The 57,392-nt window shown below is 70.2% G+C and carries 50 protein-coding genes (2 of these 50 cut by a window edge); 26 read left to right on the top strand and 24 right to left on the bottom strand.

The annotated features are described in order from the left end of the window. Positions 1–139: the final stretch of a cytochrome P450 gene (locus ACWD3H_RS29810; RefSeq protein WP_451957358.1), read on the top strand. Its footprint begins 1,079 nt before the window's first position; 139 of the gene's 1,218 nt are visible here — the last part of the coding sequence; the start codon falls outside the window, past its left edge; the stop codon is at positions 137–139. A gap of 2 nt (positions 140–141) precedes the next feature. Next, positions 142–372, top strand: coding sequence for a ferredoxin (locus ACWD3H_RS29805; RefSeq protein WP_451957357.1), 231 nt, complete (start codon positions 142–144; stop codon positions 370–372). A gap of 15 nt (positions 373–387) precedes the next feature. Here the strand turns inward: ACWD3H_RS29805 and ACWD3H_RS29800 are convergent, their stop codons facing one another. After that, on the bottom strand, positions 388–1,368 hold the full coding sequence (locus tag ACWD3H_RS29800; RefSeq protein WP_451957356.1) for a DUF6183 family protein: 981 nt from the start codon (positions 1,366–1,368) through the stop codon (positions 388–390). 800 nt (positions 1,369–2,168) lie between these two features. Between ACWD3H_RS29800 and ACWD3H_RS29795 the strand changes: the two genes are divergently transcribed. The 4 genes from ACWD3H_RS29795 to ACWD3H_RS29780 all read left to right on the top strand — a co-directional run bounded on the left by ACWD3H_RS29795 (position 2,169) and on the right by ACWD3H_RS29780 (position 5,376). Continuing rightward, positions 2,169–2,525, top strand: a complete 357-nt coding sequence (locus tag ACWD3H_RS29795; RefSeq protein ID WP_451957355.1) for a hypothetical protein — start codon at positions 2,169–2,171, stop codon at positions 2,523–2,525. A gap of 228 nt (positions 2,526–2,753) precedes the next feature. After that, a complete protein-coding gene (gene pyrF / locus ACWD3H_RS29790; protein WP_451957354.1) occupies positions 2,754–3,581 on the top strand; it encodes an orotidine-5'-phosphate decarboxylase in 828 nt (275 codons plus the stop codon). Further along, complete coding sequence (locus ACWD3H_RS29785) at positions 3,575–4,621, top strand: hypothetical protein (protein ID WP_451957353.1); 1,047 nt, start codon at positions 3,575–3,577, stop codon at positions 4,619–4,621. The genes pyrF and ACWD3H_RS29785 overlap by 7 nt, the downstream gene beginning before the upstream one ends. Beyond that, the gene (locus ACWD3H_RS29780) at positions 4,618–5,376 is read left to right on the top strand and encodes a thioesterase II family protein (RefSeq protein ID WP_451957352.1); all 759 of its coding nucleotides are present in this window, start codon (positions 4,618–4,620) and stop codon (positions 5,374–5,376) included. Before ACWD3H_RS29785 ends, ACWD3H_RS29780 begins: the two co-directional genes overlap by 4 nt. Before the next feature lie 60 nt (positions 5,377–5,436). Here the strand turns inward: ACWD3H_RS29780 and ACWD3H_RS29775 are convergent, their stop codons facing one another. Together ACWD3H_RS29775 and ACWD3H_RS29770 are read right to left on the bottom strand one after the other, a co-directional pair. Next, a complete protein-coding gene (locus ACWD3H_RS29775; protein ID WP_451957351.1) occupies positions 5,437–6,594 on the bottom strand; it encodes a winged helix DNA-binding domain-containing protein in 1,158 nt (385 codons plus the stop codon). 11 nt (positions 6,595–6,605) lie between these two features. After that, positions 6,606–7,817 (bottom strand): cytochrome P450, encoded by a 1,212-nt coding sequence (locus ACWD3H_RS29770; RefSeq protein WP_451957350.1) that lies wholly within the window; start codon positions 7,815–7,817, stop codon positions 6,606–6,608. 176 nt (positions 7,818–7,993) lie between these two features. Between ACWD3H_RS29770 and ACWD3H_RS29765 the strand changes: the two genes are divergently transcribed. Together ACWD3H_RS29765 and ACWD3H_RS29760 are read left to right on the top strand one after the other, a co-directional pair. Next, positions 7,994–10,528, top strand: coding sequence for a S9 family peptidase (locus ACWD3H_RS29765; protein ID WP_451957349.1), 2,535 nt, complete (start codon positions 7,994–7,996; stop codon positions 10,526–10,528). Then, positions 10,525–13,650, top strand: a complete 3,126-nt coding sequence (locus ACWD3H_RS29760) for a non-ribosomal peptide synthetase (RefSeq protein WP_451957348.1) — start codon at positions 10,525–10,527, stop codon at positions 13,648–13,650. Before ACWD3H_RS29765 ends, ACWD3H_RS29760 begins: the two co-directional genes overlap by 4 nt. On the opposite strand, the gene ACWD3H_RS29755 is transcribed toward ACWD3H_RS29760, so the two are convergent. From ACWD3H_RS29755 to ACWD3H_RS29695, 13 genes are all read right to left on the bottom strand, one after another. Further along, the gene (locus ACWD3H_RS29755) at positions 13,621–14,088 is read right to left on the bottom strand and encodes a hypothetical protein (protein WP_451957347.1); all 468 of its coding nucleotides are present in this window, start codon (positions 14,086–14,088) and stop codon (positions 13,621–13,623) included. The genes ACWD3H_RS29760 and ACWD3H_RS29755 overlap by 30 nt on opposite strands. Positions 14,089–14,288: 200 nt before the next feature. After that, complete coding sequence (locus ACWD3H_RS29750; RefSeq protein WP_451957346.1) at positions 14,289–14,465, bottom strand: DUF6203 family protein; 177 nt, start codon at positions 14,463–14,465, stop codon at positions 14,289–14,291. Between the two features lie 108 nt (positions 14,466–14,573). Further along, a complete protein-coding gene (ypfJ, locus tag ACWD3H_RS29745) occupies positions 14,574–15,452 on the bottom strand; it encodes a KPN_02809 family neutral zinc metallopeptidase (RefSeq protein ID WP_451957345.1) in 879 nt (292 codons plus the stop codon). Positions 15,453–15,583: 131 nt separating this feature from the next. Then, the gene (locus ACWD3H_RS29740; protein WP_451957344.1) at positions 15,584–15,847 is read right to left on the bottom strand and encodes a hypothetical protein; all 264 of its coding nucleotides are present in this window, start codon (positions 15,845–15,847) and stop codon (positions 15,584–15,586) included. Between the two features lie 36 nt (positions 15,848–15,883). After that, the gene (locus ACWD3H_RS29735; RefSeq protein ID WP_355561246.1) at positions 15,884–16,360 is read right to left on the bottom strand and encodes an aromatic-ring-hydroxylating dioxygenase subunit beta; all 477 of its coding nucleotides are present in this window, start codon (positions 16,358–16,360) and stop codon (positions 15,884–15,886) included. Between the two features lie 5 nt (positions 16,361–16,365). After that, on the bottom strand, positions 16,366–17,682 hold the full coding sequence (locus ACWD3H_RS29730; RefSeq protein ID WP_451957343.1) for an aromatic ring-hydroxylating oxygenase subunit alpha: 1,317 nt from the start codon (positions 17,680–17,682) through the stop codon (positions 16,366–16,368). A 336-nt stretch (positions 17,683–18,018) separates the two neighbouring features. Further along, positions 18,019–19,227 (bottom strand): NAD(P)/FAD-dependent oxidoreductase, encoded by a 1,209-nt coding sequence (locus tag ACWD3H_RS29725; RefSeq protein WP_451957342.1) that lies wholly within the window; start codon positions 19,225–19,227, stop codon positions 18,019–18,021. Continuing rightward, on the bottom strand, positions 19,224–19,418 hold the full coding sequence (locus tag ACWD3H_RS29720; protein WP_451957341.1) for a ferredoxin: 195 nt from the start codon (positions 19,416–19,418) through the stop codon (positions 19,224–19,226). Before ACWD3H_RS29720 ends, ACWD3H_RS29725 begins: the two co-directional genes overlap by 4 nt. Positions 19,419–19,586: 168 nt before the next feature. Next, positions 19,587–21,347 (bottom strand): thiamine pyrophosphate-binding protein, encoded by a 1,761-nt coding sequence (locus ACWD3H_RS29715; RefSeq protein WP_451957340.1) that lies wholly within the window; start codon positions 21,345–21,347, stop codon positions 19,587–19,589. A 39-nt stretch (positions 21,348–21,386) separates the two neighbouring features. Further along, positions 21,387–22,832: an aldehyde dehydrogenase family protein gene (locus tag ACWD3H_RS29710; RefSeq protein WP_451957339.1), complete on the bottom strand. Its 1,446-nt coding sequence runs from the start codon at positions 22,830–22,832 to the stop codon at positions 21,387–21,389. Positions 22,833–23,013: 181 nt separating this feature from the next. Continuing rightward, positions 23,014–24,087 (bottom strand): ABC transporter substrate-binding protein, encoded by a 1,074-nt coding sequence (locus tag ACWD3H_RS29705; protein WP_355561171.1) that lies wholly within the window; start codon positions 24,085–24,087, stop codon positions 23,014–23,016. Continuing rightward, positions 24,084–24,944 (bottom strand): ABC transporter permease, encoded by an 861-nt coding sequence (locus ACWD3H_RS29700; protein WP_355561168.1) that lies wholly within the window; start codon positions 24,942–24,944, stop codon positions 24,084–24,086. The genes ACWD3H_RS29705 and ACWD3H_RS29700 overlap by 4 nt, the downstream gene beginning before the upstream one ends. Then, complete coding sequence (locus tag ACWD3H_RS29695; RefSeq protein ID WP_355561165.1) at positions 24,941–25,843, bottom strand: ABC transporter ATP-binding protein; 903 nt, start codon at positions 25,841–25,843, stop codon at positions 24,941–24,943. The genes ACWD3H_RS29700 and ACWD3H_RS29695 overlap by 4 nt, the downstream gene beginning before the upstream one ends. Positions 25,844–26,316: 473 nt before the next feature. Between ACWD3H_RS29695 and ACWD3H_RS29690 the strand changes: the two genes are divergently transcribed. Next, positions 26,317–27,297 carry a hypothetical protein gene (locus ACWD3H_RS29690; protein WP_451957338.1) on the top strand — a complete coding sequence of 327 codons (981 nt, stop codon included), beginning with the start codon at positions 26,317–26,319 and terminating at the stop codon, positions 27,295–27,297. A gap of 105 nt (positions 27,298–27,402) precedes the next feature. Here ACWD3H_RS29690 and ACWD3H_RS29685 read toward each other — a convergent pair whose 3' ends face one another. After that, the gene (locus ACWD3H_RS29685; protein ID WP_355565400.1) at positions 27,403–28,353 is read right to left on the bottom strand and encodes a VOC family protein; all 951 of its coding nucleotides are present in this window, start codon (positions 28,351–28,353) and stop codon (positions 27,403–27,405) included. A gap of 266 nt (positions 28,354–28,619) precedes the next feature. On the opposite strand from ACWD3H_RS29685, the gene ACWD3H_RS29680 reads away from it, so the two are divergent. From ACWD3H_RS29680 to ACWD3H_RS29640, 9 genes are all read left to right on the top strand, one after another. Further along, positions 28,620–29,609: an ornithine cyclodeaminase family protein gene (locus ACWD3H_RS29680; protein WP_451957337.1), complete on the top strand. Its 990-nt coding sequence runs from the start codon at positions 28,620–28,622 to the stop codon at positions 29,607–29,609. Positions 29,610–29,668: 59 nt separating this feature from the next. After that, positions 29,669–30,685, top strand: a complete 1,017-nt coding sequence (locus tag ACWD3H_RS29675) for a dihydrodipicolinate synthase family protein (protein WP_451957336.1) — start codon at positions 29,669–29,671, stop codon at positions 30,683–30,685. A 219-nt stretch (positions 30,686–30,904) separates the two neighbouring features. Then, the gene (locus ACWD3H_RS29670; protein WP_451957335.1) at positions 30,905–31,612 is read left to right on the top strand and encodes a GntR family transcriptional regulator; all 708 of its coding nucleotides are present in this window, start codon (positions 30,905–30,907) and stop codon (positions 31,610–31,612) included. Positions 31,613–31,873: 261 nt separating this feature from the next. Then, positions 31,874–32,698 (top strand): prephenate dehydratase domain-containing protein, encoded by an 825-nt coding sequence (locus ACWD3H_RS29665; protein WP_451957334.1) that lies wholly within the window; start codon positions 31,874–31,876, stop codon positions 32,696–32,698. A gap of 43 nt (positions 32,699–32,741) precedes the next feature. Then, positions 32,742–33,704, top strand: a complete 963-nt coding sequence (locus ACWD3H_RS29660; protein WP_451957333.1) for a cyclase family protein — start codon at positions 32,742–32,744, stop codon at positions 33,702–33,704. 42 nt (positions 33,705–33,746) lie between these two features. Continuing rightward, positions 33,747–35,213: an NAD-dependent succinate-semialdehyde dehydrogenase gene (locus ACWD3H_RS29655; RefSeq protein WP_451957332.1), complete on the top strand. Its 1,467-nt coding sequence runs from the start codon at positions 33,747–33,749 to the stop codon at positions 35,211–35,213. Between the two features lie 85 nt (positions 35,214–35,298). Continuing rightward, on the top strand, positions 35,299–36,189 hold the full coding sequence (locus tag ACWD3H_RS29650; RefSeq protein WP_451957331.1) for a fumarylacetoacetate hydrolase family protein: 891 nt from the start codon (positions 35,299–35,301) through the stop codon (positions 36,187–36,189). Then, on the top strand, positions 36,186–37,385 hold the full coding sequence (locus tag ACWD3H_RS29645; RefSeq protein WP_451957330.1) for a CaiB/BaiF CoA transferase family protein: 1,200 nt from the start codon (positions 36,186–36,188) through the stop codon (positions 37,383–37,385). The genes ACWD3H_RS29650 and ACWD3H_RS29645 overlap by 4 nt, the downstream gene beginning before the upstream one ends. Then, positions 37,382–38,842 (top strand): carboxyl transferase domain-containing protein, encoded by a 1,461-nt coding sequence (locus ACWD3H_RS29640; protein ID WP_451957329.1) that lies wholly within the window; start codon positions 37,382–37,384, stop codon positions 38,840–38,842. Before ACWD3H_RS29645 ends, ACWD3H_RS29640 begins: the two co-directional genes overlap by 4 nt. A gap of 105 nt (positions 38,843–38,947) precedes the next feature. Here ACWD3H_RS29640 and ACWD3H_RS29635 read toward each other — a convergent pair whose 3' ends face one another. Continuing rightward, positions 38,948–39,838, bottom strand: a complete 891-nt coding sequence (locus ACWD3H_RS29635; protein ID WP_451957328.1) for an ion transporter — start codon at positions 39,836–39,838, stop codon at positions 38,948–38,950. A gap of 268 nt (positions 39,839–40,106) precedes the next feature. Here ACWD3H_RS29635 and ACWD3H_RS29630 point away from each other — a divergent pair, with 268 nt between their 5' ends. Both ACWD3H_RS29630 and ACWD3H_RS29625 read left to right on the top strand, forming a co-directional pair. Beyond that, positions 40,107–41,468, top strand: a complete 1,362-nt coding sequence (locus ACWD3H_RS29630) for a hemolysin family protein (RefSeq protein WP_451957327.1) — start codon at positions 40,107–40,109, stop codon at positions 41,466–41,468. After that, positions 41,465–42,478 (top strand): hemolysin family protein, encoded by a 1,014-nt coding sequence (locus ACWD3H_RS29625; RefSeq protein WP_451957326.1) that lies wholly within the window; start codon positions 41,465–41,467, stop codon positions 42,476–42,478. Before ACWD3H_RS29630 ends, ACWD3H_RS29625 begins: the two co-directional genes overlap by 4 nt. Positions 42,479–42,541: 63 nt before the next feature. Here the strand turns inward: ACWD3H_RS29625 and ACWD3H_RS29620 are convergent, their stop codons facing one another. Next, on the bottom strand, positions 42,542–43,180 hold the full coding sequence (locus ACWD3H_RS29620; protein ID WP_451957325.1) for a TetR/AcrR family transcriptional regulator: 639 nt from the start codon (positions 43,178–43,180) through the stop codon (positions 42,542–42,544). Between the two features lie 126 nt (positions 43,181–43,306). On the opposite strand from ACWD3H_RS29620, the gene ACWD3H_RS29615 reads away from it, so the two are divergent. After that, positions 43,307–44,737 (top strand): carboxylesterase/lipase family protein, encoded by a 1,431-nt coding sequence (locus tag ACWD3H_RS29615; protein WP_451957324.1) that lies wholly within the window; start codon positions 43,307–43,309, stop codon positions 44,735–44,737. Positions 44,738–44,763: 26 nt separating this feature from the next. Here the strand turns inward: ACWD3H_RS29615 and ACWD3H_RS29610 are convergent, their stop codons facing one another. Then, a complete protein-coding gene (locus tag ACWD3H_RS29610) occupies positions 44,764–45,609 on the bottom strand; it encodes an alpha/beta hydrolase family protein (RefSeq protein ID WP_451957323.1) in 846 nt (281 codons plus the stop codon). A 160-nt stretch (positions 45,610–45,769) separates the two neighbouring features. On the opposite strand from ACWD3H_RS29610, the gene ACWD3H_RS29605 reads away from it, so the two are divergent. Then, positions 45,770–46,903, top strand: coding sequence for a PucR family transcriptional regulator (locus ACWD3H_RS29605; protein WP_451957322.1), 1,134 nt, complete (start codon positions 45,770–45,772; stop codon positions 46,901–46,903). A gap of 142 nt (positions 46,904–47,045) precedes the next feature. Here ACWD3H_RS29605 and ACWD3H_RS29600 read toward each other — a convergent pair whose 3' ends face one another. Together ACWD3H_RS29600 and ACWD3H_RS29595 are read right to left on the bottom strand one after the other, a co-directional pair. After that, the gene (locus tag ACWD3H_RS29600; RefSeq protein ID WP_451957321.1) at positions 47,046–48,137 is read right to left on the bottom strand and encodes a lytic polysaccharide monooxygenase auxiliary activity family 9 protein; all 1,092 of its coding nucleotides are present in this window, start codon (positions 48,135–48,137) and stop codon (positions 47,046–47,048) included. A gap of 414 nt (positions 48,138–48,551) precedes the next feature. After that, positions 48,552–49,577: a M24 family metallopeptidase gene (locus ACWD3H_RS29595; RefSeq protein WP_355566684.1), complete on the bottom strand. Its 1,026-nt coding sequence runs from the start codon at positions 49,575–49,577 to the stop codon at positions 48,552–48,554. Between the two features lie 391 nt (positions 49,578–49,968). On the opposite strand from ACWD3H_RS29595, the gene ACWD3H_RS29590 reads away from it, so the two are divergent. Continuing rightward, the gene (locus ACWD3H_RS29590; RefSeq protein ID WP_451957320.1) at positions 49,969–51,051 is read left to right on the top strand and encodes a flavodoxin domain-containing protein; all 1,083 of its coding nucleotides are present in this window, start codon (positions 49,969–49,971) and stop codon (positions 51,049–51,051) included. Between the two features lie 187 nt (positions 51,052–51,238). Here the strand turns inward: ACWD3H_RS29590 and ACWD3H_RS29585 are convergent, their stop codons facing one another. Next, a complete protein-coding gene (locus ACWD3H_RS29585) occupies positions 51,239–52,450 on the bottom strand; it encodes an acyltransferase family protein (protein ID WP_451957319.1) in 1,212 nt (403 codons plus the stop codon). After that, positions 52,447–55,230 (bottom strand): condensation domain-containing protein, encoded by a 2,784-nt coding sequence (locus ACWD3H_RS29580; protein WP_451957318.1) that lies wholly within the window; start codon positions 55,228–55,230, stop codon positions 52,447–52,449. Before ACWD3H_RS29580 ends, ACWD3H_RS29585 begins: the two co-directional genes overlap by 4 nt. A gap of 110 nt (positions 55,231–55,340) precedes the next feature. Here ACWD3H_RS29580 and ACWD3H_RS29575 point away from each other — a divergent pair, with 110 nt between their 5' ends. The 3 genes from ACWD3H_RS29575 to ACWD3H_RS29565 form a co-directional block, all read left to right on the top strand. After that, positions 55,341–56,105 (top strand): SDR family NAD(P)-dependent oxidoreductase, encoded by a 765-nt coding sequence (locus ACWD3H_RS29575; protein ID WP_451957317.1) that lies wholly within the window; start codon positions 55,341–55,343, stop codon positions 56,103–56,105. A gap of 118 nt (positions 56,106–56,223) precedes the next feature. Beyond that, entirely contained in the window at positions 56,224–56,655 is a 432-nt protein-coding gene (locus ACWD3H_RS29570) for a VOC family protein (RefSeq protein WP_451957316.1), read from the top strand. After that, positions 56,652–57,392: the 5' portion of a class I SAM-dependent methyltransferase gene (locus ACWD3H_RS29565; RefSeq protein WP_451957315.1), read on the top strand. It continues 243 nt past the right edge of the window; 741 of the gene's 984 nt are visible here — the first part of the coding sequence; the start codon lies at positions 56,652–56,654; its stop codon lies beyond the right edge, outside the window. The genes ACWD3H_RS29570 and ACWD3H_RS29565 overlap by 4 nt, the downstream gene beginning before the upstream one ends.

Here is a 57,392-nt window from a genome sequence, read left to right as displayed (position 1 = left end):
CCGCGCCGAGCTGGAGATCGCCTACCGCACGCTCTTCGAGCGGATTCCCAGCCTGCGCGTCGTGGGCGACGACGACGAGCTGCCGTTCAAGTACGACGGCGTGATCTTCGGCCTGCACGCGCTCCCGGTGGCCTGGTGACCATGAGAGTCATCGCGGACCGCCGGCGCTGTGTCGGTGCCGGGCAGTGCTCGCTCGTCCTGCCGGAGATCTTCGACTCCGACGACGAGGGACTCGTCCTCGTGACCGGCGAGGTCACCGAGGCCCACACCGCCGGCCTCCGCCACGCGGTGCGGATCTGCCCGGTCGGAGCTCTCAGCCTCCGCCCCGGCCCCTCCCCCGGCTCGGGAACGCCCCAGGCCGCTGAGCGTTGACCGGCCAAAGGTCGGTCAGTCGGTGTCGTAGGAGACCAGCAGGCTCAGCACCTTCCCGCGCGGGCTGAGCGCGCCGACCGCGAGCTCCTGGTCCGTCCAGTACGGCGTGCGCCTGGTGATCCTGAACGCCAGCCACCGCCACCGGGCCGCGAGCTCGTTGACCCGGTGGACGGACGCGTCGGCGGGAGCGCGCACCAGACCGGCGACCGACCGCCACGTCGCCAGCCTGCCGTACCCACCGCGAAGCCCAAAGGAGTGAGCGGCGTTGCAGTAGGCGGAGGTGAACAGCTCGGCCACCACCGAGCCCAGGCTGCCCCGCTGCCCGTTCAACACGGTCTCCGCCACGAAGGCATCCGGCAGGAAGGCGTTCACCCCCAGCGGCACCAGCTCCTCAGGGCCGACAGCCCCGGGAAGTTCGAAGATCTTCGCCCATCCCCATGAATTCCAGTGCTCCACCGCCGCGGTGATGAGCCGCTCCTCCTGCCGGGTGCTCACGATCGCGGGCTCCCCACCGGGAACCCGTGCGAGCGTGCGACCGTCCAGGAGGAGCCCCGCGACCTCCGGATGCTCGGGAATGTACCAGTCGGGCTGGGAAACCCAGCCCGACTGGAACTCGGGCACGCGTATCCAGCGCTCTCCCCTGCCGAGCCTCAGGGGCAGCCCCGCGAGAGGATGCCCCAGCTCGCGCAGGGCTGCGACGCACCGTACCGCCGCCGGCACCCGGGTCAGGTTGACCCGGCGCACCACCAGCTCCTGCGCCAGGCAGGCGATCAGCTCCGCCCAGGTGTCCGGCTCGGCGGGCACACACCCGAACAGCGGCAGCAGGTGGTGGACCCGCCGGGACTCGGCCAGCAGCGCGGCCAGGTCGCGGACCTCCCGAAGCCGCCGCTCACCGACGTAGTGACCGCGTACCAGCTCGGCCAGCGACCCGGCATCGCCGGGAACGCGTGCCAGGATCGGCCCATGTGGCCCGTCCACGAGCGCGTGCGAGATCACGAAGGCTCCTCCGGCGACCTCAGCCGCATGCTCGCTCCTCCTCGTACGGAAAACCCGTCCTTTGCCAATCCGACACCATTACACTGAGTAATCAAGTGGTGACCGAAACGGTGGCGTCCCGTATGCCGGTCATCACGGAAGCAGGAGACGGTCGACAAGGGGATCCGGACGATCGACGATCATGCCGGTGACGGCGGAGTTGAGCAAGGCGACCTCGATGGAATCCGCCCCAGGCTTGGCGCCCCGGACCCCACGTCACGGTCTCGGCGAACAGCAGGCGCGAGGTGATCGGCATCTCACGTCACGAACATGAGGAGTCAACGACCCTCTCCTGCAGGAGGGGGCTTGAGGCGCGGTGATGCGCTTCGAAGCCCCGTGTTGACCAGCCCTGGCCGTCATGAATTGGAGGTGTGATCCAGATGGCTACGTTGAACACAAGAGCGCAGACCGACCTTGGGGTGCTTCCTCAGCTCCAAGCTCTCGAATCCGTGGGAGCAGACACGCCCGGGGGTGGGCACGAAACGGCTCACGGACACCGCCTGGCGGCGGTATCTGGTGTTCACCATGGGCGAGGGGAGACCGGTCCGGCCGCACCGCCGCACCGGCGTCACCCCGAGGGCGCTTCGGCGCCGGAGGGAGCGAACCTTACGGTTCACCCAGCCGTGTTCGTCCTCGACCGCCACGGCCACCTGCTCCAGCGAGCCGACGGCACGGCTACGGCTACACCACCCAGAAACGCGGCACCGTGCCGCGTTTCCTCCCCCGCCTGAAGGCGGGGGTCTCCACACTGGAGGTATCTGATGAAGATGAACACAGGTCGTCGCGGCATCTCCGGCTCCCTGGGCGAGCACGGCCGCTCCACAAGGGCATTCCGCGTCCGCGCACTGCCGGCGGTCGGCGCGATCATCGGCATGGCCCTGCTGGCGACGGGCGCACCCGCCTTCGCGGCTTCGGCCACCGCCTCCGAGGCACACACGGTCACCGCGCAGGCCGGCACGGCCGGCCGGCTACTCGCCGGCGACGATGTGTACCGCGACTGGTTCTCAAGCCACTCCAACTGCGTCGCGGCCGGCCAGGGGGGAATCGACCGAGGCCACTGGGAGCACTACACCTGCTCCGAGGGCGACTGGTTCTGGCATCTGTGGACCAACCGCTGAGCGGCGGATAGCAGCGCGGTCCAGCCCCCGCGGGCTCCGATGACCGCGGGTCTGCGCGTTGCGCGTGGGGGTTCGCGCCAACCCAACCCCTTTACGATGTAGATCAAGAAGCGGCGAAATCCCCGCTCCCCATCGCGGGCGCGATGGGGAGCGGGGATTCTACTCGCTGGAACCTCAACGGCGAGTGGACGCCGGGCGCGCGCGGGCTCGGTTGTGTGCAATGACCCCATGGCTGTTGTACCGATATGGACTGACCTGCTGCAGAACCGATCCGCCCTCTGCCTGGGACTCGCCCCCTCCCCCAAATGGCTGGAGGCGTGGCGGATGCCCGGCGACGTGGGCGGGGCCCGGCGAATGTGCGCGACGGTGCTGGAGGCCGCGGGCGAGCAGGTGGCCGTCTACCGGATCCAGGTGCCGTTCTTCACCCGGTTCGGCACCGCGGGCACCGCCCTGCTGCGTGACGTCGTCGACGGCGTGCACGAGCGGGGCTCGCTGGCGGTGCTGGACGCGAAGGTGTGCGACGCCGACGACACGATGGACTCCTACGCCGACCTCTACCTGGGGCCCGGCAGCGTGCTGCGCGGGGACGCGGTGACGGCGAACCCGTTCATGGGCTTCGGCTCCCTCGGCCCGCTGCTGCGCCGGGCCCGGGACAGCGGAACGCTGGTCATGGTGCTCGTACGCACCTCCAACCACGCGGCCGGCGGGGTGCAGTGCGCCATGACCGGCTCGCGCACCGTCGCCCAGCGCACCGCCGACGAGGTGCGGGAGTGGAACGACGAGCACGGCGTGGCGGCGGCGGCCGTGGTCGGGGCCGCCGCCGAGGAAGCCCGCGACCTGGTGGCCCGCATGCCGTCCGCGGTCGTGGAACTGCCTGGCCTGGGCAGGGCCGGACGCGACACCCGCGACCTCGCCGCCGTCGCCGCCGGCGCGCCGGGGCGGGCCGTGCTGCCGGTCACCACCGGGGTGCTGCGGCACGGACCTGACGTCGCCGCGCTGGAGGCGAGCATCGCGACCTGGCGGAAGGAGATCGGCGCGGGGGTCCCGGCATGCTGATCGAACTGCGGCCCGGCACCTCCGCCGAGGTCGCCGAGGAGGTGGCGGCGCGGGCCGGGGCGCACGAGGACGTCACCGCCTGGCCGGTGCGCCTGGCCGGAAGGGTGTTCGTCGTGGTGAGCGGCGACGAGTCCCTCGCCTGCGTACCCGCCTCGCCCGCCGTGCTGGCCCGCCGCCCCACCCCCGACGGCCACTGGCTGGTACGGCGCGACAGCGGCGTGGCCGCGCGCGAGGTGACGATCGGCGGCCCACCACTGTCCGGCCCGCCGGAGGCTCCTCGGGAGGTCGGAGTGGTCGGGGGGCCGAGGCTGTGGTGGGCGGCGGGACCGTGCGCGCTGGAGTCGACCGAGGACGCGGTCGAGACGGCCCTGGCGGTCAGAGCGCAGGGGGCGCACGCGCTGCGGGCCGGGCTGTCCAAGACGCGCAGCAGCCCCTACCACTTTCCCGGCAGAGGCCTGCGGGGCCTGGAGGCGCTCGCGGAGATCCGGCGTGCGGCGGCCATCCCGGTGATCACCGAGGTCTGTGACCCGCGCGAGGTGGCGGCCGTCGCCGAGGTGGCCGACTGCCTGCAGGTGGACGGGCGGCAGCTGGACAACCGGCCGCTCCTGGCCGAGCTGGGTGCCCAGCGGCGCCCTGTGCTGCTGATGCGGGGGCCACGGGCGAGTCTGGACGACTGGCTGCGGGCCGCGGAGTTCGTCTTCACCCGGGGTAACAGTGCCGTGGTGCTCTGCGCGGGCGCCACCGGGACACCGCAGCAGCCCGGCTTCGGGGCGATCACCGCGCTGCGCGCCCGTACCGAGCTGCCCGTGATCTTCGATCCCAGCCACAGCACCCGCTCGGCCTCGCTGGTGGCACCGGCCGCGCTGGCGGCCTCGGCGTACGGCGCGGACGGGCTGCTCATCGAGTCGTGCACGAAGCCCGAGCGGCTGTATCGCCCCGGCGACGCGGCTCACATGTTCCCCCCCGAATCCCTGGCGGACCTGGTCGCCACCTGCGAGCGGGTCCGGGACTCCGCACGATCCCTGGAGGTCTCGTGGTGACCGCTCGCCTGACCACCGCGAGCTGGCTGGTACCGCTGCGGCGGCCGGAACGGCCTCGCGCTCGGCTGGTCTGCGTGCCCAACGCGGGAGGCGGCGCCACGACGTTCCGCGGCTGGGCCGGCTTGCCGGCCGACGACGTGGAACTGTGGGCGGTGCGCTCTCCTGGCCGGGAGACCCGCATCGGGGAGAAGCCGCCGCACCGGCTGTCGATGATCGTCGATCCGGTGATCGACGAACTGTCGCGCCTGGCCCCGCTGCCGTTCGCGCTGTTCGGGCACAGCATGGGCGCGCTGGTGTCGTTCACCACGGCGCGGCGGCTGCGCTCGCGCGGGCTGCCGGGCCCGGGGCGGCTGTTCGTCTCCGGCTGGAACGCCCCCCAGATCCGCGACGGCATGCCGCGGCTCGGGCAGCTCTGCGACGAGGACCTGATGCGAGTGCTGCACCGGCTGGACGGCATCCCCCCGGAGGTGATCGGCAACGCGGAGCTGATGAGCCTCGTCATGCCGGTGCTCCGTGCCGACCTGAACGTGGCGGAGTCCTACGTCCACGAGGACGAGCCGCCGCTGGCCTGCCCGATCTCGGTGTTCGGCGGGATCGGGGACCCGACGACGACGGCCGGCGGGCTGGGCGCGTGGAGCGCGCAGACGGGGTCGGCGTTCCGGCTCCGGCTGCTGCCTGGCGGGCACTTCTTCATCCACACCCAGCGCCGGTCGGTGCTGCGTGCGATCCGGGAGGACCTCGGCGCCTGCCGATGAGCGAAGGCCGCGACCGAACCGCCGCCCGGGGCCCCGGGCGGCGGGGCCCGTGTGGCGGACTCAGCGTTTCCTGCCGGTGAGCCTGCCCATGGACAGGGTGGCCTCGGCGCCGTAGAAGCGGCCGACACGCTCGGCCTCCCGCTCCAGCTCCTCGCTCCGGCCGGAATCGAGTTCGACGAACGACTCGACCTTGATCTCGATCTTGCCGCCCTTCTCCCTGCGCTCCCACATGCCGGACACGACCCCGTCGACGAGCATGATCTGGTGGGCGACCGCGCCCTCGTACCTGCCCCGGCCGTGCTCGAAGACGCGTCCGGCGGTGTCCTTGGGCACGACGACCTCCTTGGGACCGCTGCCCAGGACGTACGCCTCGTACTGCGGCAGCAGTCGCAGGCAGCTCGCCTGTGACGGCCAGCGGCTCTCGTCGGCGGCGAGGACGTACGCCTTGCGGCCCTCGACCTCGACCTGGACGATCTCGTCGCCGAGCGACTCCAGCGCCTCGCGTGCCTCGGGTGGCCTGAGCGCGAACCAGCGGGCCAGGTCCTGGTGGGTGGCGGGACCGTACGCGCGCAGGTAGCGGCGGATGATCTCCATCGCCGACTCCTCGGGGTCGGGCTGGTCGCCGAGCTCGACCTTCAGCCCCGCCCACCGGTCGGGCCTGACGTAGGTGACCTTGGCGCCCCGTACCGGCCCGAAGCAGAGCACGCCGAGGTAGGCCACCGGACGCAGCAGCTCGCCCCAGTTGGAGGCGAGCCTGTCCTTGGCCCAGGCTCCGACACGGCCCGATACCTCCCCGGCCAGCTCCTCGCGGGTCAGGCACTCGCCGTCCAGTGCCTGGCGGACCGCGTCGACGAACGACTCGCCCTGTTCGGCGGTCAGCTCGTGGTGGGCGTGCCAGCTGCCCTTGGCACGCCAGTAGGGCTTCCAGCGCATGGCCGCCAGCCACAGGGCCAGCTCGTCGGCGGCGTGCACGTGCAGGGTGCCGCGCAGGCTGTAGGTCTTGACGAGGCGCTTGTCGTCGTACAGCTCCGCGCGGACCTGCTCGCGGGTGGCGTCCCTCACCCGTGACCCGATGGCCAGCTCGGCCGCGGCGGCGACCTGCGCCTGCACCCCGCACACGTCACGCACGGGTTTCCGCAGGTCGCCGGAGACGGGTTTCACGAGATGGTGGCGGGCCAGCCGCCGCGCGTGGACCTGATCCCAGGTGAGTGAGTTCATGGTCTCCGCTTCTACCCCATGGGGTGGAGCCGAATCTGGACGTGCTTGACGCCGTTGATGACCGGGGAGCGCAGGTAGTCGGGCGGCCCGAGCAGTTCGGCCGCCGACACCGAGGTCGCGAGCTCGTCCAGGAAGACGGTGAGCTCCAGCTCGGCGAGGGCGGCGCCCAGGCAGAAGTGCGGCCCGGAGCCGAACGCGACGTGCCCGTTGCGTGAGCCGCGGGGGCGCCCGATGTCGAACACCTCCGGCGCGTCGAACACCCGCTCGTCGCGGTTGGCGGAGGTGTGCCAGATGACGACGTCCTGGCCCGGATGGATGGTCTTGCCGTGCAGCTCGGTCTCGCGGGTGGCGCGGCGCAGCACATGGCGGCTGGGCGAGGTCCAGCGCAGCAGCTCGCCGACCGCGTTGGGCACCAGCTCGGGCTCCTTGCGCAGCCGCTCCCACTGGTCGGGGTGCTCCATGAGGGCCAGCAGCCCTCCGACCGCGGCGTGCCGGGTCGTCTCGTTGCCGCCGAGCATCAGCACGTCGAAGAAGAGCAGGCACTCCTCCTCGCTGAGCACTCCCGCGTCCTGGGAGCGGGCCAGCAGGCTGACGATGTCGTCGCCGGGTGAGGCGCGCCGCCGCTCCACCAGGCCCTGGCAGTAGAGCAGGAGCCGGCCGTGCGCCTGGGCGGCGTTGGCGCGCACGTCGGAGGTCAGCTGGTACTCGCTGTCGTGCGAGCCGAACGCGGTGGAGGTGAGGCTGAGCATCAGGTCCCAGTCCTGGCGCGGCACGTCCAGCAGCGCGGAGATGCCCGCGACCGGCAGGGCCGCCACGACCTCGGCGAAGTCGCACTCACCCCGCTCCAGCGCGTCGGCGAACACGTCCCTGACGACCGAGCGCAGGTACGGCTCCAGGGCGGCGATGGCCCGGGGCGTGAAGCACTTGTTGACCAGCTTGCGCAGCTCGGTGTGGCGGGGCGGATCGGTCGTGTTGATCATCTTTCCGGATCCCTGGTCACCGGTGTTGCGGTGCGGACCGAGGGTGTTGGTCTGGTTGGAACTGAAGGTCCGGGGGTCCTTCTGCACCTTCACGCAGTCCTCGTAGCGGGTGACCGACCAGAAGCCCGGCTCCCTGCCCTCGGGGTTCCAGTACAGCGGGTCGTGGTCGCGCAGCCGGCGGAAGACCTCGTGGGGTCTGTCTCCGACGTGCAGATCGGCGTCGGCCAGATCGACATCGGTCATTTACGAACCTCCCATTCCTCAGAGAAATTTCCGGCAGCTGTCATCTCGCCGGCGGGATGGCACTGATTTAAGCGGCGGGATGGTCCGATTAAGGCGAAGGCGGGATTATAAGCCGCCCACCGGAGGGCCGCTCGGGCGTTTTTCCGCGTTTCCGATGACGTGGTTATCGTCCTCCCATGGTGCTACGTGTCAAGCTCGTCCTGTCATTGCTCACGGCCGCCGCCCTGGTGGGAGGCGCTTCCCCACCGGTGGAGCAGCCTGTCGCGGTGCGGGCCCCCGGGCCGTTCACGATGCGGGACTTCCTGGCCACGAAGAAACTCGGTCAGGTCGTCCCGTCCCCCGACGGTAAATCAGTGGCGGCGGTCGTGAAACGTGGTCCGAGCGAGTCGAGCAGATATGGCGCATCATTTGTCGATGGAAACGAGCGCGCCGACATCTGGATAGCGGACGGCGCGGGGCCGGCCCGTGACGTGACGCACGGGGCGAAGGACGGCACCGGTCACTACAACCCGGTCTGGTCGCCCGACGGGCGCATGCTGGCCTTCGCCTCCACCCGGGGCGGCGACGACGTGTTCCTGCACGTGTGGGACCGCGAGAGCGGCGAGATCCGCAAACTGACCCCGCGCGGGGTGCAGACGATGACGAACGCCTCCGGCTACCTGATCCAGTGGCTGGACTCCCGGCGGGTGATCGCACCGATGGTGAACCCCGGCCGCTGGTCGCTGGAGTACGGGCAGTGGCTGGAGGCTCAGCGTGCCGCCCCGAAGGAGTGGGCCAAGGTCGAGCGCGGCAAGGAGAACACCGCCTCCGTGCTCGACAGCTCCACCGCCGGCAGGGCGGACACGCTGGACGAGGAGATCGCCGTCATCGACGCCGTCACCGGCAAGATCACCTCAGCGGGGCCGGCCCGCACCTACACGGCGGGCAACCTGGTCGCCGACCCGACCGGGCGGCGCATCGCCCGGGTGGACGACCTCGGCCCCACCCCCGCACGCGCCGGACAGCTCAAGCGCGTCCTGGAACGGCGTACCCGGCTGGCGATCGCCTCCGCCGCCGGCGGGCAGCCACGCGTGGTGACCGAGGTGCCGAGTCCCTCGGTCACCGTGCAGCCCCGCTGGGCCGCCGACGGCGCCAACCTGCTGGTCGTCGGCAAGGCCACGCCGAAGACGCCCGACCCGTTCACCGCCTACCTGGTGCCCGCCGCCGGCGGGAAGGCCGCACCACTGGCCGCCGACCGGCTGGTGGCCACCGGCCTGCTCTGGGGCGCGGGCACCCCGCTGGTGCGCGGTACGCAGGTCGCCGATGCCGCCGATCCGGCGGCCCGCCAGGACTGGTGGGCGTTCGACCCGGCCGATCCCGCCGCCAAGCCGCGCGACCTGACCTCGCGGTTCAAGGTCCCCCCGCTGGAGCTGGTGCCGGTGGCCGGCGGCGTGCTGGGCGTGGCCGACGGGCGCGCCTGGCTGATCGACCCGCGTACCGGGCAGGCCCGCGACCTGAAGGCCACCGGCGCCGCCCCGCTGGCGGAGCTGGCCTGGCCGCTGGACGACGGTGTCAGGCGCAACGGCGTACGCCCCACCGACCGGGGCGGCGCCGAACCGGCCAACCCCCGGCTCGACCGCGACTTCCCCCTGGTGCTGGCGCGTGACACCAAGGGCGGCCTGTACGAGCTGGCGCCCGGCGCCGCACCGGTGCTGACCCCGCTCCCGGCGCCGCACCCCGAAGCGGGCGTCGCCGGGTACTCCCCCGCCAACCGCACCGCGGTCTTCGGCGCGGGCGGCGACCAGGGCACCGCGCTGTGGACCACGCACGCCGGCCGCCACACCCAGCGGATCTCGCTGAACGGCCATCTCGCCCAGGTGCTCCCCCCGCAGCGCAGGCTCGTCACCTACAAGGGCGCGCACGGGGAGAAGCTGACCGGCGCGCTGCTGCTGCCACCGGGCCACCGTGACGGGCAGCGTCACCCGCTCGTGGTCAACGTGTACGGCACCCGGATCGTCTCGACCCTGAAGGACGTGCCGGAGTTCCAGGTCAACAACCCGAGCTACCTGACCCTGCAGTTCCTGGCCGCAGGCGGCTACGCCGTGCTCGTCCCGTCGATCCCCCGCCCCGAGGGCAGGGCGGCGGCCGAGCCGATGACCTGGCCCACCAAGCCGATCATGAACGCGGTGGACGCCGCGATCGACTCGGGGGTGGCCGATTCCAAGCGGCTGGCGGTGATGGGGCACTCCTTCGGCTCCTACAACGTGCACAGCCTCGTCACCCAGACCGGCCGGTTCGAGGCGGCGATCGCGATCTCCGGCTTCTCCGACGTGATCAGCAGCTACGGCGTGTTCGACTCCCGCTTCCGCTACACGCCGCGCGCGCAGGAATGGTTCGCGCCGGCCTACATCGAGGACCCGGCCTTCGAGTTCGGGCTGGGCAAGCCCCCGTGGGAGGACCCGCAGCGGTACGTGCGCAACAGCCCGCTGCTGCACGCGGGCAAGATCAAGACTCCGGTGCTCATGCTGCACGGCGAGCGTGACTACCTGACCCACACCGGCTCCGAGGAGATGTACACGGCGCTGGCCAGGCAGGCCAAGAAGGTGCGGCTGGTCAGCTACTGGGGCGAGGCACACATGCCGTACTCGATGGTCTCGCCCGCGAACTTCCAGAGCATGATCGAACAGGAGCTGGACTGGCTCCGGCTGAACCTGCCCGGGAGCGAGCGGTGAGGCTCTTCTCGCCCGTCCAGGAGCGGGCCTGGCTGGAACATCTGCTCGGCGATGTCGCGCCCGGCGGGATCTCCCTGCGGCTGCGGCTGACCGGCCCCCTCGACGAGGCGGCACTGGGCGCGGCGCTCGGCGACCTGGCCGCGCGGCACGAGGTGCTGCGCTGGTCCCTGCCCACCCGGGGCGACGGGCCACGCCCGGTGGTCTCGGCCGGGGTCCTGCCCGCCCCGCGGGCGGTGCCGGTCGAGCCCGAGAAGCTCGGCGCGACGCTGGCCGAGCTGGAGTCCCGGCCGTTCGACCTGGTGACGGGGCCGCTGGCCCGCGTCTCGCTGCTGGCGCTCGGCCCGGCGGAGCACGTGCTGGTGTTGCGCGCGCACCCGTGCGTCACCGACGAGGGCTCGGCCGCCGTACTGGCCGCCGACCTGGCCGAGTTGTACCGGGCAAGGGCCGAGGATGACTCCCCGCGCTTGCCCAGGCCGCCCTCCGCCCCTGCCGAGAGGGACGCGGACGCTGGCAGTGGAAGGTTCTGGCGTGCGGAACTGCGGGAGGTGCCGCCGCTGGAGGTGGCCACCGACCGTCCCCGCCCCGGGCGCCGTTCCGGCGCGGGCGGGGCACACCACTTCGAGGTGGCCGTACCGGCCGGGCTGGGTGACCCTCCGCTCGCGGTGCTCACCGCGTTCACCGCGCTGTTGTCGCGCTGCTCGGGCCAGGAGCGCTTCACGATCGGCCTGCACTCCCCCGGCCGCGTCTCGGGGCCGCTCGGCGGGGAGCCGAACGAATTCTCCGGGACAGTGGGGCCGCTGGATGACTTCCTCCCGGTGCGCGTGGACCTGTCCGGCGACCCCGACCTCGCCGCCCTCTCCGCCCGCCTGGAGCGGGCCGTCGGCGACGCCCGGCGGCATCCGCTGCCACTGCAGGACGTGGTCGCCGCCGTCGCCCCGCCCCGCACCCCCAGCCGGGGCGCGCTGTTCGACGTGACGTACGGCGTCGTGCCCCATCCCGTCACGCACGAGGCGGCGGGCCTGCGCCTGGAACCGCTCGACGCCCCGGACGCCGTCACCCCGTGGACGGCCCTCGACCTGGACCTGCGTCTCACCACGGAGGCGTCGGGCAGGGGCCGCGAGGGCGGGGACAGCGGTGACCGGCCGCGTGCTCCCCTCGCCGGGAACGGCGGGGCGGCCCTTCCCGAAGGCGGCGATGAGCGGCTGCGGGCGACCCTCACCTACGCCGTCGACGTCTTCGACCACGCCACGATCCAGCTGATGGCCGCCCGCCTGATCCGGCTGCTCGGTGAGATGTCCCGCTTCCCCGCCCGGCCGGTGCTCGACCTGCCACTGGACGGGTGCTCCGGTCCTCTTACCGGCCCACCGGTGACCGCGGACCCGGACTCCACCCTGGCCGTACTGATCGCCGCGCAGGCCGGGCGCACCCCCGACGTGACGGCGGTGGACGGCGACGACGGGCGGCTCACCTACCGCGAGCTGGACGAGCGTGCCCGGGAGCTGGCCGGCCGGCTGGCCGCCGAGGGGGTGGGCCCAGGCACGGTGACCGCGATCTGCCTGCCCCGCTCGGCCCGCCTGGTCACGGTCGTGGCCGGGGTGCTGTACGCGGGCGGCGCGTTCCTGGCGCTCGACCCGGCCCAGCCTGCCGCCAGGCTGGAGTACCTGCTGTCCGACGCGGCGGCGGCCGTCCTGGTGAGCACCGGGGAGATCCTTCGCGAACTGCCGCGGAGCGGGGGGCGCCGCCTCGACCTCGACCTGAGCGACCAGGGCGTGACCGCCCCGGTCAGCCCCGCCGGGCCGCGCGACCTCGCGTACATGATCTACACCTCGGGCTCGACCGGCCTGCCCAAGGGGGTGCTGCTTGAGCACTCCGGCGCGTGCAACCTGGTCACGGCCCTCGCCCCCGAGCTGGGCATCGGCCCCGGCACGCGACTGCTGCAGTTCGCGCCGCCGACCTTCGACGCCTGGGTCTGGGAGGTGTTCACCACGCTGACCTCCGGCGGCACCCTGTGCGTACCGGAGGCCGGGAACATCCTCGTCGGCCGGGCGCTGAGCAGGTGCCTGTCCGGGCGCGAGGTGAACGCCGTGCTGCTGCCCCCCTCGGTGATCGCGACGCTGCCCGGCGACGACCCGCTGCCGGACCTTCGGGTGCTGGTGACCGGTGGCGAGGCGTGCCCTCCCGAACTGGTCGAGCGCTGGGGCACCGGCCGGCGCATGGTCAACGCCTACGGGCCGACCGAGGCGACCGTCATCGCGACCCTGGCCGACTGCTCGCCCGGCGAGGGCGTACCGCCGATCGGACTGCCCATCGCGGGGACGTACGCGCTGGTGCTGGATGCCGCGGGCCGTGTGGTGCCACGGGGCGTGCCCGGCGAGCTGCACGTCGGCGGCGCGGGCGTGGCCCGCGGCTACCACCGGCGACCCGCGCTGACCGCCGAACGCTTCGTGCCCCTCGCCGGGCCGCTTCCCCCCGCACCGAGCCGGCCTCCGGTGCCTGGCGGGCGGCTCTACCGGACCGGCGACCTGGTGCGGCAGCGCCCCGACGGCCGCCTCGACTTCATCGGCCGGGTGGACCACCAGGTCAAGCACCGTGGCTACCGGATCGAGCTCGGCGAGATCGAGCAGACGCTACGCGCCTGTCCCGGTGTGGACGACGCGGCGGTGACACTGGAGGACGACCAGCTGGTGGCCTACGTGTCCGTCCCCATGCCCGCCTCCGCTTCCGGGCCGGTGACGGCGAAGGACGCCAGGGCATGGGCGGCCGGGCGGCTGCCCGGCTACATGGTGCCGGGGACCGTGCACGTGCTGGACGAGCTACCGCTGACGAGCGCGGGCAAGATCGACCGTCGCCGGCTGGCCTCCTCGGCCGCCCGCGCCGGGAGACGCACGGACGAGCCACGTGACCGGTTGGAACTGGAGGTGCTGGAAGCCTTCCGGCGGGTGCTGGACAACCATCGGGTCGGCCCGCACGACACCTTCTTCGAGGCGGGCGGCGACTCGCGGCTCGCGGTGACACTGCTGGACCGCCTCCGTGACGGCCTGCGCAGACCGGTGGCGGCCCGCCTGCTGTGGGAACACCCAACGGCCACGGGCTTAGCCTCGGCGTTGCGCGACCCCGGATAGATCCCCTTTCGGAAGCCCGCGTTCGTGAAACTCCTGCGGCCTGTCCAGGGCCGAGGTGTCCCGCACACGGCCGTCCACCGGCCGGTCCACCGATGTGGTCACGATGAACTGTGCCTCTCGGCGACGCTGGCGGATCCTGGCCAGTCGCCGGTCCGCGCGCAGGGTGTCGGGGTGCTCGATCCCGAAAGTGATCATCTTGCTCCACCACGAAAGCTGGTGGTTGCCCTCCTGGACGGTGAGCACCTCCTCCCACATCGCGCGCACGCCGGGGGCCGACAGCCACTGGGTGACACCGGCGGGAACACGATTGAGGATCGCCTCCGCGACGGCCGGCAGACTGCAGGCGTGGTCGTCCTGGCCGTAGCGGGTGCTCAACTGCTCGGGGGTGATCCGCGGATCGAGTGTCGCAGCATCGACCAGCCGCATTACGTTGTCCATACCACCCTCGCAGAGGTCGGCCACCACCTGGCGTCATGTCATTCTGATACGGGACGCTGACGTTCGGTGAGCGTTTGGAGGGGGCGGCCCCAAAGAGGCCGCTGACCGCCCCGTTGTTCACCAGTGATGGACAGCAGGGCGGGCGGAGGTTTCCACCCGGCCGGCACACTCCCGGAGACGCTCCACCGAACGAGCGGAGTTCAGCGCCTTCCCGCACGTCTGCGCGAATCGCGCCCCCGCTGCCCGTTCGGCTCGCCCTGACGCCGCGCGCGCTGCCTGCGCCGCCGCCCCAGGAACCAGCCGGCTCCCAGAATCGCCAGTCCGATCGGCGTACGGGACAGCCGGCGTGCCACCACGACCTTGAAGAACTTTTTCATGACACCGTCACTGCCCGGCAGCGACCCGATCAGCCGGAAAGCGCGCGTGACACAGAGCCGGTGGATCACCTCTGGACGTGCACCGCCCAGGCCACGGGCGACCAGATATCAGAGGCTGCCGGAGAAGGTGTCGCAGCGCGCGGGGGCACCGGTTCGGTATCCGGTGGTGAACCACTTGACTCGCTGTCGCGAGCTGCCGTGCGTCCATCCTTCCGGATCCACCCTGCCCTGGGCGCGCTCCTGGATCCGGTCGTCGCCGACCGCCGCGGCCGCGTCCAGGGCTTCCTGGATGTCGGCGTCGGTGAACGGCCGTTCGTAGAACCCGGTGTCGATGGCGTTCTTCGCCCACACCCCGGCATAGCAATCGGCCTGCAACTCCAGCCGGACCGAGGCGCTGTCGGCCCCTTTCCTGTCGTTGCCGACCCGCCTGGTGGTCCCGATCAGGTTCTGCACATGATGTCCGTACTCGTGAGCGATCACGTACGCCTGGGCGAACGGGCCGCCCTTGGCGCCGAAGCGGCTCTGCAGCTCCTCGAAGAAGCCGAGATCGATGTAGATCCGGCGGTCGGCCGGGCAGTAGAAGGGGCCGACGGCCGAGCCGGCGTGGCCACACCCTGTGGTCACGGCCCCGCTGAACAGGATGGTTCTCGCGGTGCGGTAGGGCTCCTTGCCGCGCTCGGTGAAGGCGTCCTGCCAGTACCGCTGGACGCTGTTGACCACACCCACCACCCGGCACTTGTCCGACTGGTCGGCGTCGCTCCCCTTCTTGCACTGGGCTCCCAGGTTCGAGGCCGGGCCCGGGTCAGCGGGTCGTGAGCCGCCGCCGTTCAGCAGCTCGGCCGGGTTGACCCCCAGGAATACGGCTGCGGCCAGCGCGATGATGCCGATCAGGCCCCCGCCGACCGCGATTCCGCCACCGGACAGACCGCCACCGCCCCGGTCTTCCACCTGGGAGGCGTCGAGATCCACATCGTCGCGGAAATCCATCACGGTCACTTTTCTCTGGGAGTGCCTGCCGTGACTTCATTGTGCCGTGATCACCCCAGCGGCGACAGCCGTATCCGCGCCGGGCCGGGACGGCCGGCTGCTCACGCCCCCCTTGACCGCCAACGCGAAAGCTAGTCCGACACGATCAGGTTCGGATCCGCCAGGGACTGCATCACATCGTCGGACATGTAGACCAACGCCTGGAGCACGAGCGGATCGATGTAGCGGACCTGGCCGGACGTGATGTCTTTCAGGACTGCTCTGCGCACACGCCCTGACGTGTCGACCGATATCTCGATGGAGGCGAACTCGTTGCCGACCACCACTCCGTCGACGAAACCAGCGAGCGGCTCGGCGCGGCTGTCTCTCCGCTTCGAACCGTTGAGGTCAGTCATGGCATACCCCACGTCCGGTGTCTCGTTCAACGTCGATCAGATCAGGAACGTCATGTTGCCCAGCCGTTCGTCGGCGTCAAGCAACATCACTTTCTTCCGGCGCAGCTTGAAACCCGACGGCGAGCGCCACAGCGTGTAGTGGCAGCGAGCGGCGTAGACCGACTTGCGGCCCAGCCGCAGCTCGACCATGATCGTCCGGGCCGTGACCTCGACGGTCCCGTCCTCGCCGTCCGGGTTCACGACGCGGATGTTCCCGACCACCCGGGACACCTTCGAGCGGGGCTCCTGCGAGTGAGCCCCTCCGGTCGTCAGCCGGAAGCAGCGTTCCTCGAGACGGGCGCGATCGTCGTAGATGATCGAGACGTGCTTCGCCGGGTCGTAGTCGTCGAGATTGCACGGCACCCAGTAGGTGCACTGGTCGTCCCACAACGCGAGCCACTCGTCATACGCGTTCGCGTCCGCCAGCTCGGCCTCGAGGAACAGGAACTCGGTCACATCGCCGAGCAGGGCCATGTCGGTCACTGCGCCGCTCCTTCGGTGTGCGCGACGATGTCGGCGGCCGCCGCGGGACCGTCGCTCATGGCGCGCAGCCACGCACCCATCTGGGCGCGCTGCGGCACCTCGTCGGTGACGTTGCCGACCAGCGAGCCGTCCTCCTGGGGTTCGACCGTCAGCCCGCGCGCGAGGACCAGCCACGGGATGTGGTCGGCCTGAAGCCCGATCTGGTTGCGCTCGAAGATCTCGGTGTCATCGGGAGTGCCGAAGCTGGCAACGCCGCTGAACCACTCGAAGGAGCGGATCCTCTCCGTGTTGACGGAATCCGGAACACCGTCCAGCATCGCCGGATAGCTCATCACCTCGGTGCGTCCCGCGGCGAGCGGGCGGACGACGCGTACCTGGGACCCGATCAGCTGCAGGTTCGGCCAGACGTGGATGTGCACGTCGCGGGAGCGGCGGATCACCTCGGGCGCGTCGTCTCCGTACGCCTCGGTCATCAGGCTCATGTACTCACGACCGTCGGCGGTGTCGGGGATACCGGCGGCGATCGACGTGTTCGACGCGGCCCCGACGACGACCTTGTCCTTCCCGGTCAGGTCCAGCCGGCAGTGACCGTTGCCCAGGTCCCAGCTCTCGTTCGACGACTTGTCGGAGTTGCCGGCGCCTCGTTTGTACGAGGCGCCCTGCTTGCGCTGGCGCAGGTCGAGGACCGTCTTGTGGGTGAAGTTGGTGTGATAGCCGTCCATGCCCACGAACTTCCAGTTGCCCCAGAACATCGACTTGGACGTTCCCGCCGACAGGCTCACGGTGCCCTGAGGCGACGCCTTGACGAAGTCCTCCAGGTAGCCGGCGGCCTTGCCCAGGTGTTCGGCCAGCGTGGGGCCTTCCTCGGCCATTGAGGCGAAGAGGAACCCCGAGGCGGACCCGACGCGGGGGACCCGGCCGAGGCCGAGCGTGCTCTTGTCGAAGTCGTCGCCGTATCGGGACGGGTACGGAACGCCGACCAGGTCGCCCGAGGAATTGTACGTCCAGCCGTGGTAGGGGCAGCGGAAGAAGGAGGCGTTGCCGTACTCCTCCATGCACACGGCGGCACCGCGGTGCCGGCAGCGGTTGAAGAAGACGCCGATCTCACCGTCGGCGCCACGCGAGACGATGAGCTGCTTCTCGCCGATCCACTTCGTGCAGTAGTCGCCCGGCTGCGGAATCTCCGACTCGTGCGCCACGAACACCCAGTAGCGATAGAAGATGTTCTCGAGTTCAGCCTTGTATATGTCTTCGCTCGTGAAGACCGCGGAGTGCACGCGGTCCGGCTGAATCAGTTCAGCGAAATGAGCCACAGCCCCAACCTTTCTCTCCCACATCCAGATCCTGTCCTCGGGAATGCCGCGTACCTCACGTCGGGATACCTTCCGGTTCCGAACCTCGTGGTTGCGGCGGCGCCTCGGCCGCTACCGCGCCCCGCTCCTCCGGCGCCAGGGGCCCGAACCGCCGACCGGCGAGGGGGCCTGCGGCGACGCCGGAGCGGACGGGGCAGTAGCGTGTCCGGTCATGGACGCGACGGACTCATCAGCGTTCTCGCACGAGACGAGCGGGCTTCCGGCCTCACACGGCGGCCTACACGCTCATCCTGTACAAGAAGTAAGTGTATCCACTCTTCAGTGTACATACAATGCTCAATCTTCGAAGGTCGCCATGATCTCGTCCAGCGGAGTCCGCGCGGCCAGTGAGCGGCGCAGTGCGAGCAGCTGCGAAGGCGCGTTCAGAGCGAAGGCGCCGGCGAGGCCCCCATCGCGGACGTACAACGCGACCAGGCCGTCACCGGCCGCGTCGTCGAGGACGATCCGCACCTCGTCCTCAGCCCTCGGCCGGCCGACGATCTGCAGCCGGCTGCCGTACTGATCCGACCACACGTACGGGACCGGCGAATAAGCGCGTGGATTGTCCGGGTGCACGATGTTCCACGCCACGACCCCCGCCTGTTCGACGGCGTTCGTCCAGTGCTCGATGCGCATCGGCTCGTCGTACAGCGCGTTCGGCCAGCGTGCGACGTCACCGGCCGCGAAGACATGCGGCGCGCTCGCGCGGCAGAACTCGTCGCAGACGACGCCGTCGGCCACGTCGAGTCCCGATTCGGCCAGCCAGGCCGTGTTGGGAATCGCACCGATGCCGACGACCACCACGTCACAGTCCAACGTCGTGCCGTCGTCGAGAACGACGCGCCGGCCGCCCGCGCCGTCGTCACCGACGTCGCTCACCGAGCGGCCCAGGACGAGCTGGACTCCCTTGCTCTCGTGCAGCCGCGCGAGCCGCTTGCCGACGAGGTCGCCGAGAACCCGGCTGAGCGGAAACGCGTACGGCTCGACGACGGTGACGCTCGCCGACCTCACCGCCGCCGCCGCGGCCACCTCCGAACCGATGAAACCGGCTCCCACGATCACGACCCGGGCGGGCGCGTCGATGGCGTCGCGAAGGTTCCGGGCATCCCGTAACGTGCGCAGGTAGTGGACACCGGGACGCGCCGGCGCCGCGGGCAGCCTCCGGGGCGCGGAGCCCGTGGCGACGACCAGGTCGGAGTACCCGATCACAGCGCCGTCGGCCAGGCGCACCGTACGCGCGTCCACGTCGAGACCGACGCCGCGGCAGCCCCGCCGCAGCTCGATCCGGGCCTTGTCCAGATCCGCCTGCGAGCGCAACATGACCGACTCGTCGCTCCCGCCCCCCGTGAGGACCTGCTTCGACAGCGCGGGACGGTCGTACGGGAGGTCCGAGCCCTCTTCGAGGATGGTGATGCTGCCCTCGAACGAGAGCCGGCGCAGCCCTTCCGCGGTCCGCACACCGGCGATGGAACCGCCGATGATCAGAACGTCGCTGCGGTCGGTCATCCGTCGACTCCGATGGCCTCCGCCGGGCAGGCGAAGGCCGCGGTGCGCGCACGCTCCTCGTCGGCCTGGTTCACCGTCCCGTCACCGATCAGCTGGGCACGGTTGTCGTCGCCCATGCGGAACAGATCGGGCGCGAGGGCGATGCACTCGCCGAACCCGCAGCACTTCTCCAACTCGATGTACAGCTTCACGAGAACTCCCTGATATTAGGTAGGTCGCGGCCGTGACAGCCTGACCCGGGCTGCCCTGAGCACCCGCCCCTCCGTCCGGCTCGGGCGCCGCTTCGGCCGGGCCACCCGCCGGCGGCACGGCGAGGCGGCCGGCCGGGGGCCGCCGCCCGCCGCACCGCCGGGACACCATCAAGCCCGCCCGTAGCCGTACGGATTGACCCGGACGTCCACGACGACCGTGCCACCCGCGCCGACCTCGTCGAACGCCTTGGCGAGCATCGGTTGCAGCTCACTCGGGTCCAGGATCGGACCGTACGCCGTCAGCCCGTGGCCGCGGGCGATCGTCGCCAGGTCCGGGTCGGGGTCGCGCAGGTGCTGTCCCACGGTCCGGTTCTCGGCCGGGCGCGAGCGCCGCTCCGCGACCTGCTGCTGGTGTCCCTCGTCGTTGAAGTACGACCGGTTGTTCGCGACGATCACCAGCAGCGGCAGCCGGTAGTGGGCGGCGGTCCAGAGCGCCGAGCCGCCCATCAGGTAGTCGCCGTCTCCCAGCACGGCGACCGGCACGCGGCCCGTCCCGTCCAGGGCCAGCGCGGCCCCGACGGCGATACCGGGCCCGGATCCGACACCGCCACCGCCGTCGCGGCCGAGATAGTCCAGCGGTTCGGAGAACAGCGCGTCCTCTCCGGACCATCCCAGCGGGAGCGTGGTGTAGCTGATCTTCCTGTCACCGGCGGCCTCGCGGATCGCCGCGGCGAGGTCGGGCATCAGGATGGGGTCGCCCTCGACCTCCGGGCGGCCGGCCGGCCGCGTCACCGGGAGCGCGGGAGGCCAGCCGGGCCGCTCGACCGGCGGGTTCCCGTCCACCCGGGCCAGCAGGGCCGAGACCATCTGGTCCGCGCCCGCCGTGACCTCCAGATCCGAGGAGACCATCGCGAAGTGGTCCTTGGTCCACCCGTTGAGCAGGGCTCCCAGATTCTTGCAGTGGACCACCTTGGGCCGCGGGCCGTCCCCGAACGCCGCGGTGAGGGTGCCCGAGAGCTCCGTCCAGTTCAGGCTGATGATCAGGTCGCTCTGGCGCACCAGCTCGGCACCGGTCCTGCTCAGCCGGCCCGCTCCGGGTTTGGCGGGGTGGCGCGGATGCTCGGTGGGGAAGGCGGCCGGCATGCGCATGTCGGTCAGGCAGCAGGCACCCAGCGCCTCGACCAGGGCCACCCGCCGGTTCCACTCCTCCTCGGTGCGGCCGGCTCGTCCCAGGAGGATCAGCGGCCGCTCGGCCGAGGCGAGCATCGCGAGGATCTCGCCGACCGTGCCCGCGTCCGGTGCGGGATCCGTGGGGGCCGGGTACCGCTCGGGCTCCGGGACCCCGACAGAGGCGTCGACCTCGCACTCCTGAATCTCGGAGTCGAGGCAGATGTAGACCGGGGCGGACGGCTCGGTCCGGGTGAGGCGGTACCCGCGCATCACCGACTCCAGCGCCGCCTGCACAGAGCCGGGCTGGTCGTCCCACTTCACGTAGTGGCGGACGATCGCCGCCTGGTCGGCGGACGTGTGGACCCAGTCGATCCACGGCCGGCGCTTCGCGGCGTCCAGCGGGCCGGTCGCCCCGATCAGGACCATGGGGGCGCGGTCGCAGTAGGCGTTGTAGATCGCCATCGCGGCGTGCATCAGGCCCACGTTGCTGTGGAGCCCGACGAGCATCGGCCGGCCGGTCACCTTGGCGTACCCCTGCGCGATGGCGACGGAGTGCTCCTCGTGCAGGCACACGATCATCTGCGGCCCGGTGTTGCCGAGGTAGTTCACCAGGCTGTCGTGCAGTCCCCGGTAGCTGGAGCCGGGGACCATGGCGATGTAGGGCAGGTCGAGACGGCTGAGCAGTTCCGCGATGGCGTCGCTGCCCCATTCCATGGGGGGCCGTTCGGTGATCGGCACGTTCAACCGTTCAGGCTTCACGGAGACTCCACTCGCATCTGCTCGGCAGCCGCCGTCCGCTCACACATGGACGTGCACCGTCTTCGTCTCGGTGTAGCTGAGCATCTCGTCGAAGCACTCCTCACGTCCGGTGCCGGAGTTCTTGAAACCGCCGAACCCGGTGCCGAGGAAGTGCCGCGACACGCCGTTCACCCAGACGTAACCGGCGCGGACGTCGCGCGCGGCCCGCATGGCCTGCTTCAGGTCGTTGGTCCAGATGGACGCGGTCAGGCCGTACTCGACGTCGTTGGCCAGCTCCATCGCCTCGTCGACGTCCCGGTAGCGGATCAGGGACATCACCGGGCCGAAGATCTCTTCCCGGAAGATGCGCATATCCCGGGTGACGTCGGCGAAAACCGTCGGGCGGATCCAGTAGCCGCGCTCGAACTCGGGGCCTTCCGGGCGGGTGCCGCCGGCGACCAGGCGCGCCCCGTCCTCGATCCCCGCCTGGATGTAGCCGAGTGCCTTCTCGTACTGTGCCCGCGAGTTCATCGGGCCCGCACCGGACTCCTCGCTGGCGGGGTCGCCCTGGACGATCGCCTCGGCCTTCGCGACCACGCGCTCCAGGACCGCGTCGTAGAGCGAGTCCGGGAGCAGGATCCGGCTCATCGAGCCGCAGGACTGGCCCATCCAGGCGAAGTTCATGCCGGCGACCGCGTTCGCGGCGACCTGGTCGGGGTCGGCGTCGGGGAACACGATCATCGGGTTCTTGCCGCCCAGTTCCAGGCTGACGTGCTTGACGGCCACCTCGGCGGCCGCACGCTGGATCGCCAGCCCGGTCGGCACGGAGCCGATGAAGGAGATCCGCTTCACCAGCGGGTGGCGCACCAGCGGGACACCGGCGCCGTCGCCGTCGCCGGTCACGATGTTGACCACGCCGGGCGGCAGCGTCTCCCGCACGATCTCGGCGAGGACGGTGGCCGACAGGGGCGACTGCTCCGACGGCTTGATTACCACGCAGTTGCCCGCCATGAGCGGGGCCCCGAACTTCGCGGCGAACAGGATCGGGTGGTTGAACGGCACGATCCGCCCCACCACCCCGTAGGGCTGGCGGACGGAGTAGTGCAGCGCGTCGGCGCTGGCGGGGATCGTCTCACCCTTGAGCTCGGTCCCGAGGCCGGCGAAGTACTCGATGCCGCGCACCGCGCTCGCGACGTCGTGGCGGAGCTTGGCGATGGTGTTGCCGGTGTCGCGGACCTCGATGTCGAGGATCCGCTTGCCCTCTTCCTTCAGGCGCTGCGCGTAGCCGCGCAGCGCGCCGGCGCGTTCGGTCATCGACAGTCCGGCCCACCCGTCGAAGGCCCCCGCCGCGGCCTCCACCGCCGCGTTCACATCCTCCGGTCCAGCGGCGGGCACCCGGCCGATGACCTCCTCGTTGGCCGGGTTCACCGACTCCAGCCAGTTCGAGGTCCGGCTCTCCACGAGTTCGCCGCCGATGAGCATCCGCCCATCAATGAATTCCGACACGTGCACTCCTTGCCTTCGCGTCACCCATGTATCGGCCTGGGTCGCGTTCTCAGTTCGACATCCTTGGCGGACGTCTCGGACAGTTGGGTCGACACGGCCGGCCCCGGGTCGTGGGTGTGGAGCCGACCCCACACCCACGACCGTTTCGGGTTGCCGTCGACGTCCGACCCCGGCGGATGACTCAGTTGGCGGACAGGTCCACGAAGATCTTGCGCCAGTCGTCCGGCACGGGCTGACCCGTCGCCTTCATGAAGGCGACCAGCCTCTCGGCGGACTCCTCACTGACCTCGGGCTGCTTGGCGATGGCACCGCCGTCGCGCTGGTCCTTGACGCCCGACAGCACGGCGTCCTTGGGGCTGCCCTCGAACTTCTCCTTGTAGATCCACTCGTCGACCACCGCGGAGTTCTCGTAGACCTCCTTCTGCGCCTCCCCCAGAGCCTTCCTGAAGTCCGCCACGAGTTCCTTGTTGTTCTTGTAGAAGTCCGGGGTGACCGCGACGACCGACGTCAGGGTGTTGGTCAGCTCAGGCACCTCACCACCGCTGACGTTGACGAAGAGCTTCGCGTAGCCCTCCGACTCCGCCACCTGCGGGTAGGGCGAACCCATGCTGCCGGCGACGACCTTCTCGCTCTTGAGCCCGGCCAGGGTCCCCGAGGCGGAGCCCATCGAGTTCATCTTGAAGTCGTCCGCGGACAGGCCGGCCAGCTGGAACATGTACTTGGCCATGTAGCTGCTCGACCCCTGAGGGCTGGAGACGCCCCACGGCTTGCCGGCGAGGAACTTCATCTTGTCCTTCAGCGACGAGTCGTCCTTCAGACCGCTCTCCTTCCAGGCGGAGGCGGTGATGATGACCGACTCGGGGAATCCGTTCCCGACCTGCGCGATGATCGGGAACTCCTGGCCCTGCTGTAGGGCGGCCATCGGGTTCACCGACGAGGTGATCGCCATGTCGGTGCTGCCGCCGAGCGTCGCCTGCAGGCTCCCGCCGCCGTGGACCTCGATGAACTCCGCCTCGATGTTGTGCTTCTTGAGGATGCCGGTGCCCTGCGCGTACAGGATGGCCGAGTTCATGGTCGAGACGAACGGCGCCGCGATCCGGATCTTCCGATTGCCGGTCTTCGCATCCGCCGCGATCGTCTCGCCGCCACCGCCACCGCAGGCGGTCAGTGTCCCGGCCGCCAGCAACGCGCTCAAGGCGATACTCGTCAGCCGGCGCGTTCCCCGCATCCGGGCCTTGCTATCTGATCTGGTCATCCACGTGCTCCTTCACCTTGCCACAGCGCCACCTTGCGCTGAATTGCCCCCAAGACCGAGTCGATGGTCATCGCCGTGACGGTGATCGTCAGAACCGCGACGAGCACTCCCGCGGAGTCATAGCGCTGACCGGAATCAAGAGCCAGATGGCCCAGGCCCTGCGAGGACGCCACGAACTCGCCGACCACCGCGCCGATCAGCGCGACCGGGAACGCGACGCGCAGGCTGGTGAGCAGCCAGGTCGTCGCCGACGGCAGGTAGAGGCCGGTGATGATCTGGCGCTGGTTGGCACCCATCAGGCGCATCTGGTCGAGCAGGTTGTGGTCGATGCGCCGGGTGGCGTTCCACACGTTGTAGAAGATCACCCACATGCAGGAGAACGCCGCGACGAACACCTTCATGGTGAGGTCGACGCCGACCCAGACCACGATGAGCGGTGACAGCATGATCTTCGGCATCGAGTAGAGCATGGCGGCGAACGGCGCGATGACCCGCGAGGTGGACTCGTAGATGCCGAAGAGCAGGCCCAGCGTGCTGCCGATCAGCGCGCCGATCGCGAAGCCGAGGCCGCAGGCCTGCATGGTGTAGGACAGGTGCGAGAGAAGCTTGCCGCCCTCCATGAACTCACCGAAGCGTTCGACGACCGTCGTCGGGCTTGAGATGATGAACACCGGAAGAAGCCGGCCGCTGGCGAACTGCCACGCCGAGCAGAAGACCACCACGATGGCGATCCGGATCCCCCAGAGCTTGGCCAGGTCGAGCAGCCGCTCCCGGCGTTGTTCCCGGTCCTGCACCGACTTGGCGGTACCGGACGCCCTCTTGGATGCCGACTCCGGCGCCACTGTCTCCGTCGTCATGAGATTCCCCTCCCGCTGCGAGTCGCGGCGGTCACGGCCTGGTCGTCATCGTGTTCCAGAGCGGGGTTGCTCAGCGCGACACCGTCCTCCGACAGGTTGCCGGCGATCGTCTTCCACAACCTGGCTTCGTGCACCGCGTACGCGGGCGTCTGCCGGAGCTCGACGGGCGAGACCCCGCGCGGGAGGTCCTCGAGCGTGTCGATCTGGTCGACGGTGCCCGGCGCTCCCGCCATGGCGACCACCTCGTCACCGAGGGTCAGCGCCTCGTTCAGGTCGTGGGTCACGAAGATCGTGGTGAGATCGGTTCCCTCGATCCGGGACTTCAGGAACTCCTGCATCCGCACCCGGAGCACCGCGTCCAGGGCGCCGAACGGCTCGTCCATGAGCAGCAGCGTCGGCTCGGTGACCAGGGTGCGCCCGAGTTGGACGCGCTGCCGCATGCCCCCGGAGAGTTCCCGCGGGTAGTGGTTGAGCCAGTCCCCCAGACCGACGCTCGCGGCCATCTCGGCCGCTCGCTCGCGACGCTCCGCCCGCGGCACACCCTTGATCTTGAGCGGCAGCGCGATGTTGCCCAGGACCGTCTTCCAGGGCAGCAACGTCTCCCGCTGCGTGACATAGCCGATGCCCGGGTGGAGCTTGCGCCACTCCTTGCCGAGGTACCAGAACTGCCCGTTCGAGACCTTCAGCAGGCCCGAACACACGTGCAACAGCGTGGACTTGCCACACCCACTGGGCCCGACCACGCACACGAAGCGTCCCTTGGGCACGGTGAGGTTGACATTTACTACAGCGGGACGGATCACACCCTTGCCGGGGTAACGTACCGTCACATCCTTGAACTCCACCACGGGCGCCTCGGCGTTGCCTACGCCGGTGCCCGGAGGCGAAAAGTCGCCCAACTCTCAGTCCTCCTCAACCTGCCTCGTCTGCTTGAGCAGTCCGGGGACGTCTATCTGCGATACGGGTTCTGGTCATCTACAAACGGCCGCTGTCCTCGTGCTACGCGGTGCCGGCTGCCGGTGCGACCGTGTCATCGCTCGAACCGTAACGACCCGTGAGGCCTAGGTGTATACAGATTACTGACGCCGCAACGTGTGTCAATAGTTACGTCGAGATGACCCCCACGTCACGGGTAGAGGATCGGGCGGGCCTGCGAGGCGAACGCCGAGGCCGGGACCGGCGAGTCCGTACATATGACATGGCAGGCAACAAGCCGATCGCCTCCGGGCACAAGCCCCTCCCCACCCTCGTCCACCTGCACGAGGACGCGGCCCGCACCGAGCCGGCCGGGTGACCGTGGATCGGCCCTGGCAGCCAGCCGTGGCGACTGTATACTCTCGCCGCTCAAGAGTTCCGAAATCGGAGGCCGGGAATGGCAATACAGCTGCGCGGCACGTTCTCGCTCAACCCTCGCGTGACGCCGCTCGTCGACGGCACCGTCCAGCCCAGGGGCATCGAGATCGCCTGGGAGCGCGGCAACGCGGGCGACCTGCACACGATGCATCTCCGCGACAGCGCGCACGACGTGTTCGAGTTCTCCATCTCGAACTTCATCGTCACCCGCGAACGTCCGAAGGACCTGTGGGACTGGGTGATGATCCCGGTCTATGCCAGCAAGGCCACCCTCGGACTGAACACGTGGGTGAACACCGGCGCGGGTATCGAGGGCGGCGCCGACCTGAGGGGCAAGAGGTTCGGAATCCCCGACTACACCATGACGGCGGGCCTCTGGTTCCGGGCGCAGCTTGAGGTGCTCTGGGGTATCGGCCCCCAGGACATCGAGTGGTACATCGGGCGGCAGGGCGAGGAAAGCCACGGCCGGCAGATGGGCTTCGAACTGAATCCGCCCAGCGGCGTCACGCTGCACTGGACCGGCGGCGGCGATGTGAACCGCATGCTCCAAACCGGGGAACTGGACGCCGCGTTCCCAGCGGGCGGGACCGCGATCGACACGTCGACGGGCAGGGTGGCGCGGCTCTTCCCCGACGGGGGCCGTCAGTTCATGGCGGACTTCAAGCGCAGGACCGGCTTCCTGCCCGTCAACCACGTCGTGCTCGTACAGCGGCGCCTCGTCGAGAAGGAGCCATGGGTGCCCGAGGCGCTTTTCGAGGCGTTCGAAGCCGCCAAACAGGAGGCATACCGGCGAGACCGCAGGGCCGCCGGTGTTTTCCTCGACGGGAATGACGACATGGACTGGCAGGCGTCGGTCTTCGGAGCGGACCCGTTCCCGTATGGGTTCGCCGCCAACAAGGCGATGCTCGACATGGCCGCGAGGCAGTCGAACCAGGACGGACTGACGGTCACCCCTTGGGACGTCGAACAGTTCGTCGCGGAGAGCCTCCGCGGTACGTGAGCGTGGTCACGTACCGTCACGTCCGGGCCGCCGCCCCACCGGCGTCCTGCCCACGGCAGGGACGGTGGGGCAGCGTTTCCGGCCTCGAGCCGGTGCCGGCGAGCCTCAGGCGATGGAGTTCGCCATGTCGGCGACGCCGCTCTCCTCGGACACCCGTGGGAGAGGCGTGTCCGAGGTGGCCCCCAGCGGCGCGTTCCTGTCCAGGCCCGGGCTGCCCGCCTGCCACACGTCACGCGTGATCGGCGAGCCCTCCAGCAGGCGTGGCCGGTGGTCCGGGTCGACGATGTCGTGTTCGGTGCAGAACTCGAAGGAGATGCCGGTCATGGGGTCGGCGATGTAGACGCTGATCGAGCCGGACGCGGCGTGCCGAAGCACGTCCTTCTGAAGCTGCGCGCCCTGGCGCAGTGCGATGTTCCTGGCCCGCATCACGTCGTCGATGTTCTCCACGAGGATGCAGAAGTGGTCCATGGACCCGGCGCGCTGAGGGCTCGAACGGAAGATGCCGAGCGAGTGGTGGTAGTTGTTCGCCGACCGCATGAACACCGCATTGCGCTTGATCCAGTCCGACGCCCGGAAGCCGAGGACGTCGGCATAGAACCGATGCGCCGCGACGGGGTCCGACGAGAACCACACCGCGTGCAGCATCTCCGTCATGCGCACGGCGTCCTGAGCCGGCTTCACGGCACGGGACAGCATGTCGGTGTAGACATCGACCTCGACCCCGTCGGGATCGACGAACCGGAGACCTCGGTCGATCCCGTCGCCTTCCAGATCGCCGATCTCCTCGAACCGGATGCCGCGCTCGTCCAGTCGGTTCGCGACCTCGGACAGGGCCTCGTCACCCGTGAGCCGGAAGCCCACGCGCATCAGCCCGCGCCGGTGCCGGTTCTCCTCCAGCCGCAGCCAGTGGTGGTCGTAGCCGCCGCCGAGGAAGCTTGTTCCCGCGGAACGGTCGTGCACGGTGAGATGGCCGACGTTCGAGTAGAACTTCGTCGACTCGGCGAGGTCCGGGACACCCATCACGACGTATCCGAGACGCTCGACTGACTGCTCCATAATTCCTCCAGTTTCCGCCACTGCGGCCGAATTGCCGGTAATTGCGTGATTCTTGTCGCTCGTCAATGGCAGGTCCACCAGACGCCGCCCATCGCAACGCGTAAGGCGGGCGCGTTGCCGGTTGCTCGTCCTGAGGTAACCGGCGACTTGACGCGCGCAAAGTTGTCATTAGAGTGTATACAGTTGTCGGGTTGATGCAAGGTCATGGGCCGAGCCGTCGACTCCGTTCCACACGATCACTGGCGCCGCTTCCCGAGGAACCGCTTATGACTCTCCTGCTTGATGACCGTTCGGTGGGCAGCGTGCTCGACCCGGCCTCACTCGTCGAGGCGATCGACCGCGCCATCCGCGCCGACGCGGAAGTCCCTGCCGATGTTCCCGGGCGGGTGAACCTCTCGGGAGGTGGCAGGTTTTTCCGCATCATGCCCGCGGTGGTGCCCCGGTCGGGTGTCATGGGCCTCAAGGCGTTCTTCGGCGGCAACGGCGTGGGCGTCCGTTACCTGATCATGCTCGCCTCCGTCGAGACCGGCGAGGTTCTGGCGATGATGGACGCCTGCTACCTGACAGCGGCGCGGACCGCCGCGACGAGCGTGGTCGCCGCACGGGCCCTGGGGGTGAAGGCGACGCGCCTCGGCGTCCTCGGGTCCGGTCTGGAGGCCGAGGCACACCTGCGCGCCTTCGCCGCGGTGAGTGAGATCGACGAGGTCAAGGTGTTCAGCCCGAACCCGGCGAGCCGGGAGCGACTCGCCGGCCGCCTGCGCGAGGAGCTCTCCCTGCCGGTGGTGCCGGCCGGCACGGCCGCGGAGGCATGCGCCGACGTCGACCACGTGATCACCGCGACCAACACCGGCTATGGGGGGCCGATCGCGTGCGAGTCCGACTGGCTCCGGCCCGGTCTTCACATCAGCGCGATCGGCTCCACGCACCGCGACCTGCGCGAGCTCGACACGACCGTCTTCAGGCGTGCGGGAACCCTCGTTTTCGACGCCGATCCGGAGCAGGTCGCGGACGAGTCCGGCGACATCCGGGAGTTCGTCGACGGGGGCGGCAGCCTCAGCACCGTGCTACGGCTCAGCGACCTGCTCCAGGGCAAGGCCGCGCTTCCCGAGGCCCCACAGGGGGACCTCACCATCTTCAAGTCCGTCGGGACCGCTCTCCAGGACATGGTCGCCGCCGAGCTGGTGTACCGGCGCGCGGTCGAGGCCGGTCTCGGATCCACCTTGGACAACCTGGCCGTACCCAAGAGCCGCCGCTGACCGCCCTGGCATCTCAGCTTTCATCCACATGCACCTTTGACAGGGAGACGAATCCAATCATGACGACCACTATCGGCAGGCACGAGGCGCGCGACTGGGCCCGTGAGCACTTCCACGGCGTCAACAACGTGCTCATCCCGAGCTTTTCCGCTGATCTGACCCGCCTGAACGAACGCGGCATCCGCCACGATGTCCGACGGGTGATCGAGCTCGGGTTCACCGGCACGCTGCTCGTCAGCGAGATCAACATCACCCTCGACGAGTACGCCCGCTTCACCGAGATCGCACACGACGAGGCGGGTGACCGGCTCAACCTGATCTTCCACGCGTCGTTCAACACTCTGGAGGAGAACATCGCCGCCGCGCGGCGGGCCACGGCGGCGGGAGCCCGCCTCGCGCTGCTGTCCTACCCGCCGAGCTTCCACCCGAGGTCCCTGCAGGAGCTCCACGACTACACCAAGGCGTTCTGCGACGCCACCGACCTGGCCGTCATCCTCTTCCCGATGACGCACTGGGGTTTCGAACGCCTCCACTCCGCCTCGTTGCCGGTCGACATGCTGGCCGACCTGGTCGACGCCGCGCCGAACGTCGTCTCGGTGAAGGCCGAAGGCGGATTCCCGTCGATCGCCGGCTTCGCACACGCCTGGCACCGGCTCTCGGAGAAGGTACTGATCACCATGCCGATCATCCAGGAGGCCATCGCACTGGCCGCGCTCGTCCCCCTACGGGTGATCGCGACCTCGAACACCGAGTACTACGGCGACACCGCCCCGCGGATGCTGGCCCTGGCCCAGGAGGGCAAGGTCGACCAGGCCATGGACCTGCTCTGGAAAATCGCCCCCGCATGGCGGGCCAACGGCAACGTGGCCCCGGTTCCGCACGCCCACTCCGTGAACCGGTCCGCGTGGAAGTACCAGGCCTGGCTCGCGGGCTTCAACGGCGGGCCGATGCGCGTCCCGGCGAACCGCCTGCACAGCGGCGAGATGGCGGCGTTCCGGCGAGCGCTGGTGGACTCGGGGCTTTGGGTGACGGACGACCCCGACGAGGAGTACTTTGTCGGGCGCAACCCGGAATGATCACGTGGCGGAGCGTGACACGACTCGGGTGCGCTCCACCGAACCACCGGAGGTGCCCGACCTCCGGGAACGCGCTCCCGCAGCACCGGTGACGCAGGCTTGAGGGGAGGTCGGGATGACCTTTTATAGTTTCTGGCAACTGTATACGCATGAGGAACATATACTTGAGGGGTGCCGAAAAATACTCGAGGAGTGCCACAGAAGCCGACCGTCTCTCCCGTGAGCAGCGGAGCGCTCGGCAGCCTCGACCGGTCGTCCGGAGTCGCAGGTATGGGTGCCGTTTCACGCTCGACGCTCGGGGATCGTGTCTACGATCGCGTCCGTGAGGCCATCATCCGAGGAGAGCTCCCGGCCGGGACCGAGATCAACCAGGTTGAGCTCGCCAACACGCTCGGCGTGAGCCGGGTGCCGGTACGCGAGGCCCTGCGGCGGCTCCAGGCGGAACGCCTGCTCGACGCCAATCCCTTCCAGCGCTACGTCGTCACGCAACTCTCCCAGGAGCAGGTGCTCGAACTCTACGACCTGCGCCAGACATTGGAGATCTTCGCCACGCTCCGCGCGCGATCTCGTCCCGATTTCCTCGACGTCGACCTTCCGGCGGCCCGGGCGGCCGCCGGTTCCATGGACCTGGACATGTCAGCCGAGGAGTGGCTCCAGGCGGACATGGAGTTCCACCACTCGCTGCACGGTCGCGGCTCCGCCGTGTCCAGCATCATCGACGAGGTACGGTTCCGGATCTACCGCTACGTGCACCTGGCCACTCCCGACCTCCCACGTCGCCAGGAGGTGCTCGCCGAGCACCAGGCCATCCTCGAAGCCCTCGAACGAGGCGACGAGGACGAGATCCGCACCCTGATCGAGGCCCACGTCGAGCACACGCGTGACCGGCTCGTCCACATGAACTGGAGCGAGGCCTCGGGCGGCTGAGATCGGAACCCGGACCTCTCCCCTCTCTCCCCGAAAGCCACCCGGAACCCACCGGCTCCGCACCCTGATCGGCCGCCCGTCGCGGCAGGCCACCGGGGTGTTCGAGCCGGTGTGCCCGTCCTCGGCGAGCACCCTCGCCACGCTGTGAGATAGGCCTCACGCCGAGCGCATCGTCGGCGGCCGGAAGGCATTGCCACATTGTCGATTACTGAATACACTTTCCATCGACTGAATACACTATTCACCTATTGAGAGGGTGCCGTGAGCGGTAGTGAACACCGGCCGGCGCGGCGGGTCGGCACGCTGGGCAGCGAGCTCACGTTCGCGGGGCAGGCGACGCGGGTGCTGCTCGGCCGCAGGCCCGGACTGGGCGGGCCGGAGTATTTCCCGACCATGGACGACGTCGTCGCCGCCGTACTCGACGGCAGGATCGACCTGGGGGTGCTGACGTCGGAGACCTCCAACACCGCGTGTACCGAGACCGCCGCCCGCATCCTCGCCGGAGAGAAGCTCTTCATCAGCGACGAGATCGTGGTGCCGTACCACTGCGCCCTGCTGGGCAGACCGGGCAGCCGTCTGGACGACATCAGGTATGTGGGCGGGCACGGCTCCATCCGCCAGTGCCGTCGCTTCCTGAAGGAGCGACTGCCCGCCGCCACGGTCGAGATCCACCCGCAGAACTCCGTGGCCGCGGCGCGGGAGGTGCTCGCGGGTGACGGCTCGATGGCTCTGATCGGCACCGAGGCCGTGGCTCGGGCGCTCGGCCTGGACATCATCGAGCGCGACGTCGACGACGGCAGCGCCGGCGGGTGGTGGGCGCTCAGCTCAGCGCTGGAGGTCTCCCCCGGCGCCGACCATCTGGCGGTCCGTGTCGACGGCGGTGATGAGCTCGACGAGACTCTCGCACTCCTGGCCCCGCTCGGGTTGGCCGTGCGCACGATCACGAACGCGCCCACCGGCGAGATCTTCCGCTACCGCTACCTCCTGGTGCTGCGTACGCGGAGTGGTGAGCCCCTCACCGACCAGGCGGTCGGTGCCTTCGGCTCCCGGCTGGTCGGTGTCTTCACCACGTCGACCGCTTCTTGACCATTCCGCCCGCCGCCGCGGCGGGCATGACCTTGGAGGTGAGATGTCCAACTTTCGCGGAGCGGATGTCCTCGAGCGCTACATCAAGCAGTGCACGAACTGGGGACGCTGGGGCGAGGACGACTCGCTCGGGACGATGAACCACGTCGGGCCCGAGGAGGTACGGCGCGCCGCGGCCCTCGTCGAGCACGGCGTGACCATCTCCTGCTCGCTCCCCTACGACCAGCGAGGCCCTCAGACCGGAAGCCTGCGGGCCAACCCGCGCAACGTGATGACGGCGACGGGGGCGGACCACCTGGCCGGAGCGCAGGAGATCCTTCCGGCCGGGTTCGGCCCCGCCAAGGGGTACGGGCGTTCCGACGACATCCTCATCGTGCCCAACCAGGCCGGCACCCAGTGGGACTCGCTCTCCCACATCTTCTGGAAGGGGAAGATGTGGAACGGGTACTCCGCGGGTCTCGTCTCCTCCACCGGGGCGGCCAAGAACGGCGTGGAGAACTACGCGGGCAAGTTCGTGATGCGAGGCGTGCTGCTCGACGTGGCCCGGCACCTGGGCGTGGACGCTCTCGAGCCCGGCCACGCGATCTCCGTCGAGGAGTTGGAGGCGACCGCGGAAGCCGAGGGCGTGCGGATCCAGCGCGGGGACGCGGTACTCATCCGCACCGGCTTCCTCGAGGCTCGCCGGCACGCGTGGGGCGACTACGCGGGCGGCGCCTCCCCGGGGGTGTCGCTGCACACCGCCCCGTGGTTCCACGAGCGGGAGATCGCCGCGGTCGCCTCGGACACCTGGGGCGTCGAGGTCCGCCCCAACGAGATCGACTGCTTCCAGCCTTTCCATGTCGTGGCACTGGTCCACATGGGACTGGCCATCGGCGAGATCTTCGACTTCCAGGAGCTCGCGACCGCCTGCGCCCGCCACGGGAAGTACGAGTTCCTCTTCACCGCGCCCGCGCTGCCCATCACCGGTGCGTCCGGGTGTCCCGTCGGCGGCGTCGCGGTGCTGTGAGGCAACGACGACCGTCTTGACACCGCAAGAGAGAAGGAACCGATGACCGCGTTCGCCACACCCACCCTTGCCCCGTCGCTCCCGGCCGTCCCGTCGACGCTGCTGGTCGGAGGGCGCTGGCGCCCGGCAGCGGGTGGAGCGACGTTCCCGGTGGACAACCCCGCGACCGGTGAGACGCTGACCGAGGTCGCGGACGCCGACGCGCGGGACGCGCTGGACGCGATCCGGGCCGCCGCCGATGCGCAGCCCGCCCTGGCGGGCTTGTCCCCCGCGCAGCGCGCCGCGTTGCTGCGCCGGGTCGAGGCCGCGCTGCGCGAGCGTGAGGACGAGCTCGCCCTGCTCATCACCCTGGAGATGGGCAAGCCGATCACCGAGTCCCGCGGGGAGGTGGCCTACGCCGCCGACTTCTTCGGCTGGTTCGCCGACGAGGCCCTCCGCATAGGAGGGGACTACCGACTGTCACCCACCGGGCTGACCCGCATCCTCGTCCAGCGCAGGGCGGTGGGGCCCTGCCTGCTCGTCACACCGTGGAACTTCCCCTTGGCGATGGGGGCGCGCAAGATCGCCCCTGCGATCGCAGCCGGCTGCCCGTCCGTGCTCAAGCCGGCCGAGCAGACGCCCCTGACCAGCCTGCTTCTCGCGCAGATCATCGAGGAGGCCGGTGCTCCGGCCGGCGCGGTCAACGTCGTCACCACCTCCCGTCCTGCCGCGGTCGTCAGCACGGTGATCGAGTCCGGACTCGCCCGCAAGCTCTCCTTCACCGGATCGACCGAGGTGGGCAAGCTGCTCCTGGCCCAATGCTCGGCCCACGTCATGAGGACCTCGATGGAGCTGGGGGGGAACGCGCCTTTCATCGTCTGCGAGGACGCCGACCTCGACGCCGCGGTCGAGGGTGCGTTGCTGGCCAAGATGCGTAACGTCGGCCAGGCGTGTACGGCGGCCAACCGCTTCATCGTCGCGGAGTCGCTTGCCCCCGAGTTCACCGGCAGGCTCGCGGACCGCATGGGAGCGATGACGGTCGCCGCCGGCTGGCAGGACGGCGCCGAGGTCGGGCCGCTCATCGACGACGCGGCGGTCGCTAAGTTCGAAAGGCTGGTGGCCGACGCTCTCGACCGAGGCGCGGCGATCGAGGTGGGAGGCGGGCCGGCGAACGGCCGGTTCGTGGAACCCACCGTCCTGAGCAACGTCGCGCCGGGAACGACACTGCTCGACGAGGAGATCTTCGGGCCGCTCGCCCCGATCACCACCTTCCGCGAGGAGGAGGCGGCGGTGAACGCGGCCAACGGCACCCCGTACGGACTGGTGAGCTACGTCTACACGCGCGACCTGGAGCGCGCGCTGCGCATGGTCGGGAACCTCGCCGGCGGCATGGTCGGGGTCAACGTCGGCGTCGTGTCGAACGCGGCCGCGCCCTTCGGCGGCATCAAGCAGTCCGGGCTCGGCCGCGAGGGCGGGCTCGAAGGCATCGCGGAGTACCTCGACACGACCTACGCGGCGATCCCGGTCTGACGACGGGCGGGCGCACGCGGTGCGCCCGCCGAACTCGGACGGGAGCGGGCAGCAAGCATGGACTGGCACGTCAAGGAGATGACAAATGCCGACGCGCATCGTGGGACTGCGCCACACCGACGGATCGGTCCTGGTGGGGACCCTCACGGACGACGGCCTCGGGGTCGGAGTCCTCGCGACCCTGGAGGAGTTCTGGGCCGACCCCCGACGCTGGTTGACCGGTGAGCCGGCCGCCGAGCGGGTGGTGGCCGCACTGCCGCTGGACGATGTCGAGTTCGTACCTCCGGTGCTGCCGGGCGCGAAGGTCATCTGCATCGGGCTGAACTATCTCAAGCACGTCGCGGAGGGGTCCTACGCGAGCGAGGGTGTGCCGCAGTACCCCACCCTGTTCGCGCGGTGGCCGAGCTCGCTCACCGTCGGAGGCGTGGGCATCCCGGTGCCGCCCGACGAGGACGGTGTGGACTGGGAGGGTGAGGTGGTGGCCTGGGTCGGTGCGCCCCTCGTGGACGCCACGCCCGAGGACGCCTTGGCGGCCGTGGTCGGCTACTCCACGTTCAACGACGTGACCTCGCGCCGGGCACAGAAACTCACCTCCCAGTGGACGCTGGGCAAGAACGGAGACCGTTCCGGTGTGCTCGGACCGCTGGTACCGGCTGCCGAAGTGGGCGACCTGCGTGACGGGCTCAAGGTGGAGACGCGCGTGAACGGCACCGTGGTGCAGCAGGGCAGCACCGACGAGATGGTCTACACGGTCGGTGACACGCTCTCGCTCATCAGCCGGACCCTCACCCTCCGCCCCGGCGACCTGCTCGCCACCGGAACCCCGTCGGGGGTCGGCTACTCCCGGACACCGCCGTGGCTGCTGCGCCCCGGCGACGAGGTGGAGGTCGAGGTGGAGCGGCTCGGCGTGCTGCGGAACCCGGTCGTGGCCAACCAGGAGCGCCACGAGGCGCTGGGATCGGGCGCGTCCGCATGAGCACCACCCTTGGATCCAGCCCGGCCGGCCCCCTCGAGGGCGTGCTCGTGGTCGACCTGTCCCGCGCCTTGGCGGGACCCCACGCGACGATGATGCTGGGCGACCTCGGTGCCCGGGTGGTCAAGATCGAGGCACCAGGGCACGGAGACGACACCCGAGGCTGGGGACCGCCCTTCGCCGGGGACGGGAGGGAACGGGAGTCGACGTACTTCCTGTCGGCCAACCGGAACAAGGAGTCCGTCTGCCTGGACCTCAGGGACGACGCCGACCGCGAGGTCCTGCTCGCCCTGGTGCGACGGGCGGACGTGCTGGTGGAGAACTTCCGGACCGGAGTCATGGAACGGCTCGGGCTGGGCGCCGACGTGCTCGGAGAGCTCAACCCGCGGCTCGTGCAGCTGTCGATCACCGGCTTCGGCCACGACGGCCCCGAAGGCGGCCGGCCGGGCTACGACCAGATCGCCCAGGGTGAGGGAGGCCTGATGTCCCTGACCGGATCGGCGCCGGACGACCCGCAACGGTTCGGGACGCCGATCTGCGATCTGCTCGCCGGCATGTACGGCGCCTACGGTGTCCTGGCGGCGCTGCGCCAGCGTGAGTCGACCGGACGAGGCCAGGTCGTACGCACCTCGCTGCTGGCCGCGGCCGTCGGCGTCCACGCCTTCCAGGGGACCCGCTGGACGGTCGCCGGCGAGGTCGGGCGGGCGGGCGGCAATCACCACGCGTCCATCTCGCCCTACGGGCTCTTCCGGTGCGCCGACGGAGCGGTGCAGATCGCCGTGGGGAGCGAGGGGCTCTGGCAGAGGTTCTGCGCGGGCTTCGATCTCGACCCCGAGGAACCGGGTATGGCCACGAACGCCCAGCGCGTCGCGTCCCGTGAGGAGGTCATCGAGCTGGTCGAACGGGCCTTCGCGAACCGGAGCGCCGGCGACCTGCTCGACCGGCTGCGCGAGCTGGGCGTACCGGCCGGCAGGGTGCGCACCCTGGACGAGGTCTACACCTGGGAGCAGACCCTGAGCCAGGGCCTGGTCATCGACGTCACGCACGAGACCCTGGGCCCGCTCACGCTGCCCGGGCCACCGCTGCGCTTCTTCGACCCGTCCGGGCGGGAGCACACCCGGACCGCGCACCGGCCGCCGCCCGTCCTCGACCAGCACGGGGAGTCGGTGCGGCGCTGGGTCGGCGACGTGGTCCGATGACGCATCGGCTGGGCGCCCTCGAGCTGATCGAGGCGAACGTCGACCCGGGCTCCTGGCATTCGTGGGACGTGCCCGTCGCCCCCGCCGACCGGGATCCCGAGTACGAGAAGGCACTGTTCCAGGCTCGGGAACGTTCCAGCACGGACGAGGCCGTTGTCACCGGCCGGGCCCGGATCGGGGGTCACGACGTGGCGCTCGTCGTGAGCGAGTTCCGCTTCCTCGGCGGGTCGATCGGCCGTGACGCGGCCGGGCGCATCGTGACGGCCGTGCGCCGCGCGACGGCCGAGCGGTTGCCCCTCATCGCCGCGCCCTCCTCCGGCGGCACCCGGATGCAGGAAGGCACGCCGGCCTTCGTCATGATGGTCGACATCTCCCGGGCCGTCGTCGAGCACAAGGCGGCCGGTCTGCCGTACCTGGTGTATCTGCGACACCCCACCACGGGAGGGGTGTTCGCATCGTGGGGGTCGCTCGGGCACGTCACCGTGGCGGAACCGGGCGCCTTGATCGGCTTCCTGGGCCCATCGGTCTACGAGGCACTCAACGGGCATCCGTTTCCCGGCGGTGTCCAGGTGGCCGAGAACCTGGCCGCCAAGGGAGTCATCGACGCGGTCGTGCCCCCCGACCGGCTCGCCGGCGTCGCCTCGAAGGCACTCGCCCTGCTGACCGGGCCACCGGCCAGACCTGCGAGCGTGACCCGGGCGCGGGTCCCCGACAGCGCCGTGGTGACACTCCCGGGGGATCCATGGCACTCCATTCGGCTCAGCCGTCACCCGGACCGTCCAGGTGTCCGTGAGCTGTTACGCATCGGGGCCGACGAGGTCGTCACCCTGTCGGGGACGGGTGCGGGTGAGCTCGGCCAGGGCATGTTGTGCGCCCTGGCCTCCTTCCAGGGGGTCGCGTGCGTCGTGATCGGTCAGGACCGGCGCGCTCAGGCCGGCAAAGGCCCGCTTGGCCCCGATGACCTGCGTGCCGCGCGCCGCGGCATTCATGTCGCCCAGCAGCTGGGACGCCCGCTGGTCTGCGTCGTCGACACCCCCGGGGCCGAGCTCTCGGCAGAGGCCGAGGAGCGGGCTCTCGCCGGAGAGATCGCACGTTGCCTGGCCGACCTCGTCCAGCTCACCGTGCCGTCCGTGTCGGTACTCCTGGGAGAGGGGTGCGGCGGCGGAGCCCTCGCCCTTCTCCCCGGCCGAGCGTGCATCGCCGCCGAGCACGCGTGGCTCTCGCCCCTGCCGCCAGAGGGTGCGAGCGTGATACTTCACGGTCACACCCGGCTGGCGGCCGACATGGCACGCAGGCAACGTGTCGGCTCCCACGAGCTGCTGACGGACGGGGTGGTGCAGGTTCTCGTGCCCGAACCCGTTCCCGCGCACGAGAACCCCGAAGACTTCTGCCGGAGAGTGTCCGCGGCGATCGGGTCGCAGCTGCTCCAGCAGCTCGCCGCGCACCGGAGTGGCTAGGCGACGGCCCTGATGCCGGCCGGGCCTGCCCTGGCGGGCCGGATCCCGCGCCCGCCAGAGCACATCCCCGGGAGATCCCGGATGGGCCGACCTTTCATCGGCCGGTCACCGGGAGCGGCGGGCGGCGTTCTTGCGCGGCGCCTTGACGGGCTGAGCAACTCGGGGAACACCCTGTATCGCGTCGATCCTGGCGTGCAGGCGGGCGAGCTCGCTCAGGATGGCGGTGAGCTGGTCCTCGGTCCGCTGTTCCTCGGCGGAGGTGTTCTGGTCGTCCATGGCGTTGACCACGACGGCGATGAACAGGTTGAGCACCACGTAGGAGGACATCAGGATGTAGCCGACGAAGAAGACCCACGCCCAGGGCTTCTCCGCCATGACCGTCTGGGCGATGTCCGGCCAGGCCTCGCCGGTCATGACCTGGAACAGGGTGAACAGCGATGTCGGCAGCTCGTCGAAGTGCTCGGGGGCGATTCCGCCGAACAGCTGGGTCGCGAGGACCGCCGAGACGTACATGACCAGGAGGAGCAGCCCGACGATCGCGGCCATCCCGGGCATGGCCGCGAACAGCGCACCGACGACCTTGCTCATGCTGGGAACCACCGAGACCAGGCGCAGCGCCCGCATGATTCGCAGGGCCCGCAGCACGGAGGTCGGGCCGGACGCCGGGATCAGCGCGATGGTCACGATGGTCGCGTCGAACCAGTTCCACGGGTCCTTGAAGAACGCGCCCCGGTAGGCGTAGAGGCGGGCGGCGAGTTCGACGGTGAAGATCGCCAGGGCGATCCGGTCGACGGCGTGCAGGAACCCGCCGATCCGGTCCGTCAGATAGGAGGAGGTCTCACAGCCGATCGTGATCGCGTTGATCACGATGACGGCTATGACAACCCGCTGGAAGAGCCGGGTTTCAAGGAAGGAACGAATACGTTCTCGCCCTGGCAAGAGGTCAGCTCCCGGAGGGGGGGAAGGGGTCAAATGCCGATCATCGTAAGCCCGCACAGGTCACCCCTGAAAAGATCTGAATGTATGACATACGCCATAGGAGGAACCTGGCCGATTTGCGGAGCGTTGACCTTGGTGAAGAACCCCGAAGCGGGCCGGCTCCAGAAGATCGGCTAGCGTTGCGGAAACGGAGATCTTCCCGCGTCGACGACCCGGGAGGACATGAGCCGGCCACGAGGGCCGGATGAAAGGGCAAGGTGGTGGTGTCCGTGTCGTCGGACTCCGGCCATAGCAGAGACCGTCGATCACGAGGCAGGCAACCGAGGTGAGCATCGCCCTCGGCCTGCTGGCCGTTCTGCTGTTGACCCTGGCCACCGGCTACTTCGTCGCCCAGGAGTTCGCCTATGTCACCGCCGATCGCCTGGCCCTGTCCCAGCAGGCCGCCGAAGGCGACAAGAAGGCCGCCCGCGCGATCAAGGTCATGGAGCGGCTGTCGTTCATGTTGTCGGGCGCCCAGCTCGGTATCACCGTCACCGCCCTGGTCGTCGGCTTCATCGCCAAACCCGCGCTGGCCGAGCTGATCGCCCCGGGCCTGGGCGCACTCGGCGTCCCCGAGGGCGCGACCGGCGGCATCGCCCTGGTGCTCGGTTTCATCGTCGCCACCGTGATCCAGATGGTGCTGGGCGAGCTCGCCCCCAAAAACCTCGCGCTGGCCAGGCCCGAACCGCTGGCCCGCGCGCTGGCCTCCTCCACCCTGGCCTACCTGACGATCGCCGGGCCGATCATCCGGCTGTTCGACTCCGCGGCCAACAGGCTGCTGCGCGCGGTCGGCATCGAGCCGGTCGAGGAGCTGCACCACGGCGCGACGCTGGAGGAACTCGGGCACATCATCGGTGAGTCCGAGGCCTACGGGCACCTGCCCGGCGACCAGGCGGACCTGTTGGAGCGGGCACTGGCCTTCTCCGAGCACACCGCCGGGGAGGTCATGGTCCCGCACGCCGACGTCGTCGGCATCGCCGGTTCGGCTCTGATCCCTGAGCTGGACGAGTTGATCTCCCGCCACGGGCACACCCACTACCCGGTGCTCGGCGACCGCCTGGACGACGTGATCGGCATCGTGGGCCTGCGCGAGCTGGTGGCGATCCCGGCCGACAAAGCCGCGGACACCCCGGTGGCCGACATCGCCCGCGAAGTCCTGATGGTGCCCTTCTCCGTCTCGCTGCCCGACCTGGTCGCCCAGATGCACGCACGCGACGAGGAGGTCGCCTGCGTCCTCGACGAGCACGGCGGCCTGGCCGGGCTGGTCACCTGGGAGGACGTCGCCGAGGAACTCGTCGGGGAGATCGCCGATGAGAACGACCTCGACATCCCCACCGTGGTCGCCACCGGCGACGGCTGGGAAATCGACGCGAGCCTGCGCATCGACGAGGTCTCCCTGGCCACCGGGCTGGAACTGCCCGACGAGGACGACTACGACACCGTCAGCGGGCTCATCCTGCGGCGCCTGGCCCGCTTCGCCGCGGTCGGTGACGTGGTCACCGTCGACCTGGTCCCCTCCATGGCCGAGCAGGCGCCCACGCATGCGGAGATCGAGGTGCTGACCCTCGACCGGCACGTACCCGAGCGGGTCCGCCTGCGCCCCTTCCGGAACACCGAGGCGAGCCAGGAAGGCGAGGAGGAGAAGTGAACCTGCCCACCGGCATTCTGCTGACCGTACTCCTTCTGATCGGCAACGGCTTCTTCGTCGCCTCCGAGTTCGCCCTCGTCGCGGCCAAACGGCACCGCCTGGAGAAGGCGGCCGCGCACGGTAGCCGCGCCGCCGCAGCGGCGGTGAAGGGCATCCGGGAGCTGTCGCTGATGCTCGCCGGCGCCCAGCTCGGCATCACCCTGTGCTCTCTCGGTCTGGGCGTGGTGTCCGAGCCGCTGATCGCCGGCAGCCTGACCCCGCTTTTCGGCACCCTCGGCCTGCCCGAGGCCGCCGCGCACGCGGTCGCCTTCGTGATCGCGCTGGCCATCGTGACGTTCCTGCACATGGTGATCGGTGAGATGGCCCCCAAGTCATGGGCCATCGCCCACCCCGAGAGTTCGGCGACGATCCTGGCGCTGCCCTTTCGCGGCTTCACCGTGGCCGTCCGGCCGATCCTGACCACGCTCAACGGCGTCAGCAACCTGCTGTTGCGCATGTTCCGGGTGCAGCCCCGTGACGAGACGTCCAACCCTCGCACACCCGAGCAACTGCAGCACCTGGTGGAGGAGTCGCGCCGCCTGGGGCTCATCGAGACCGACGACCACGCGGTGCTCACCCAGGCCCTGCACGCCCCGAACGCGTCGATCGCCTCGCTCACCATCCCGGTGAGCGACATCGCCGGAGTGCCGGCCGACGCCTCGGCTCAAGAGATCGTCAGCACCTCGGCTCGGACGCGCCGTACCCGCCTGGTGGTGTGGGACGGTGATCGCCCGGCAGGGGTGGTCCACGTCCGGGACGCCTACCTGGCCCGCAGGCGCGGCACACGGATCCGCGCTCGAGACATCGCCTACCGGCTGCCCGAGCTCTCAGCGGAGACCTCGATCTCCCAGGCGGTCGCCGAACTACGTGCCGCGCACAGCCAGCTGGCGCTCGTCCGGGCCGCGAACGGCTCCCTGGCCGGACTGGTCAGCCTGGACGACCTGCTGACCACCCTGCTCATCCCGGCGTAGGACCGGACAACCCGGGCGCCGCTCCCCCGATCGGCGCCCGGACCGGCGGGGCTTGTCCGCGGGTCAGCGCGGGATGGTCGCGCCGGCGATGCGCAGGGCGAGGTCGGCGTAGGCGTCGGCGACCTCTTCCGGTGTGTAGGGCACGCCCGTGCCGTACCAGCCGGCCACCCGCATGCCCATGCCGCTGATGGCGGTCATCGCGAGGAAGGTGTCGGGCATGTCGAAGAGGCCCTGAGCCAGGCCCTCGTTGAGAATGTCGACGAGCAACCGCCTGCCACCGGCGCGGATCGACAGCACGGGGGCGGCCATCTCGGGTGAGAGGGCGTGCAGTTCGTTGTTGGCCACCGTGGCGAGCAGCGGATATTCGGCGTGAGCCAGCACATGCTCTCGTACCACGGCTCGCAGCCGTGAGACCGGGTCGGTGCCGCCTGCCCGCAGCAGCCTCCCGTGGTGGTCTTCGTGGCCGATGCGGATCAGCTCGGCCAGGACGTGCTCCTTCGCCGGGTAATGCGCGTAAAGAGTGGCCGAGCGGATGCCACACGCCTCGGCCAGGTCTCTGATCGAGGCGCCGTGAAAGCCCCGCTCGGCGAACAGGCGTAACGCCTCCCGCAGGATCCGGCCTTTGGTGCCCTCCGGCAACACGCCGGGTGGCAGCCGAACCTCGTCGGCCGCGATCCGCCGCTGCTCTGTGGGTATGGTCATGTTTCCTGCCGATCGATCGTTCTTCCTCGTCCCATTGTGCCCTGGGGCGAAGCCGGGGAGCATATGACACGATCGATCGATCGTTAGGGAAGGTTAGGATCGGTGGAACCGACCGGGAGGGAACCGATGGAAGCGATAGTGGCCACCGAGCAGGGGAAGGTGCGAGGCAGGCTCGATGACGGTGTGGCGGTTTTTCTCGGCATTCCGTACGCCGCTCCGCCCTTCGGGCCCCACCGCTTCAGGGCTCCGGTCGAGCCCGAACCGTGGGAGGGCGTCCGGGACGCGCTGGAGTTCGGCCCCACCGCGCCGAAGCGGCCCTATCGCCGGCCCCTCGACCGTTTGATCCCCGATCCGGACATCCCCGGCGACGGCTGCCTCAACCTCAACGTCTGGACCCCCGAAGGAGCCGACGGCCTGCCCGTCATGGTGTGGATCCACGGTGGGTCACTGCGCAACGGCTCCTCCAGCGTGCCGGTCTACGACGGCCGTGCCTTCGCCCGCGACGGGATCGTGCTGGTTTCCATCAACTACCGGCTCGGCGTCGAGGGCTTCGCGGTCTTCCCCGACGCCCCCGCCAACCGCGGCTTGCTGGACCAACTCGCCGCACTTCGCTGGGTGCGAGACAACATCGCGGCCTTCGGCGGCGACCCGGGCAACGTCACCGTGTTCGGCGAGTCCGCGGGAGCGATCAGCATCGGGGCGTTGCTGACCAGCCCCCGTTCGGCCGGCCTGTTCCGCCGTGCCGTACTGCAGAGCGGCCCGCCACATGCCGTGCCGTCCGAGGCCGGGGCCAGGATCACCCGGGTCATCGCCAGAGGTCTCGGCATCGCTCCGACCGCCGCCGCCTTCGCGGCCGTGGACCGCGAACGGCTGCTCACCGCGCAGGCCGAGGCGACGGCCAAGGGGAACCCGATCAGCGGCGGCGCGGGGTTCGAGATCGTCCTGGACGGCGACGTCGTCCCCGCGCACCCGATGGACGCACTGAAGGCGGGCGTCGCACGCGACGTCGACCTGCTGCTGGGCGCCAACACCGAGGAGTACCGGCTGTGGTTCGTACCCACGGGGGTGGTCGACCGCATCGGCGGTCTCACCCTGCGGCTCGCCATGGCCAAGTTCAAGATCAAAGGTTCGCTGGCCAGGCTCTACCGGGCGAACCGGCCAGACGCCCGGCCCGGTGAGATCCTCGGTGCTCTCGCCACCGACCTGTTGCTCCGCGTGCCGCTGAACCGGCTGGCCGACGCACGCGCAGGAGGCGGCAACACCTACATGTACGAGTTCGGCTGGCGCTCGCCGGTGGACGGGCTCGGCGCCTGCCACGCGCTGGAGATCGGGTTCGTCTTCGACACGCTGCGCACCTCGGCACAGCTGGCCCTGGCGGGACCCGAAGCCCCCCAGGAACTGGCCGACGCCATGCACCGAACCTGGATCGCCTTCGCCGTCTCCGGCGATCCAGGCTGGCCCGTCTGGGACGGAACCCGTCCGGTGATGTTGTTCGATCATCCGGGCCCTGACCTCGTCCGCGCGCCGCGTGACGACGAACTACGCCGCTGGCGCTGAACAGGGCGAGGCCGCGGGGGGCCGGGTCAGAGCGCCGGGCCCGGTACCTGCAGCGCCGGCTGGTTGCGGCGGACGTCGGACCAGGTCCGGGTGTCGGCGCAGATGCGACATCCGGCGCCGAAGAACTCGCCGCGCGCCTCCTCGTCGCCCATGAGCTGGAAGCGGAACCACGCCGTCGTCGGGCCGGCGAAGGGACCGGGGGCGCCCACCACGGTGAAATGGTCGGCCCCCCTGACCTCGCCGTAGATCGCCGGGATGTGGTCGGCGTCGTTGTAGAAGGCCTTGACGAGAGCCGGCCACACGACGATGTCGTACTGCCCGGCCAGGATGAACATCGGGCCGTGCACCGTGTCGACGTCGGCCAGCGGTCCGGGCTGGATCGGGATGATGGTGTCCACCCGGGAATCCGCGCCGACGACGATGGCGGCCGCACCGCCCTGTGAATGGCCGGACGCGCCGATGCGGTCCAGGTCGACGTGGCCGTAGAAGATGCTGCCGGGGTCGGCGTTCCGTTGAGCCAGCAGGTCGATGCCCGCCCGCATCGAGATGCCCAGGTTGGACTGCGGTGTGTTCGCCGCCGCCACGATGAAGCCGTGGCTGGCCCAGTGGAGCAGCAGGTCACGGTAGACCACGGGGAAGGCGAACGTACCGTTGCCCCAAATGATCACTGGATGACGTCGAGGGCTCTGTGCGATGTCTCGCGGGTAGTACAGAGTGGTCACCAGCCCCACGTCCACGGCCGTGGCGTAGGGGCCCGCGGCGCTCCACTTCCCCTCGACGGAGGGGAAGCCGGTGTCGGCGCCGGCCGCGTGCGGGGCGGCGGTGAGGGCGAGGACGAGTGCGATCAGGGGGACGAACAGCCTTCGGAGCATGGGGGGTTCTCCTGACAGGGGGACGCCGAGAGGTGAATCCCGTGTTACGCCGGATTCACTTCTCGTTTGATTGCACATCCTGAACGGGGGAACGCCCGCCGTCTCTCCGCACTCGCGGCAATGATTGACGTCGTGGTTTGTGCAATGTGACGATCCGTGGATGCTCGCCCTTCACGCCCGCATGGCTCCACGTGTCAGGGAGCTCACCGCGGCGGTGGTCGCACGGTGTGAATCCGAGGTGCCCTTCTACCGGCAGTTGCCCAAGGACCTCCTCGACGAAGAGGTCAGCCGGTCGGTCACGGCTGTCCTCAGGCTGTTACTACGGGCGCTGCGGGAGGGCCGCGCCCTCGGCCCCGGCGATCTGACCGAGCTCATCGAATGGTCCGCGCGGCGCGCCGAGGAGGGCGTCCCGCTGGAGGCGGCGCTCACCGCGTACCTCGTCGGCGCCGAAGTCTGGTGGCGGGCCCTGGCGGAGACCGCCGACCGTGCGGAGCTGGCCGAGGCGGGCCTGAGCCTGCTCGGCTGCTTGGGCTCGGCCATGCCCGCGGTCGCCATCGCTCACGTACAGGCACAGGACGACATGCGCAGCGACGACGGGAAAGTACGGCGGGCGCTGATCACGGCATTGCTGACCGGGCAGCCGCACGAGGCCCTGGCGGAGGCGGCGCGGGTCACGGTCGCGCCCGCCTACGAGGTCATGGAGATCCGGTTCGCCGAGGACCCGCCGGCCGACCGCCGCACCGTCAGGCTCACGCAGTCGGCCCTTGACGCCCACACGGGAACGCCCGTGCTCACCATGCTGGACCACACCGGGGGCTTCGCGCTGTTGCCGGCGACGCTCGACCTGCCGGCCCTGGTCGCCAGGATCGCCGAGGCCACCGGCCAGCCCGTCGTGGCGGTCACGGCCCGGGCCGCGGAGCCGGACCTCATTCCCGGGGCCGCCGAAGAGGTGCGCGGGGTGATGAAGATCGTCCAGCGCCTCGGCCGACCGGCCGGCCTCTACCGATTCGACGACGTCCTGCTCGAATACCAGCTGGCCCGGCCCGGCAGCGGCCTCGCCCGGCTCGCCGCCAAGCTCGACACGCTGGACGATCACCCCCACCTGGTCGAGACCCTGCGCGCCTTCGTCAACCGCGGCCACAACCGAAGCCGCACCGCTCAGGACCTGCACATCCACCGCAACACCCTCGACTACCGGCTACGCAGGATCACCGCTCTGACCGGCCTGGACTTCACGATCCCCGCCCAAGCCCGCCTTCTGGAAGCCGCCCTCACCGCCAGAGACCTCACCTGACGCGTCACGCCGTCCGGCTGCGGGCGAACAGCGGGCAGTGGCGAGTCGCCTCTCCGAGAGGGGGTTTCATGAGGTTGCCGTCGCGTGAGTCGGCCCGCCGCTGGAAGGCGGCGAGCCGACACGCGCGTACTCGGCGGGGAGATCAGGTCGCGGTGCAGGTGAGGGTGGGTGTGCCGCTGGTGCCGGAGCCGATGAACCCGAAGGTGGTGGCGGTGCCGGCGCCCAGTGAGCCGTTGTAGGCGGCGTTGCGGGCGCTGACCGCGGACCCGTTGGCGGTCACGGTCGCACTCCACGCCGAGCTGACCTGCTCACCGCCGGTGAAGGTCCAGTTCACCGTCCAGCCGGTGATCGCGCCGGAGCCGGCGGTCACGCGTACCTCGGCCTGGAAGCCGCCGGACCACTGGGAGACGGTGCGGTAGGTGGCCGAGCAGCCGCCGGCCGGGGGCGAGGTGGGAGTCGGCGTGGGAGTGGGGGTCGGAGTCGGTGTGGGAGTCGGCGTGGGAGTCGGAGTAGGCGTGGGGGTGGGGGTGGGGTTCGTGCCGCCGGTGAAGTTGACGTCGCTGCAGAAGTAGTAGGACTGGTCGGAGTGGCTGGCCTGCCAGATGGTGTAGACGACGTGGTGGCCGGTACGGCCGGGCGCGTACACATCAATGGGCGTGGTGAGACCGGTGGGCACCTTGCCCACCTGGTTGACCAGTTCCAGGTCGCTCCACCTCAGCCGCTGGGTCTTGGGATCGTAGCCCTGTTTGGTGACGTAGACGCGGATGTAGTCCGCACCGTGCGAGGCCTGGTCCATCAGGTTCATGGTGAACCTGGCGGGGCGGTCCACGGTCTTCCACGCGCCCGGCACGTCCATGGAGGCGTAGCGGCCGCTTTCGGTCAGGCCGCCGCTGCACAGCTGCCCGTCGGGGATCGCGGCCTGGTGGTTACCGGCGACGCCCTCGCGGTACAGCCCGTTCCAGTTCCACATCGCGTTGGTGTTGTTCTGCCAGGCCTGCCAGCACATGGGGTCCTGCTGGGCCATGGCCGGGTTCTGGAAGTCGCTCCCCCAGCGCAGCCAGCAGCCGTAGTTGCGCGAGGCCGGGTCGCTGATCGAGCCGTGCGCCGAGGCGGGGACGACCATCACGGTGGTGAGCATGAGCGCGGCCGCGACCGCGACGAACACCCGCCGGAACCTGCTCCGGCGGGGAGGTGCGTCGGATGCGCCGGTATGGCCGCGTAAGAGTCGGAGCACGTGTGAACTCATCTGCACAGGTTTCCTTTCGAATGCTGGGATGACGAGTCCTGGCACGCCGAGTGAGGGCCGAGTCCTCATGCCAGAGGTGTCCCCACCGTCGCCCAGTCCCCTGTCAGCGGCAACAGTGATCTATGGCTCTCGGCGGGCAACGGGCCGGGAGCTGGCCATACACCGCAAAGTCGGATGAAAAGTTCATCTACTCCGCCCGCACTCGTAGGCGCCGACGAGCACGAAGCCGGGCCGCGATCGCCGAGTCCGCTTTCATCGGACGGACGATCGCGGCCCGGCCCGCGGCATCGAAGTCGTCCTCAGCCCGCTGCGGGAGGAGGCCATCGAGGTCTTCCGCACCTACGGCGCCCGCGACGACGTCGTCGTCTACAACGCCCGAGGCGCCTCCTGACCTGTTTCGCGTCAGCCGAGGTCGAGGAGTTGTTCGTGGAAGCCGCCGAAACCGCGTGCGGGATCGGTCAGGTGGATCTCAAGGATCCAGTGGCAGACACGGCCCGCACGCTCGGTGCGGCGCAGGGGCGTGGTGTTGCCGGGTGCGATGTAGGACTCGATCTCGGCGGCGTCGATCGTCTCGTGCGGGAACTCGCCGACGAGATGGCCTGCGTGGGAACCGCCGAGCGTCCAACCTGCTGCTCGGGCGAGCCTGCCGATCTCGGCGTGCAGGGCGGCACCGGTGATGTCGGGGTGGTCGGCGAAGTGGCGGCGGCCGGCGTCGAAGATTACGGGCAGGTCGGCGGCGAGGCGGTGTTTGACGGGGTCGTCGCCCAGGACGTAGGTGCGGCCGAGGTCGGCTTCGAAGTCCTGGAAGATCGGACCGAAGTCGGCGAAGACGATGTCGTCGTCCTCAACGGTCCGGTCCGGCGGATTCTCGCGGTAGGGGAAGAGGGTGTGCGGGCCTGACCTGATGATGCGCTTGTGCCAGTGGCGCATGGTCCCGTACATCTCGTCGGCCAGATCGCGGATCCGGTCGCTGATCGCCCGTTCGGTCTCGCCCGCGACGATGAGGTCCCTCTTGACGACCTCGTCGAACAGCGCGATCGCTTTGGCCTGGGCGTCGAGCAGGCGGTGGGAGCGGAAGTCCTCGGCGGTCGCGGCGTCGATGTAGACCCAGGCTTTCGCGCCGGACCGCAGATCGGCCTTCACCCGTAGATAGTCGTCGACCTCGTAGGCGTCGGCGGCCGCGAGGTCCGCAGAGGTGAGCGTGAACACCATGCCTTCGACCGCGTCGTGCGGGTCGTCGGAGTGCACGGCCACCGGGTGCTCGTCGCTTCCGCTGTCGGAGATCACCGAGGGATCGGTGATGGTCACGCTCTCCAGGCGGAAGCCCAGCAGCGCATCGGGGCGCCCGGCGAGTTCCCGTCCGAAACGGGCCGCCTGCACCTGCGGCAGCCGCAAGGTCCCATAGGAGAACAGCAGATGATCAGACAAGGTGAACCCCCGGAGTCATGTGGCACCTTCAAGGGCAGACCGGTATTTGGTCCGGCAATTGCCCAATATATATGCGCATCTGCCTTGTGATCTGAGCAAGACAGCACGCCAAGCCGTCCGGTGACCCGGGTCGTACCCGCAGGCGGCGGCCAGACCGAGGAGCGCGGGCCCCGCCGGGGTACCCGCGGGCGCCAGGCACGCACTCGTACTCGCCGCCAGCACCGAGGCTCCCATCAACCGCAGAGAACGCGTAACTGCCGCCAATATCCGGCCACACCTCCGGCAAATGCCATGACGAAGATACGATTAGATATGCATATGCGATGATAAAAGGGTTTCGATCCCGCGGCGGCCGGTGTTCTTCGCCCGGCCCCATCTGCCCGCCCGGGAGATGCCGGACGACGACTACCCGTTCGCGCTCAACATCGGAGCGGACCCGGCAGGGGTGCCGGTCCTGCCCCCCGCCGCACCACTCCGCCGCGAGCACGCGTTGTGGGTGGACGGACGCCTGGCCGGGCGGTTCTCCCGCGCCGCCTCTCACCCGACCATCGAACTGGCCGAACACCCCAGCCACAGCTCACCCGTGCAGGGCCGCATGATCACCGTGCTGTGGGCGTCACAGACGGGCAACGCCGAGGAGTTCGCCGCCACCGCGGCGCAGCGCCTCACCGCCGCCGGGCACAAGGTCACCCTTCTCGGCATGGACGACGCCGACCCCACCGCGTTGCCCCCCTCCGACACCCTCCTGATCACCAGCACCTTCGGTGACGGCGACGCACCCGACAACGGAAGCGTCTTCTGGGATGCCCTCGCCGCGACCGACACGCGCCTTGATCACCTCTGCTACTCCGTCCTGGCTTTCGGTGACTCCTCCTACAACGACTTCTGCGGCCACGGCCGCCGTCTCGACCAGCGCCTTGAAGAACTCGGCGCCACCCGGCTGTCCCCCCGCACCGACTGCGAACCCGGAACCTCCATCCCCATCCATGTCCAGCCCTCCCCGCACTTCCGACCGCCCGCTGACCCCGCCACCCCCATGGTCATGATTGGCCTCGGAACCGGCGTCGCCCCCTTCGTCGGCTTCCTCCACGACCGCCGCGCCCAAGGACACCCCGCCCCCAACTGGCTGTTCTTCGGAGAACAGCACCAGGCCACCGACTTCTACTACCGCGACGACCTCACCGCACTCCGCGACGACGGCACCCTCGACCGCCTCGACACCGCCTTCTCCCGAGACCGGCGCAACAAGATCTACGTCCAGGACCGCATGCACGAACACGGCCACCGTCTCTGGACCTGGCTGGAGAACGGCGCTCACCTCTACGTCTGCGGCGACGCCTCCCGCATGGCCAAAGACGTCGACAAAGCATTCCGTGACATCATCACCACCCATGGTGACCTCACCGAACAAGCCGCCGACATCTACGTCAAACGCCTGTCCACCGACAAACGCTACGTCCGCGACATCTACTGAAAGGGCGGAGGGGTGGCCGCCACTCCAGTCGAACCACGCGAAGCGGCCTCCTAGCGCTGTGCCACTGAGCATCGACCCGCTTGCGTCCGGCGCATACCCCGAACCCCTCACGCAACTCCGCGCGCCCGGACACTCGGTCGTGGTCGTATGGCGGTGCGGTTCCGACTCCCCGCAGGCGCGCCCGGCCTCACATCGAGGGCTCCGCGCCCGGGGCCGGGGGTGCGGTCTTCGGTTCGCGGCGCAGCATGGCCCGCAGCCGCTTCTCGATCGGGTACTCGTACAGCCGGTACAGCCCCCACGACAGCAGCACGCTGACCGCCAGCCCGGCCACCGCGTAGGGCAGGTGCGCCCAGCTGGGCGGCGGGAAGTCGTAGAGCGACTGCCGGCCGAACGCGTGCTTGGCGATCGGGAAGAGCACCAGGAAGTGCACCAGGTAGAAGGCGTAGGACCACTGGCCGAGCGCCACCAGCGGGCGGGAGCCGAGCAGGCTGCGCCGACCGGCCAGGTCGTTGGTCGCCGCCGCCGCGATGAGCAGCGCGAACACCACGATGCTGCCCCGGTTGGCGGCCTCGGCCAGCGCGGTCGGCCACAGGCCCGAGACGGACCACGCCCACAGCAGCGCGAAGTAGCCGACCGTGATCGCGGTCGCCGCGCGCAGCCCGAGCGGGCTGCGCCGGCCGCGGCGTACGGCGGCGGCGATCACGATGCCCAGCACGAACTCGCTGACCCGGGCGATCGGCGAGTGGGTGGCGAAATAGTACAGGTCGGAGGTGAACCAGTTCTCCGGCGTGATCTGCGGATTGGCCAGCCAGAGCCAGACCCGGGTGCCGATGCTGATCGCGATGAGCACGGCGGCGATCGTCACCATCTGGCGCAGCGTGCGCCGCACGATCGGGCGGACCACGAACGGGAAGACCGCGTAGAAGAACGCCTCGCACGACAGCGACCAGGAGACGGTGTGCGGCACGGTGTCGCTCTGGAACGACGCCGGGATCCACGCCTGCACCAGGAGCAGCGTCGCGACCGTCCACCAGACCAGCGAGGTGCCGCCCTCGGTGGGCCAGAGCTGGCCGCCGACGAGCAGCGCGACCGCCGCGACGGTGGTGATGAGCAGCGACGGCCAGATCCGGGCGAAGCGGCGCCAGTAGAACCTCGGCGCGGTGTCGTTCTCAAAGAACGTCCAGGTCAGGACATATCCGGACAGGACGAAGAAGAAGGTGACCCCGGCGGTGCCGAGGATGAACAGCTCGTTGAGGTAGGGCAGCGGCAGCAGGATCGCGACGTGGCTGAAGAAGACGCCGAACGCGGCGAACCACCGCAGCCCGGTCAGCGACTCCAGCCTCGTCCTGGGGGGTCCCTCGCTCGTGGCCTGCGCGGGCTTGGCGGATACCGAGGTCATGACGACTTCCCCTCTCCGGTGAGGCCGGCCTGCGCGCGGCGCTCGTCGATGAGTGCCGCCTGCTCGCGGACCGTCGCGTGGCGCAGCAGGTCGGGCAGCTCCACCTCGATGCCGAACGCCACCTCGTAGCGCAGGCTGAGGCGGGCCAGGGTGAGCGAGTGGCCGCCGAGGTCGAGGAAGCCGTCGGCGGCGCCGATCTCCCGCACCCCGAGCAGTTCGCGCCAGATGCCGGCGACGGACTCCTCGGTGCCGCCCCTGATCGGCACCTGGCCGCCCTCGTCGCCCGGGGCCTCGGGGCTGGGCAACTCCTCGTGGGCGATGTCGCCCCGCGCGCTCCTGGGCAGCGCGTCGAGGACGACGACCGAGCCGGGCACCTGGTATTCGGGCAGGTGGGCGGTGAGCTTCCGCGGATCGATCCCGTCACCGGCCACGTACGCGACGAGCCGGTCGTGGCGCACGTCCACGATCGCCTCGACCACACCGGGGCGGCCGGCCAGGGAGCGGGCCACCTCGTCGGTGTCCACCCGGAACCCGCCGACGGTGAACATCCGGTCGAAGCGGCCGAGCAGCTCCAGCGAGCCGTCGGGCAGGATCCGGCCCCGGTCCCCGGTGGCGGCGCCGCCGACGTGGATCTCGCCGGGTACGCCGGTGGCGCCGGGGCGCCCGGCCCGGCCGATGACCTCGATCGGGGTGCCGGCCAGCGGGACGCCGAGCGGGACGCCCCTGCGGGGCTCGGCGAGCGGGTCGATCCGGTGGGCCGCGGCCCAGCGCTCTCCGTACAGGGTCCAGGTGGGGACTTGCGCGGCCAGTTCCCGTACCAGGGGGGCCGGGGTGGTGGCCGCGTCGCAGAGCGCGGTGAACGGACGGCCTTCCGGCAGGGCGTTCTCGCGCAGCAGCAGCCGCCACGTGGCCGATGGGGCGTGCACGACCGTGGCGTCCCCGACCAGGGTCCTCAGCCGCTCGATGTCACGAGCGGCCTTGGGGGGCGCGATCACCAGGTGCGCGCCGGAGAAGAGGGCCAGCGGCATGGCGTCGGCGAGCGCGCCGGAGGCGGGCGGGGCGAAGGTGAGCACGGTGCCGGTGGCGCCCAGGCCGATCCGCGAGGCCAGGTCCGCGGCCCGCGCGTAGCCCGCGGCCCGCGGGCCGCCATCGGCCTTGAGCCTGGCGTACCACCACACGGCGAGGTCGGGGGTGTCGGCGGCCGGCGGTTCGGCGCCCTTGCGCACGGCGGGTGCCAGGGCTTCGGCGTGCGCGTCGAGCTGGGCGTAGGTCAGCGTGCCGTCGACGGAGGTGACCGCGGGCGAGTCCGGTGCGCACCGCGCCCGCCCGGCCAGGACGGCGGCCGGAGGTTCGGCGCCGGCGGTCTCGGGCTGGGGGAACCTCGGGGACGCGGGCAGCCGGAGGTCGCCGACCTGACGGTCGGGCTGGGCGCACGCCTCGGTGAGCAGGAGCGTGAACTGCTCGGCGAGGACCTCGACGGTCGCGGGGTCGAACAGGTCGTCGTTGTAACCCCACAGGCCCGCCATGCCGTCGCCGTCGACGCTGAAGTCCACCATCAGGTCGAAGTGCGAGACCTCGACGTCGGGCACGAACTCCGAGGCCCGCACGCCCGGCAGGTTCAGGAAGACGCCGTCGTTGTCGCGTACCCCGAGCCCCGCCTGGAACAGTGGCGTGTGGCTCCGCGGCCGCTGCGGGTGCAGCTCGCGCACCAGTTCCTCGAAGGGCATCTCCTCGTGGTCGTGGCCCTCGACGGAGGCGTGCCGCACCCGGCGCAGCAGCTCGCGGAAGGTGGGCTCGCCGCGCAGGTCGAGGCGGAGACAGATGATGTTGATGAAGCAGCCGACGAGCTCTTCGAGCTCGGGCCGGATGCGTCCGGCGGCGGGTACCGCGGTGACGATGTCGGCCTGGTCGGCGTAGCGCGACAGCAGCACGCCGTAGGCGGCCAGCAGGACGGTGAACGGGGTGGTGCCCTCCTCGCGCGCCATCGCGCGCGCCGCGCCGACGACGTCCGCGGGCAGCCGGGAGCGGTGGAAGCGGCCCGCGCGGCTCCGCTGCGGCGGGCGGGGCCGGTCCGAGGGCAGGTCGAGCAGCCGGGGCACGCCCTCCAGGGTCCGCCGCCAGTAGTCGACCAGGCGCGAGCGCACCTCCTCGGTGCGCAGCCGCTGGCGCTGCCAGACCGAGAAGTCGGTGTACTGCAGATCCAGTTCGGGCAGGGGCGCCGAGGAGGTGTAGAGGGCCTCGATCTCGCGCCCGACGATGCCGAAGGACGGGTCGTCGAAGACGATGTGGTGGAAGGTCAGCACGAGCACGTGGTCGTCGGGCCCCAGCCTGAGCAGCAGGGCCCGCCCCAGCGGTCCGTGCCGCAGGTCGAACGGGGCCAGGATGTCGTCGGCGGCCATCCGCGCGGCCTCGGCCCCGGGATCGGGCTCGCCGGCCAGGTCGACGGAGCGCAGCACGCCGGTGGGCGCGTCGCCGACGCGCTGGACGGGCATGCCGTCGATCTCCTCGACGGTGGAGCGCAGGATCTCGTGCCGCCTGATCACCTCGCAGAGCGCCCGGTCGAGGGCTCCGGCGTCGAGGGGGCCGCGCAGTCGCAGGGTGGCGGGCACGTGGTAGAACCCGAATCCCGGATTGAACCTCTCGCCGAACCAGATGCGCTCCTGGGTGGAGGAGACCGGCACCCCCTCCTCGGGTATCGCGCGTCGCGGGATGCGATCTCGCTCGCGCCGCCGGCGGGCGATCAGGTCGTGCACATTGTCAGCGCCGTTGGAAATCGTCATTGGTTACCTCACGTCTGTGGGGTGCAGCGTGAATGCGGAATTTCGCGTCAGGATATGTCTTGATAAGTAATCACATTCGCCCAGCATTGCGGAAAGGCGGCTAAACGGATATGGAGCTGCGAGGGGTGACGGCACTGGTGTCGGGGGCCGGTGGAGGGCTGGGCGCCGCCACCGCACGCGAGCTCGCCGAGGCCGGCGCACACGTGGTCGTGGCCGACACCGACACCCGTACGGGAGCCGCGGTGGCGGGCGAGGTGGGCGGCACGTTCGTGGAGACCGACGTGACCCGCGCCGAGTCGGTCGAGCACGCCGTGGAGGTGGCCGCGGGACTCACCGGGCCGTTGCGGGTGGCGGTGAGCTGCGCGGGCATCGCACCCGCCGCCCGCACGCTCGGCCTCGACGGCCGCCCGCACGACCTGGAGACCTTCGAGCGGGCGCTGGCGGTCAACCTGGTCGGCACCTTCAACGTGATGCGCCTGGCCGCCGCCGCGATGGCCGCGACCGAGCCGCTACAGGACGGCGAGCGGGGCGTGGTCGTCAACACCTCCTCAGCCGCCGCCGAGGACGGCCAGGCCGGTCAGACCGCCTACGCCGCCTCCAAGGGCGCGGTCGCCGCACTGACCCTGCCGGCCGCCCGCGACCTGGCCTCGGTCGGCGTACGGGTGTGCGCGCTCTCCCCCGGCCTGTTCGACACCCCGCTGTTCGAGGCGATCCCGCCGGAGTTCCGGCGCCCGCTGGTACGGCAGATCGTCTTCCCGCCCCGGCTGGGAACGCCGCGGGAGTTCGCCCGCGCGGTCCGGGCCGTGTGCGAGCTGGGCTACCTCAACGCGACGGTCGTCCGCCTGGACGGCGGCCTGCGCCTGCCGAACACGTGACCGGTTCGTGGAACCCGTGAAAGCGGTGCAAATCGCGAACGCCCGGACGTCTCGCCGGCGGGATGCGGGGTAGCGTTCCCGTACGTTTCCAAGGTCACCGATCGAGGGAGAGAGAGAAATGCTCAACCCACCCGACGGAATGCCGAGAATCACCCCCGTCCTCTTCTACGCCGACCTCGGAAAAGCCATCGAATGGCTCATCGAGGCGTTCGGATTCGAAAAGCGGAAGGTGCTGAACGGCGACGACGGCTCCATCGTGCACGCCGAGCTGTCGTTCGGCGAGGGGGTCGTGCAGCTCGCCGGGACGGGTGACGGCCGCAGGCACGAGCCGCGGGGCCAGGGCGAGCCGCACCAGAGCCTGTACGTGTTCGTCGACGACGTGGACGAGCACCACGAGCGCGCGAGGAAGGCCGGGGCGGTGATCCGCGACGAGCCGGGCACCCGCTTCTACGGCGACCGCAACTACACCGCCGAGGACCTGGAGGGCCACCACTGGGTCTTCGCCCGCCGGATCGAGGAGATCCCGTACGACGAGATCGACACCCCGTGAGCGCCGTAGATCAGGTCAGGGAGCTGTACGAGCGCTACCCCTGCCCCTCCCTGACCGTCGGCGACGACCTGATCCTGGACCTGGCGCTCGGCATCGGCATGGTCGCCAGGGACAAGACCCTGGCCGGCAAACGGGTGCTGGACGCCGGCTGCGGCACCGGCCACCAGTTGCTCGGGCTCGCCTCGCAGTATCCGCGGGCGAGCTTCACCGGCATGGACCTGTCGCGGTCCTCGCTCGACGTGGCCGGGGAGCTGCGCGAGCGCAACGGGCTGACCAACGTGGAGCTGGTACGCGGCGCCATCGGCGGGGACGGGTTCGAGGGGCCCTACGACCTCATCGTGATGACCGGGGTGCTGCACTGCCTCGACGACCCCCGCGCGGGCCTGGCCTGGCTGGCCGAGCGGCTCTCCCCCGGCGGCCTGATGTACCTGTGGCTCTTCCACAGCTTCGGCGAGCACCAGCGGCTGATCGACCGCGAGCTGGTACGGCTGCTCTCGGGCGGCGACACCGGCGAGGAGGGCCTGTCGGTGGTGCACCGGCTGGGCCTGGGCCGCTCCGCGGGCCGCTACGGCACGCACTCCTCTGCGACCGGCGACCCGCGCGACCAGGATGTGCTGGACGCCGACGCCTACCTGCACCCGGTGATGCGCACCCACCGCTTCGGCGACGCGGCCCGCCTGTTCGAGGGCCTGGACGGGATCGGCTGGGTCGCGCTGAACGGCGTCAACTGGGACGGC

It is taken from the genome of Streptosporangium sp. NPDC002607 (assembly GCF_053592655.1).
This window is presented reverse-complemented; position numbering and strand designations above follow the sequence as displayed.

What these genes read in the sequence shown, in the direction of transcription:
- ACWD3H_RS29775 (WP_451957351.1), bottom strand. Translation starts at nt 6,594, where the DNA reads ATGAACTCACTCACCTGGGATCAGGTCCACGCGCGGCGGCTGGCCCGC.
- ACWD3H_RS29700 (WP_355561168.1), bottom strand. Translation starts at nt 24,944, where the DNA reads ATGACGACGGAGACAGTGGCGCCGGAGTCGGCATCCAAGAGGGCGTCC.
- ACWD3H_RS29785 (WP_451957353.1), top strand. Translation starts at nt 3,575, where the DNA reads ATGCTGATCGAACTGCGGCCCGGCACCTCCGCCGAGGTCGCCGAGGAG.
- ACWD3H_RS29740 (WP_451957344.1), bottom strand. Translation starts at nt 15,847, where the DNA reads ATGACTGACCTCAACGGTTCGAAGCGGAGAGACAGCCGCGCCGAGCCG.
- pyrF (WP_451957354.1), top strand. Translation starts at nt 2,754, where the DNA reads ATGGCTGTTGTACCGATATGGACTGACCTGCTGCAGAACCGATCCGCC.
- ACWD3H_RS29675 (WP_451957336.1), top strand. Translation starts at nt 29,669, where the DNA reads ATGACGACCACTATCGGCAGGCACGAGGCGCGCGACTGGGCCCGTGAG.
- ACWD3H_RS29610 (WP_451957323.1), bottom strand. Translation starts at nt 45,609, where the DNA reads ATGCTCCGAAGGCTGTTCGTCCCCCTGATCGCACTCGTCCTCGCCCTC.
- ACWD3H_RS29585 (WP_451957319.1), bottom strand. Translation starts at nt 52,450, where the DNA reads ATGACCTCGGTATCCGCCAAGCCCGCGCAGGCCACGAGCGAGGGACCC.
- ACWD3H_RS29805 (WP_451957357.1), top strand. Translation starts at nt 142, where the DNA reads ATGAGAGTCATCGCGGACCGCCGGCGCTGTGTCGGTGCCGGGCAGTGC.
- ACWD3H_RS29735 (WP_355561246.1), bottom strand. Translation starts at nt 16,360, where the DNA reads ATGGCCCTGCTCGGCGATGTGACCGAGTTCCTGTTCCTCGAGGCCGAG.
- ACWD3H_RS29580 (WP_451957318.1), bottom strand. Translation starts at nt 55,230, where the DNA reads ATGACGATTTCCAACGGCGCTGACAATGTGCACGACCTGATCGCCCGC.
- ACWD3H_RS29615 (WP_451957324.1), top strand. Translation starts at nt 43,307, where the DNA reads ATGGAAGCGATAGTGGCCACCGAGCAGGGGAAGGTGCGAGGCAGGCTC.
- ACWD3H_RS29620 (WP_451957325.1), bottom strand. Translation starts at nt 43,180, where the DNA reads ATGACCATACCCACAGAGCAGCGGCGGATCGCGGCCGACGAGGTTCGG.
- ACWD3H_RS29705 (WP_355561171.1), bottom strand. Translation starts at nt 24,087, where the DNA reads ATGACCAGATCAGATAGCAAGGCCCGGATGCGGGGAACGCGCCGGCTG.
- ACWD3H_RS29575 (WP_451957317.1), top strand. Translation starts at nt 55,341, where the DNA reads ATGGAGCTGCGAGGGGTGACGGCACTGGTGTCGGGGGCCGGTGGAGGG.
- ACWD3H_RS29685 (WP_355565400.1), bottom strand. Translation starts at nt 28,353, where the DNA reads ATGGAGCAGTCAGTCGAGCGTCTCGGATACGTCGTGATGGGTGTCCCG.
- ACWD3H_RS29605 (WP_451957322.1), top strand. Translation starts at nt 45,770, where the DNA reads ATGCTCGCCCTTCACGCCCGCATGGCTCCACGTGTCAGGGAGCTCACC.
- ACWD3H_RS29680 (WP_451957337.1), top strand. Translation starts at nt 28,620, where the DNA reads ATGACTCTCCTGCTTGATGACCGTTCGGTGGGCAGCGTGCTCGACCCG.
- ACWD3H_RS29765 (WP_451957349.1), top strand. Translation starts at nt 7,994, where the DNA reads ATGGTGCTACGTGTCAAGCTCGTCCTGTCATTGCTCACGGCCGCCGCC.
- ACWD3H_RS29660 (WP_451957333.1), top strand. Translation starts at nt 32,742, where the DNA reads ATGTCCAACTTTCGCGGAGCGGATGTCCTCGAGCGCTACATCAAGCAG.
- ACWD3H_RS29795 (WP_451957355.1), top strand. Translation starts at nt 2,169, where the DNA reads ATGAAGATGAACACAGGTCGTCGCGGCATCTCCGGCTCCCTGGGCGAG.
- ACWD3H_RS29770 (WP_451957350.1), bottom strand. Translation starts at nt 7,817, where the DNA reads ATGACCGATGTCGATCTGGCCGACGCCGATCTGCACGTCGGAGACAGA.
- ACWD3H_RS29645 (WP_451957330.1), top strand. Translation starts at nt 36,186, where the DNA reads ATGAGCACCACCCTTGGATCCAGCCCGGCCGGCCCCCTCGAGGGCGTG.
- ypfJ (WP_451957345.1), bottom strand. Translation starts at nt 15,452, where the DNA reads ATGGATTTCCGCGACGATGTGGATCTCGACGCCTCCCAGGTGGAAGAC.
- ACWD3H_RS29655 (WP_451957332.1), top strand. Translation starts at nt 33,747, where the DNA reads ATGACCGCGTTCGCCACACCCACCCTTGCCCCGTCGCTCCCGGCCGTC.
- ACWD3H_RS29690 (WP_451957338.1), top strand. Translation starts at nt 26,317, where the DNA reads ATGGCAATACAGCTGCGCGGCACGTTCTCGCTCAACCCTCGCGTGACG.
- ACWD3H_RS29590 (WP_451957320.1), top strand. Translation starts at nt 49,969, where the DNA reads ATGCCGGACGACGACTACCCGTTCGCGCTCAACATCGGAGCGGACCCG.
- ACWD3H_RS29650 (WP_451957331.1), top strand. Translation starts at nt 35,299, where the DNA reads ATGCCGACGCGCATCGTGGGACTGCGCCACACCGACGGATCGGTCCTG.
- ACWD3H_RS29570 (WP_451957316.1), top strand. Translation starts at nt 56,224, where the DNA reads ATGCTCAACCCACCCGACGGAATGCCGAGAATCACCCCCGTCCTCTTC.
- ACWD3H_RS29640 (WP_451957329.1), top strand. Translation starts at nt 37,382, where the DNA reads ATGACGCATCGGCTGGGCGCCCTCGAGCTGATCGAGGCGAACGTCGAC.
- ACWD3H_RS29750 (WP_451957346.1), bottom strand. Translation starts at nt 14,465, where the DNA reads ATGAAAAAGTTCTTCAAGGTCGTGGTGGCACGCCGGCTGTCCCGTACG.
- ACWD3H_RS29755 (WP_451957347.1), bottom strand. Translation starts at nt 14,088, where the DNA reads ATGGACAACGTAATGCGGCTGGTCGATGCTGCGACACTCGATCCGCGG.
- ACWD3H_RS29725 (WP_451957342.1), bottom strand. Translation starts at nt 19,227, where the DNA reads ATGACCGACCGCAGCGACGTTCTGATCATCGGCGGTTCCATCGCCGGT.